General features: G+C 52.1%; 56 protein-coding genes and 1 tRNA gene (2 of these 57 running past the window's edge). 32 read left to right on the top strand and 25 right to left on the bottom strand.

Annotation, left to right across the window (positions count from 1 at the left end):
* Positions 1–6, top strand: partial view of a Do family serine endopeptidase gene (locus ACO2Q8_RS12290; protein WP_423345109.1) — the 3' end only. 1,518 nt of this gene lie to the left of the window's left edge; 6 of the gene's 1,524 nt are visible here — the last part of the coding sequence; its start codon lies off the left edge, out of view; the stop codon is at positions 4–6.
* 131 nt (positions 7–137) lie between these two features.
* Here the strand turns inward: ACO2Q8_RS12290 and gmd are convergent, their stop codons facing one another.
* Positions 138–1,250: a GDP-mannose 4,6-dehydratase gene (gene gmd, locus ACO2Q8_RS12285; RefSeq protein ID WP_423345108.1), complete on the bottom strand. Its 1,113-nt coding sequence runs from the start codon at positions 1,248–1,250 to the stop codon at positions 138–140.
* A gap of 26 nt (positions 1,251–1,276) precedes the next feature.
* A complete protein-coding gene (locus ACO2Q8_RS12280) occupies positions 1,277–1,879 on the bottom strand; it encodes an SPOR domain-containing protein (protein ID WP_423345107.1) in 603 nt (200 codons plus the stop codon).
* A gap of 131 nt (positions 1,880–2,010) precedes the next feature.
* On the opposite strand from ACO2Q8_RS12280, the gene murB reads away from it, so the two are divergent.
* The 3 genes from murB (at position 2,011) to ACO2Q8_RS12265 (ending at position 3,946) form a co-directional block, all read left to right on the top strand.
* Positions 2,011–3,036, top strand: a complete 1,026-nt coding sequence (murB, locus tag ACO2Q8_RS12275) for a UDP-N-acetylmuramate dehydrogenase (RefSeq protein ID WP_423345106.1) — start codon at positions 2,011–2,013, stop codon at positions 3,034–3,036.
* 115 nt (positions 3,037–3,151) lie between these two features.
* On the top strand, positions 3,152–3,514 hold the full coding sequence (locus ACO2Q8_RS12270) for a hypothetical protein (RefSeq protein WP_423345105.1): 363 nt from the start codon (positions 3,152–3,154) through the stop codon (positions 3,512–3,514).
* A 66-nt stretch (positions 3,515–3,580) separates the two neighbouring features.
* Positions 3,581–3,946 (top strand): hypothetical protein, encoded by a 366-nt coding sequence (locus ACO2Q8_RS12265; RefSeq protein ID WP_423345104.1) that lies wholly within the window; start codon positions 3,581–3,583, stop codon positions 3,944–3,946.
* Between the two features lie 81 nt (positions 3,947–4,027).
* Here the strand turns inward: ACO2Q8_RS12265 and ACO2Q8_RS12260 are convergent, their stop codons facing one another.
* Positions 4,028–4,942: an ROK family protein gene (locus tag ACO2Q8_RS12260; RefSeq protein ID WP_423345103.1), complete on the bottom strand. Its 915-nt coding sequence runs from the start codon at positions 4,940–4,942 to the stop codon at positions 4,028–4,030.
* A gap of 202 nt (positions 4,943–5,144) precedes the next feature.
* Entirely contained in the window at positions 5,145–5,885 is a 741-nt protein-coding gene (locus ACO2Q8_RS12255; RefSeq protein WP_423345102.1) for an SDR family oxidoreductase, read from the bottom strand.
* A gap of 146 nt (positions 5,886–6,031) precedes the next feature.
* Here ACO2Q8_RS12255 and ACO2Q8_RS12250 point away from each other — a divergent pair, with 146 nt between their 5' ends.
* Both ACO2Q8_RS12250 and ACO2Q8_RS12245 read left to right on the top strand, forming a co-directional pair.
* Complete coding sequence (locus ACO2Q8_RS12250) at positions 6,032–6,760, top strand: MlaE family ABC transporter permease (RefSeq protein ID WP_423345101.1); 729 nt, start codon at positions 6,032–6,034, stop codon at positions 6,758–6,760.
* Between the two features lie 108 nt (positions 6,761–6,868).
* Entirely contained in the window at positions 6,869–7,615 is a 747-nt protein-coding gene (locus tag ACO2Q8_RS12245) for an ABC transporter ATP-binding protein (protein WP_423345100.1), read from the top strand.
* Between the two features lie 144 nt (positions 7,616–7,759).
* Here ACO2Q8_RS12245 and ACO2Q8_RS12240 read toward each other — a convergent pair whose 3' ends face one another.
* The 3 genes from ACO2Q8_RS12240 to ACO2Q8_RS12230 all read right to left on the bottom strand — a co-directional run bounded on the left by ACO2Q8_RS12240 (position 7,760) and on the right by ACO2Q8_RS12230 (position 11,658).
* On the bottom strand, positions 7,760–9,412 hold the full coding sequence (locus ACO2Q8_RS12240; protein ID WP_423345099.1) for an FAD-linked oxidase: 1,653 nt from the start codon (positions 9,410–9,412) through the stop codon (positions 7,760–7,762).
* Between the two features lie 21 nt (positions 9,413–9,433).
* Positions 9,434–9,691 (bottom strand): Bor/Iss family lipoprotein, encoded by a 258-nt coding sequence (locus ACO2Q8_RS12235; RefSeq protein ID WP_423345098.1) that lies wholly within the window; start codon positions 9,689–9,691, stop codon positions 9,434–9,436.
* A 419-nt stretch (positions 9,692–10,110) separates the two neighbouring features.
* Positions 10,111–11,658 carry a polysaccharide biosynthesis C-terminal domain-containing protein gene (locus ACO2Q8_RS12230; RefSeq protein ID WP_423345097.1) on the bottom strand — a complete coding sequence of 516 codons (1,548 nt, stop codon included), beginning with the start codon at positions 11,656–11,658 and terminating at the stop codon, positions 10,111–10,113.
* Positions 11,659–12,145: 487 nt separating this feature from the next.
* Between ACO2Q8_RS12230 and ACO2Q8_RS12225 the strand changes: the two genes are divergently transcribed.
* The 4 genes from ACO2Q8_RS12225 (at position 12,146) to folK (ending at position 16,644) form a co-directional block, all read left to right on the top strand.
* Entirely contained in the window at positions 12,146–14,134 is a 1,989-nt protein-coding gene (locus tag ACO2Q8_RS12225) for an OmpA family protein (RefSeq protein WP_423345096.1), read from the top strand.
* 126 nt (positions 14,135–14,260) lie between these two features.
* Complete coding sequence (locus ACO2Q8_RS12220) at positions 14,261–15,043, top strand: tryptophan-rich sensory protein (RefSeq protein WP_423345095.1); 783 nt, start codon at positions 14,261–14,263, stop codon at positions 15,041–15,043.
* A 59-nt stretch (positions 15,044–15,102) separates the two neighbouring features.
* Positions 15,103–16,149, top strand: a complete 1,047-nt coding sequence (locus tag ACO2Q8_RS12215) for an AAA family ATPase (RefSeq protein ID WP_423345094.1) — start codon at positions 15,103–15,105, stop codon at positions 16,147–16,149.
* 3 nt (positions 16,150–16,152) lie between these two features.
* Positions 16,153–16,644 (top strand): 2-amino-4-hydroxy-6-hydroxymethyldihydropteridine diphosphokinase, encoded by a 492-nt coding sequence (gene folK / locus ACO2Q8_RS12210; protein WP_423345093.1) that lies wholly within the window; start codon positions 16,153–16,155, stop codon positions 16,642–16,644.
* Positions 16,645–16,651: 7 nt separating this feature from the next.
* On the opposite strand, the gene gatC is transcribed toward folK, so the two are convergent.
* Genes gatC through purH form a run of 3 tightly spaced genes read right to left on the bottom strand, consistent with a single transcriptional unit; the run spans position 16,652 to position 19,207 of the window.
* Complete coding sequence (gene gatC, locus ACO2Q8_RS12205) at positions 16,652–16,939, bottom strand: Asp-tRNA(Asn)/Glu-tRNA(Gln) amidotransferase subunit GatC (protein ID WP_423345092.1); 288 nt, start codon at positions 16,937–16,939, stop codon at positions 16,652–16,654.
* An 11-nt stretch (positions 16,940–16,950) separates the two neighbouring features.
* Positions 16,951–17,685, bottom strand: a complete 735-nt coding sequence (locus tag ACO2Q8_RS12200; protein WP_423345091.1) for a lysophospholipid acyltransferase family protein — start codon at positions 17,683–17,685, stop codon at positions 16,951–16,953.
* A gap of 1 nt (position 17,686) precedes the next feature.
* Complete coding sequence (gene purH, locus ACO2Q8_RS12195) at positions 17,687–19,207, bottom strand: bifunctional phosphoribosylaminoimidazolecarboxamide formyltransferase/IMP cyclohydrolase (protein WP_423345090.1); 1,521 nt, start codon at positions 19,205–19,207, stop codon at positions 17,687–17,689.
* A gap of 205 nt (positions 19,208–19,412) precedes the next feature.
* Between purH and ACO2Q8_RS12190 the strand changes: the two genes are divergently transcribed.
* Complete coding sequence (locus tag ACO2Q8_RS12190; RefSeq protein ID WP_423345089.1) at positions 19,413–20,810, top strand: cytochrome P450; 1,398 nt, start codon at positions 19,413–19,415, stop codon at positions 20,808–20,810.
* Positions 20,811–20,887: 77 nt separating this feature from the next.
* Positions 20,888–21,868, top strand: a complete 981-nt coding sequence (locus ACO2Q8_RS12185; RefSeq protein WP_423345088.1) for a pyruvate dehydrogenase complex E1 component subunit beta — start codon at positions 20,888–20,890, stop codon at positions 21,866–21,868.
* A gap of 53 nt (positions 21,869–21,921) precedes the next feature.
* Here ACO2Q8_RS12185 and ACO2Q8_RS12180 read toward each other — a convergent pair whose 3' ends face one another.
* Complete coding sequence (locus ACO2Q8_RS12180) at positions 21,922–23,454, bottom strand: SusD/RagB family nutrient-binding outer membrane lipoprotein (RefSeq protein ID WP_423345087.1); 1,533 nt, start codon at positions 23,452–23,454, stop codon at positions 21,922–21,924.
* Positions 23,455–23,554: 100 nt separating this feature from the next.
* Positions 23,555–26,731 (bottom strand): SusC/RagA family TonB-linked outer membrane protein, encoded by a 3,177-nt coding sequence (locus ACO2Q8_RS12175; RefSeq protein WP_423345086.1) that lies wholly within the window; start codon positions 26,729–26,731, stop codon positions 23,555–23,557.
* Between the two features lie 411 nt (positions 26,732–27,142).
* On the opposite strand from ACO2Q8_RS12175, the gene ACO2Q8_RS12170 reads away from it, so the two are divergent.
* Positions 27,143–28,294 carry a sigma-54-dependent transcriptional regulator gene (locus ACO2Q8_RS12170; protein ID WP_423345085.1) on the top strand — a complete coding sequence of 384 codons (1,152 nt, stop codon included), beginning with the start codon at positions 27,143–27,145 and terminating at the stop codon, positions 28,292–28,294.
* On the opposite strand, the gene ACO2Q8_RS12165 is transcribed toward ACO2Q8_RS12170, so the two are convergent.
* Complete coding sequence (locus tag ACO2Q8_RS12165) at positions 28,291–29,373, bottom strand: acyl transferase (RefSeq protein WP_423345084.1); 1,083 nt, start codon at positions 29,371–29,373, stop codon at positions 28,291–28,293. The genes ACO2Q8_RS12170 and ACO2Q8_RS12165 overlap by 4 nt on opposite strands.
* 73 nt (positions 29,374–29,446) lie before the next feature.
* Here ACO2Q8_RS12165 and ACO2Q8_RS12160 point away from each other — a divergent pair, with 73 nt between their 5' ends.
* Positions 29,447–29,962 (top strand): hypothetical protein, encoded by a 516-nt coding sequence (locus tag ACO2Q8_RS12160; protein ID WP_423345083.1) that lies wholly within the window; start codon positions 29,447–29,449, stop codon positions 29,960–29,962.
* Positions 29,963–29,997: 35 nt separating this feature from the next.
* Here the strand turns inward: ACO2Q8_RS12160 and ACO2Q8_RS12155 are convergent, their stop codons facing one another.
* Positions 29,998–31,236, bottom strand: a complete 1,239-nt coding sequence (locus tag ACO2Q8_RS12155) for a sensor histidine kinase (protein WP_423345082.1) — start codon at positions 31,234–31,236, stop codon at positions 29,998–30,000.
* 322 nt (positions 31,237–31,558) lie between these two features.
* Here ACO2Q8_RS12155 and hemA point away from each other — a divergent pair, with 322 nt between their 5' ends.
* Together hemA and ACO2Q8_RS12145 are read left to right on the top strand one after the other, a co-directional pair.
* Positions 31,559–32,872, top strand: coding sequence for a glutamyl-tRNA reductase (hemA, locus tag ACO2Q8_RS12150; protein WP_423345081.1), 1,314 nt, complete (start codon positions 31,559–31,561; stop codon positions 32,870–32,872).
* Positions 32,873–33,041: 169 nt separating this feature from the next.
* The gene (locus ACO2Q8_RS12145; RefSeq protein ID WP_423345080.1) at positions 33,042–33,659 is read left to right on the top strand and encodes a DUF4230 domain-containing protein; all 618 of its coding nucleotides are present in this window, start codon (positions 33,042–33,044) and stop codon (positions 33,657–33,659) included.
* Here ACO2Q8_RS12145 and eutC read toward each other — a convergent pair.
* Positions 33,656–34,429, bottom strand: coding sequence for an ethanolamine ammonia-lyase subunit EutC (gene eutC / locus ACO2Q8_RS12140; protein WP_423345079.1), 774 nt, complete (start codon positions 34,427–34,429; stop codon positions 33,656–33,658). The genes ACO2Q8_RS12145 and eutC overlap by 4 nt on opposite strands.
* On the bottom strand, positions 34,426–35,805 hold the full coding sequence (locus ACO2Q8_RS12135; protein WP_423345078.1) for an ethanolamine ammonia-lyase subunit EutB: 1,380 nt from the start codon (positions 35,803–35,805) through the stop codon (positions 34,426–34,428). The genes eutC and ACO2Q8_RS12135 overlap by 4 nt, the downstream gene beginning before the upstream one ends.
* Before the next feature lie 184 nt (positions 35,806–35,989).
* On the opposite strand from ACO2Q8_RS12135, the gene ACO2Q8_RS12130 reads away from it, so the two are divergent.
* Complete coding sequence (locus ACO2Q8_RS12130; protein ID WP_423345077.1) at positions 35,990–36,706, top strand: HAD family hydrolase; 717 nt, start codon at positions 35,990–35,992, stop codon at positions 36,704–36,706.
* A gap of 172 nt (positions 36,707–36,878) precedes the next feature.
* Positions 36,879–38,021 carry a TIGR03364 family FAD-dependent oxidoreductase gene (locus ACO2Q8_RS12125; protein WP_423345076.1) on the top strand — a complete coding sequence of 381 codons (1,143 nt, stop codon included), beginning with the start codon at positions 36,879–36,881 and terminating at the stop codon, positions 38,019–38,021.
* Positions 38,022–38,164: 143 nt separating this feature from the next.
* On the opposite strand, the gene ACO2Q8_RS12120 is transcribed toward ACO2Q8_RS12125, so the two are convergent.
* On the bottom strand, positions 38,165–38,650 hold the full coding sequence (locus tag ACO2Q8_RS12120) for a DUF5606 domain-containing protein (RefSeq protein WP_423345075.1): 486 nt from the start codon (positions 38,648–38,650) through the stop codon (positions 38,165–38,167).
* A 154-nt stretch (positions 38,651–38,804) separates the two neighbouring features.
* Positions 38,805–39,425, bottom strand: a complete 621-nt coding sequence (gene yihA / locus ACO2Q8_RS12115; RefSeq protein ID WP_423345074.1) for a ribosome biogenesis GTP-binding protein YihA/YsxC — start codon at positions 39,423–39,425, stop codon at positions 38,805–38,807.
* 224 nt (positions 39,426–39,649) lie between these two features.
* On the opposite strand from yihA, the gene ACO2Q8_RS12110 reads away from it, so the two are divergent.
* Complete coding sequence (locus ACO2Q8_RS12110; RefSeq protein ID WP_423345073.1) at positions 39,650–40,183, top strand: thioredoxin family protein; 534 nt, start codon at positions 39,650–39,652, stop codon at positions 40,181–40,183.
* A 77-nt stretch (positions 40,184–40,260) separates the two neighbouring features.
* Here ACO2Q8_RS12110 and ACO2Q8_RS12105 read toward each other — a convergent pair whose 3' ends face one another.
* The 4 genes from ACO2Q8_RS12105 to tgt form a co-directional block, all read right to left on the bottom strand.
* Positions 40,261–40,920, bottom strand: a complete 660-nt coding sequence (locus tag ACO2Q8_RS12105) for a response regulator (RefSeq protein ID WP_423345072.1) — start codon at positions 40,918–40,920, stop codon at positions 40,261–40,263.
* A 214-nt stretch (positions 40,921–41,134) separates the two neighbouring features.
* Positions 41,135–42,427, bottom strand: a complete 1,293-nt coding sequence (locus tag ACO2Q8_RS12100) for a nucleotide sugar dehydrogenase (RefSeq protein ID WP_423345071.1) — start codon at positions 42,425–42,427, stop codon at positions 41,135–41,137.
* A 245-nt stretch (positions 42,428–42,672) separates the two neighbouring features.
* Positions 42,673–44,133: an OmpA family protein gene (locus ACO2Q8_RS12095; protein WP_423345070.1), complete on the bottom strand. Its 1,461-nt coding sequence runs from the start codon at positions 44,131–44,133 to the stop codon at positions 42,673–42,675.
* 233 nt (positions 44,134–44,366) lie between these two features.
* Entirely contained in the window at positions 44,367–45,497 is a 1,131-nt protein-coding gene (gene tgt / locus ACO2Q8_RS12090) for a tRNA guanosine(34) transglycosylase Tgt (protein WP_423345069.1), read from the bottom strand.
* Between the two features lie 122 nt (positions 45,498–45,619).
* Here tgt and ACO2Q8_RS12085 point away from each other — a divergent pair, with 122 nt between their 5' ends.
* The 8 genes from ACO2Q8_RS12085 (at position 45,620) to ACO2Q8_RS12050 (ending at position 50,477) form a co-directional block, all read left to right on the top strand.
* Entirely contained in the window at positions 45,620–46,840 is a 1,221-nt protein-coding gene (locus tag ACO2Q8_RS12085) for a glycosyltransferase (protein ID WP_423345068.1), read from the top strand.
* Between the two features lie 261 nt (positions 46,841–47,101).
* Positions 47,102–47,722 carry a 16S rRNA (guanine(527)-N(7))-methyltransferase RsmG gene (gene rsmG, locus ACO2Q8_RS12080; RefSeq protein ID WP_423345067.1) on the top strand — a complete coding sequence of 207 codons (621 nt, stop codon included), beginning with the start codon at positions 47,102–47,104 and terminating at the stop codon, positions 47,720–47,722.
* 49 nt (positions 47,723–47,771) lie between these two features.
* Entirely contained in the window at positions 47,772–48,071 is a 300-nt protein-coding gene (locus ACO2Q8_RS12075; protein ID WP_423345066.1) for a hypothetical protein, read from the top strand.
* A 97-nt stretch (positions 48,072–48,168) separates the two neighbouring features.
* Positions 48,169–48,242: transfer RNA gene (locus tag ACO2Q8_RS12070), tRNA-Asn, on the top strand.
* A gap of 95 nt (positions 48,243–48,337) precedes the next feature.
* Positions 48,338–48,610 (top strand): hypothetical protein, encoded by a 273-nt coding sequence (locus ACO2Q8_RS12065; RefSeq protein ID WP_423345065.1) that lies wholly within the window; start codon positions 48,338–48,340, stop codon positions 48,608–48,610.
* Position 48,611: 1 nt separating this feature from the next.
* Positions 48,612–49,310 (top strand): hypothetical protein, encoded by a 699-nt coding sequence (locus tag ACO2Q8_RS12060; RefSeq protein ID WP_423345064.1) that lies wholly within the window; start codon positions 48,612–48,614, stop codon positions 49,308–49,310.
* 11 nt (positions 49,311–49,321) lie between these two features.
* Positions 49,322–50,233 (top strand): hypothetical protein, encoded by a 912-nt coding sequence (locus tag ACO2Q8_RS12055; RefSeq protein ID WP_423345063.1) that lies wholly within the window; start codon positions 49,322–49,324, stop codon positions 50,231–50,233.
* 43 nt (positions 50,234–50,276) lie between these two features.
* A complete protein-coding gene (locus ACO2Q8_RS12050; RefSeq protein ID WP_423345062.1) occupies positions 50,277–50,477 on the top strand; it encodes a hypothetical protein in 201 nt (66 codons plus the stop codon).
* A 121-nt stretch (positions 50,478–50,598) separates the two neighbouring features.
* On the opposite strand, the gene ACO2Q8_RS12045 is transcribed toward ACO2Q8_RS12050, so the two are convergent.
* Entirely contained in the window at positions 50,599–50,727 is a 129-nt protein-coding gene (locus ACO2Q8_RS12045) for a hypothetical protein (RefSeq protein WP_423345061.1), read from the bottom strand.
* Positions 50,728–50,889: 162 nt separating this feature from the next.
* Complete coding sequence (locus ACO2Q8_RS12040) at positions 50,890–51,279, bottom strand: T9SS type A sorting domain-containing protein (protein WP_423345060.1); 390 nt, start codon at positions 51,277–51,279, stop codon at positions 50,890–50,892.
* A 173-nt stretch (positions 51,280–51,452) separates the two neighbouring features.
* On the opposite strand from ACO2Q8_RS12040, the gene ACO2Q8_RS12035 reads away from it, so the two are divergent.
* From ACO2Q8_RS12035 to ACO2Q8_RS12020, 4 genes are all read left to right on the top strand, one after another.
* Positions 51,453–51,890, top strand: coding sequence for a DUF1810 domain-containing protein (locus ACO2Q8_RS12035; protein WP_423345059.1), 438 nt, complete (start codon positions 51,453–51,455; stop codon positions 51,888–51,890).
* A 192-nt stretch (positions 51,891–52,082) separates the two neighbouring features.
* Positions 52,083–53,102: an SDR family NAD(P)-dependent oxidoreductase gene (locus tag ACO2Q8_RS12030; protein ID WP_423345058.1), complete on the top strand. Its 1,020-nt coding sequence runs from the start codon at positions 52,083–52,085 to the stop codon at positions 53,100–53,102.
* 3 nt (positions 53,103–53,105) lie between these two features.
* Complete coding sequence (locus ACO2Q8_RS12025) at positions 53,106–53,951, top strand: SDR family NAD(P)-dependent oxidoreductase (protein ID WP_423345057.1); 846 nt, start codon at positions 53,106–53,108, stop codon at positions 53,949–53,951.
* A gap of 121 nt (positions 53,952–54,072) precedes the next feature.
* Positions 54,073–54,885 carry a helix-turn-helix domain-containing protein gene (locus tag ACO2Q8_RS12020; protein WP_423345056.1) on the top strand — a complete coding sequence of 271 codons (813 nt, stop codon included), beginning with the start codon at positions 54,073–54,075 and terminating at the stop codon, positions 54,883–54,885.
* A 37-nt stretch (positions 54,886–54,922) separates the two neighbouring features.
* Here ACO2Q8_RS12020 and ACO2Q8_RS12015 read toward each other — a convergent pair whose 3' ends face one another.
* Positions 54,923–56,119: a glycosyltransferase gene (locus ACO2Q8_RS12015; RefSeq protein WP_423345055.1), complete on the bottom strand. Its 1,197-nt coding sequence runs from the start codon at positions 56,117–56,119 to the stop codon at positions 54,923–54,925.
* 596 nt (positions 56,120–56,715) lie between these two features.
* Between ACO2Q8_RS12015 and ACO2Q8_RS12010 the strand changes: the two genes are divergently transcribed.
* Positions 56,716–56,741: the beginning of a hypothetical protein gene (locus ACO2Q8_RS12010; protein ID WP_423345054.1), read on the top strand. The gene runs 1,651 nt beyond the window's last position; only the first 26 of its 1,677 coding nucleotides appear in the window; its start codon is at positions 56,716–56,718; the stop codon falls past the right edge of the window.

Below are 56,741 nucleotides of genomic sequence, written 5' to 3'. Positions count from 1 at the left end.
GTTTAAGACTGAATCATAAACTAAAAAACCGCCCGGTTCTTCGGAACCGGGCGGTTTTTTAGTTACCCCTAAATCCCCTGAAGGGGACTTAATCTGTCCAGATCAAAAGTCCCCTTCAGGGGATTTAGGGGTAAATCTTACTCGAAATAATTCATAACGCGGTGCCCGCTCTTCTCCAGCAATTGATCCCGCTGAAATAATTCGACATCGGCCGCGACCATTTCTTTCACCAGAGCGGCCAGGTCATACTTGGGTTTCCAGCCCAGTTTCGTCATCGCTTTGGTCGGGTCGCCCAACAAAAGATCGACCTCCGTCGGTCGGAAATACCGCTCATCGATACAAACTACCTCTTTCCCGACTTGCAGGGGAAAAGCCGGGTTGGCCGATTTTGCTACAATACCCACTTCGTTCACGCCTTCGCCCCGGAATTCCAGCTCAACACCGACTTCGCCAAAGGCCATCCGGATAAAATCCCGAATATGCGTTGTCTGACCGGTGGCAATGACAAAATCCTCAGCGGTTTCCTGTTGCAGCATGAGCCACATGGCTTCGACGTAATCCTTGGCATGGCCCCAATCGCGCTGTGCGTCAAGGTTGCCCATGTAGACTTTTTCCTGCAACCCGAGCGCAATTCGGGCCACGGCGCGCGTGATCTTGCGGGTCACGAAGGTCTCCCCGCGCAGGGGCGACTCGTGGTTGAACAGAATGCCGTTGCAGGCATACATGTTATACGCTTCCCGGTAATTGACCGTGATCCAGTACCCGTACAATTTAGCCACGGCATACGGTGAACGGGGATAAAACGGCGTCAATTCCGATTGGGCATGGCCCTGCACCCCGCCGTAAAGTTCGGAGGTAGAAGCCTGGTAAATCCGGGTTTTATGCGTCAGACCCAGCAGACGAACAGCTTCCAGGACCCGCAACGTACCGATCCCGTCGACCTGAGCCGTGTATTCGGGTTCTTCAAAACTGACCCGGACGTGCGACATGGCCCCCAGGTTATAGATTTCATCGGGCTGTATTTCCTGAATAATCCGGATTACATTCGTTGAATCGGACAGATCACCGTAATGCAACCGAAACCGCACGTGCTTCTCGTGCGGATCTTCGTAAATATGATCGATGCGTTGCGTATTGAAAAGCGAACTCCGGCGTTTAATCCCGTGGACTTCGTAGCCTTTCGCCAGCAGGAGTTCGGCCAGGTAAGAGCCATCCTGGCCCGTAATGCCGGTAATCAGTGCTTTTTTCATAGATTTTTGACAAAAATAGGCATGAATTATTTAACTGACAGACTCCGCCGGATTTCGATGCGATCCGGTAAGAGCGTTGCCGTCGAAAACTGCTGCCGAAGTTGTACCAGATACCGCTCCGCATCGACCCGACGCATGAAATCGCCGACTTTGAGCCGATACGTTGGTTGCCGGTACGTTGTATAAGGATTCAATTCCGGAAAATTCTGATACGTAAACCGTTTGACCCGATCCACTTCGGCCCGCTCATCGCCCACATAAATCTGAATCCGGTAGCCGGGTGCGTACCGAATCGAGCGGTTTTTGACGGCAATGGAATCCAGAATCGCGTCAAGTTTTTTATTGATATGCATGGGTTCGGCCATCGGCAACGTCCGGCGTGGCGTTTCCGGAGTTGGGCGAGCCGGGGTGGCGGGTGCAGGCCGGGTATTAGACGGTGCCGCAACCGTATACCGGGGCCGGGTAGCTGACAGATCCGCATTGTAGGAATTGTAATCGGTCGACGACGAGGAGGAACGCGACGCGGTTCCTTTCGAGGAAGCACACGAACTAAACCAGCCCGACAATCCGATTAAAATCGTCAGGATGACCGCGCCGGGCCGTTGAATGATATAAGAATGTCCTTTCATCGCTTGGTCGCAAAGGTAGCAACTATCTGCTTATACAACAATTGACCGATCGTGTTGTTGACTGAAGCCGTAGGGATACCAACGTTTTGCGGTCTTTTTACTTACTTTGAGGTAGCATTCTGCGCTAACCCATGCTAGATATTCAGAGCCACGTATCCCTGAAACCGTATAATACGTTCGGTATCGATGCCAAAGCCCGTTATTGGGTCGAAATCGATGCCGAAGAACAGCTCAGCACGCTCTTTCAGTTGACGGAGTTTTTGACGGTGCCCAAACTGATTCTGGGTGGGGGAAGCAACGTACTATTCACCCGCGACTTTGAAGGGCTGGCGATCAAAATAGCCATTCAGGGCATTACCCTTGTCCGGGAAGATGACGCACACGTTTACGTGAAAGCAGGTGCGGGTGTCAACTGGCACCAGTTTGTCCTGTTTTGTGTCCGGAACGGTTACGCCGGTCTAGAAAATCTCTCGCTGATTCCCGGCACGACCGGTGCGGCCCCCATGCAGAACATTGGCGCTTATGGCGTTGAAATCGAGCAGGTATTCGATCAACTCGAAGCGGTCGATGTTCAAACCGGCGAAATTCGTGTCTTCACCCACGCCGACTGTCGGTTTGGCTACCGCGAAAGTGTGTTCAAACACGAAGCCAAAGGCCGGTATATCATCAGCAGCGTAACGTTACGCCTGAACAAAAAGCCGGTTTTTCACACGGAATACGGGGCCATCCGGGAAACGCTGGCCAGCATGGGCGTGTCGGACGACCAACTGAGCATCAAGGTCATCAGCGAAGCCGTGATCCGGATTCGGCGTAGTAAACTGCCCGACCCCGCCGAGATCGGCAACGCCGGTAGTTTTTTTAAAAATCCGGAAATATCGAAAGATGACTATGAACGGCTGAAAGCCAGCTACCCGACCCTACCCGGCTACCCGACCGGCGACCAGACCGTGAAAGTTCCGGCGGGCTGGCTGATCGAACAATGTGGCTGGAAAGGGAAGCGAATCGGCAACGCGGGCGTTCATGCCAAACAGGCCCTGGTGCTGGTCAACTACGGCGGAGCCACCGGTGCCGACATCCTCAACGTTGCCCGCAGCGTGCAACAGGCGGTCGAAGAAAAATTCGGAATCCGGCTGAATCCCGAGGTGAATATTATTTGAAGGGGTTTGATGGTTGGATGGCTCCATGGTTGCGGATCGTCAACTGAGCCTCCCAATGTTAGCTGGTTGTTTCGTTTCCTGATTTTCCTATTTTTACGGAAACTTGTACTTACAAATGAAAGAAGTAGACTTTTGGGTCAACTTTTTGGCTAACGCGTTCACGATCGTGGCATCCGGAATTGCCATCTATGTATTTATCGCAAACCGGGACAAGCTAACGTCTGCCTTGAATGCCATTGTAAACTACTCCATTCAACTCACCTTATCCGATTTACGATATAAAGTTGAACGATTAAACGACTACACAGCGGCTGACAAAGAGCAGATGTATGAGATTATTAACCTGCTGAATGATATTGAAGGGCAAATTATCGGCAACAAAATTCTCAATTCAGCCCTCTCGGAACAATTAACAAAGATTAGTAATTTTACAAATAACCCTGCTAACCGAACCCCGAAAACGCAGTTTGGTGAGTGAATTGAGGGAGAAGATCAGACATATTGATGTGTCTACTTACCGTAAGATTATAAACCGTTGATGATCATGCATAAGATAGTGGCAGCCGTAAACTCGATGATTGCTAATCCTAACTTGATTAGTACCGTCATTAAATCTGTGGATGGAAATGAACTCTTCTTTACGTATGAAGATAGATTTAAGTGGTCAGTTACCAAATCAGATGAAGGACACTATTACTTGTACTATTATCCTGGAAATGTCTCTATCCAAGATTTAGCCACCATACCTGAACATAAATGGACATCTTCTGGCGATTTTATTACCTATTCATCAAAGGAAATAAAAACAAAAGAAGCCTACGAATCTTTCGCTGAACTTTATCAAATAGTCCAAGGGAAGCTGTACGGAATTGACGATGTGTTAGATTATATCATCAAAACCGCTGCTTAAAACAACACAAGTAAAAATGGTTTGAATAGCTGAACGGTTTCACGAACCCTCCAACCACTCAAACCATCGAGCCTTTCAAACTTATTCAAAACACAACGACGCTGCGCCGAGCAAACCGGCGTCGTTGCCGAGCGTGGCGCGTTTGAGCGACAAGCCATTCTGGTAATACGGCGTCAACCAGAAGTCGAGTTGCTTCTGAACGGCTGGGAGAATGTAGTCATACGAAGCCGACAAACCGCCCCCGATCAGGATTTGCTTGATGTCGAGAACCCGAATCAGGGACACTAGCCCATCGCCAAGCATCTCGCCGACTTCCGACCAGATTTGCAGGGCCAGCTCATCGCCAACGGCCGCAGCCGCTACCAGGCTCGTGGTCGAGATACTACCGTCGGCGGGCAATTGGGTCGGTTTCGTAAACTCCAGACGCCGTTCGTTGGCAAGGTCCAGCAGTTCTTTTTTGCCGATGTTCCGTTCCAGCACCCGGTTATTCCGGGAAGGCAGATGACCCGGCTCCATGGCGTTGCCGTCGCCCCCGACAAACACTTTTTTATTGATGATGGCCGCTCCGCCGACGCCCGTTCCGAGCGTGATGAAAATGTAATTCTCATCAATTTTTTCGTCGGCAAAGTAAAACTCACCGAGGGCCGCTGCGTTGGCGTCGTTTTCCAGAAAGAATTGTACGTCGGCAAACCGTTTTTTGAGCGTCTCCACCAGCGGAACGCCGTTCAATTCGGGGATAGCGGTGATTTCGAGGGGGATGGTTCGTTCCCGGTTGATCATGCCGGGCAAGCCGATGCCGACTTTCTTAATCTCCTTGTGTTCGTACAGTTGAAGGGCGATGGCGTCTGAAAACTGCTCAACGAAATGCCCGGATTCGCGCCAACTGGCGGTGTCGTGACTGTAGAAGTTCGAAATGTTCCCACTTTGTGCGTCGACGATGCCCATTTTGACATTTGTGCCGCCGACGTCAATACCCAAATATTGAACCGATTCCATTACTGGAGTTTTATGTTAAACTAATGCTTTTCTGTGTCGTTTTTGTCGATTAGCGCGCAAGATACGAAGGAAGATTTGATTGAATAGCGAATAATGAATATTGAACACTGAATAACGAAGCGGTTTTGCCCTTTTTATCCCGCTGTTCTTTATTTCGATATTCGGTGTTCAATATTCATTATTCGATGTTTATTCTTTCCATTCATTTAATGTCTCCCAATTGAGGCCGGAGCAGAATCTCTTCCACCACCGCGCCTACCGATAGATTATACGCCGACCAGATGACCTCGGCCACATCGGCTGCCTGCATAAACCGGGCTTCAGGCAAACCGGAAGCGGCCCAGCTATCGGTATACGTGGCCCCCGGCAGCAGGGTCGTCACTTTCACCCCGTACGGTTTCATCTCCTCGCGCAACACCTTCGCCATCCCCAGCAGCGCAAATTTGGAGATACAATACGAACCGCCGTTCGGGTAGGCCGTAATGCTGGCCGTCGACCCCATCATAAAAATGTGGCCTTGCCGTTGTTGCATCATATCGCCGATGAGTCCGCGCGTGAGGTGGTAGATGCTGGCGACGTTGAGGTTCATGGTCGTCTCGAACGTGCCTTCCGGCTCATTATGGACCTGACCGGGCAGAAAAATACCGACATTGTTGACGAGGGCGTGAACCGGGCGGGCCAGCGAACGAATAAATTCAATCAGCCGGTCGACGTCGGCCCGGCGGGCCAGATCGGCCGCAAACGGAAAGATGGTTGGCATGACCGCTTCATCAAAGCCTTCCAGCACGTCGGCCACCGACGCTTCGATTTCGTGTTTAAGCTGCCTTAGATCGTTCTCGCTCCGGGTGCTTACCACCACGTCGAAACCGCCCTCGGCAAACCGTTCCACCACGGCCCGGCCAATGCCTTTGGTGCCGCCCGTCACAACTACTAATGGATTCATAGAATTAGCCAACGGTCATTAGCCTCCGCCAATCTATACGAAATACGCCTGATTGGGTTTATATGACTATCGACTCCGGAATGTTTTTGGCAAGATACGCACAAAACCGTTCTATCTTTACCGTAGTTTTGTTGTTATTTGCGGTCATGCATTATCTCGGTCGTTATTTTATCTTCCTGGGCTCCCTCTTTCGGGACCGTGAAAAATTTGGGGTTTACACCAAGCTGGTTCTGGACGAATGCATCCAAATTGGCATCAACTCCGTCTTCATCGTTTCCATTGTCTCGACCTTCATCGGCGCCGTAACCTGTGTGCAGACGGCTTATAATATGGTCAGCCCGTTTGTACCCACGTATATTATTTCGCTGATTGTCCGCGATATGACCGTGCTGGAACTGGCTCCTACCATAACCTGCGTGGTGCTGTCGGGAAAAGTCGGCTCCAACATTGCGGGCGGTTTGGGCACGATGCGCATTACAGAACAAATTGATGCCCTGGAGGTTATGGGCATCAACTCCAGCTCGTACCTGGTCCTGCCCAAAGTGCTGGCCTCCATGATCACCTTTCCGATGCTGGTGATTTTGTCCGGTTTTTTGTCGATTTATGGCGGTTATATTGCCGGAACAGCCGCCAAACTTATTACGTCGGAAGAATATATCTACGGCCTTCGTTCCGATTTTAACCCGTTCAATGTCACCTTCGCGCTAATTAAATCGGTGGTGTTTGCGTTTCTGATTTCGACCATTTCGTCGTTTAAAGGCTATTACACTTCGGGCGGGGCACTGGAAGTCGGACAGGCATCAACGGCGGCTGTGACCAATAGCTGCATCGCCGTCCTGGCCGCGGATTTTTTACTCGCGCAGTTGTTGTTATGAGTTTATCGTTATTACACAGAGTTAATCAGAGCTTATCAGGGATAATCAGAGAAAACCCTGCGTAACTCTGATCACCTCTGATTAACTCTGTGTAACAGCTCAAGCATCATGATTGAAATTAAAGATATTCAGAAAACCTTCGGCGAACGGACGGTTTTGGCGGGAATTTCGGGGAAGTTTCTGCCCGGCGACACCAGCCTGATTATTGGCGGCAGCGGAACCGGGAAAAGCGTCCTGCTCAAGTGCATGATCGGCCTGGTCAAACCCGAAGTGGGGCAGGTGTTGTACGACGGTCGCGACTTTCTAAACGGCGACCAGGAAACCCAGAAAGCCATCCGGCGCGAAATGGGTGTTCTGTTCCAGGGCGGTGCACTGTTCGATTCGAAAACCGTGCTGGAGAATGTGCAGTTTCCGCTCGACATGCTTACGGATATGTCAGCAGCCGAAAAGAAAGACCGGGCGCAGTTCTGTCTGCAACGGGTGGGGCTCGAAGCGGCTGCTGACCGAATGCCGTCGGAAATTAGCGGGGGAATGAAAAAACGCGTCGGCATTGCCCGGGCCATCGTCATGAACCCCAAATACCTGTTCTGCGATGAACCCAACTCCGGTCTTGATCCGCTGACCTCCATCAAGATCGACGAACTGATCCGTGAAATTACCGACGAGTTCAAAATTACGACCATCGTAATTACCCACGACATGAACTCCATGATGGAAATCGGCGAGAAAATCATGTTTCTCTACAAAGGCAAAAAAATGTGGGAAGGCACCAGCGCCACCATCACCAACTCGAAGGTCGCCGAACTCAATGAGTTCATTTACGCCAACAAGTTGCTGCGGGATACACAGTCCTGAAAATTCCGATTTCCTGGGTCGGTTTGTAATCAATTCCACCCTGTACCGACTTTCGGCCCACTTCGGCTCATGAGTATATGCGACAGAACGGAGCCGATTGGCCCGCGCGGATTGTCAAACAGCACTCTTAACTCAGGGAATAGCTCAGGTATGAATCGGTTCTGACGGCGTCTGATCGAGTCCGCAGGTTTCCAGAAAACCGTTCATGAATACTTTCCGGACCGGTTCCGACAACAACTGGGCGCGGTGCCGGAGCCAGCGATCAACCGCCTGATCGCCATACATTTTCCGGACCCGTTCCGGTGTGAGCATGGTCGTGATTTTACCCCAGTGTACAGCATACGGAATCTCTTGCGCTTCGACCGTCTCGGCCAGGAGTCGGACAAACTCGTGGTTGCTTTTGGTATCCGCCCCATCCAGTTCCAAAACGCAGGTGTTGTCGAAGCGCGTAAACCCGAGCGTGGCCAGCGTTCCCTTCACAAAACGCATGGCCATCACACCGGCAAAGGGCCGCTGGTGGTTGATGGCCAGAATCAGATCGATGAGCTGCGGAATGTCTTTTCGGTCGAACGCAAACCCGGCGCTGAACAATTTCCCCCTGAAAATTGTGTTCCGGAACGTCTCGCCAACGGTCCCCATCGCGGTTGCTGGCCGGTCGTAAGCCAGTTTAAAAAGCGAGTTCACCAGCTTCGGGATCAACTTGACTTCCAGCTTTCCCGGCAGCACTTCGATTTTATCCAGTATCGTCTGCATCAGCCCCAGCACATCATCGCCGTACGTATACCCTTCGGTTTCCGGTTTAAACGGCACGTAATCCGTTCGGTAAGGCTGCTTGTACATTACTCGCAAATAAGCGCCCTGATCAGGATCACCTTTTTTGAAATGATGCGGGTTGATCGCCAGTTCCAGGTGATACAGCGTGTCGTTGATTTGCGGAAGTGGGTACTTCAATCGGGGCGCTATCGCCGAGAAGTCGCCGGTGAGGATCATGGTCTCTAGGGCCTCGTCGTAGGGAATCGTTTTGAATTCCTGTTCCAGCAGAAAAACCGGCTCGACCTCCAGCAGGACGCTGTGGATAAACCCGAAACTGCCGAAACTCACCAGGGCGGAGTGAAACAACTCGTCATCCCGGATGACTTCCGCCCTGATCCAGTCGTGGAAAGCCGGGGAGGTCACGGGATACGAAGCCCGCTCCAGCCATACATGCCGGTCGGGACCGACAATCAGGTGCATCCCAACGATGAAGTTGGCGAGCGGACCAAACTTGAAAGCGGCTCCGTGCGTACCCGTCGAAAAAGCCCCGACGATGGTTTGCCCGTTACTCCCTCCGGAGGCCCGTAACGATTTAGCGGGTTGGCGCTCTTTTTCCAGCAAATCATTGACCTCGATGATTGAATTGCCACACTGGGCAAACAGCAGATTGGTCGGGTCACCACCCTGATCCAGGTAAGCCGGTGCCAGTTGCGAAGCCGCCAGTTGCGCCTTTAACCGAAGTTTTTTCGTATTGATAATCCCATCTTCGCAAACGGCAACTTTGCTGAACGACCAGCCACTGCCCATCGCCCTGAGCCGGATTTGATGGTCGATGGCGTATTGAATCAGCCACTGAATGTTCTCCGTCGTTTTGTTGTACCTGTCTTTGAAGGTGGTATACGTTGCTTTGAACTCCGGATCAGAAACGGTGAGTTCGAAACTGCTTCCTTTTTTCAGTTTCTGGCGGAAGTTTGCGTGCGCATTGGTAAACGTCCAGCCCTCCGCTTCAAACGACAGGGGTTTAATTCCTAACGGCAGGTCCATGTGAAGAAAGGATTTAGGGGGTTATCGGATAATTTCCTCCCGCTCAACCGGGGGGCAGCATTCCCAGATGAGCCGCTGGGGCACGACAATCCCGAGGGTAACAGCCGAAATCAGGATATACCCCAGGTTAGTTTTGGTGCTTACTTTGCAGATGGCTTTCGATTCGCACTGGGCCGGTACGTCCTTGGGCTGGACAATCCCCCAGAGAAACGCCGTTTTCGTTGCCCTGTGCGGTTTTACGGAATCGCTGTCGTAATTGGCCGCTACCCGCGTAGTCATACAACTGGTTGCTGCGAAAAGAAGGAGAATAAGGACAAGGGCCTGGTGCAAATTCTTCATGTAACGAGCGGTAAATCGATCTGAACTGCTTTCTGTGAATGAGCTTAACGAAACCGGCAAAAAAACCGGCAAACCGTAGCGCTTGTCGACTGAGTGGAATCTAATCTCCACAGGTAGCCCTGCCAGACAACAGAGGATTCCGGCAGGCTTGTCCGTATAATGTTAGCAATACGAAGGCAGTATACCGATGAGGTATTTAGTAAGCGGCTCGCCGGAATTTAGGAAACGGTTAAAGAACCGTAAATGAAGTAACTATTTAATAGCAGTAGTAAATATCATCCTGCCTGTCAGCGATTTATGGGAATAGCCATCCGGGGATTCAATCCGTTGCGATTGCCGGGTTCGGAACCGCAGCCTCTTTATTCTCCGCCTGATTCGGGCACAATTTTATTTCCCCGGTTTCTGACCCGCGCCAGCAGCGGCACAAACGTTTTCCGCTCCATCACCAGCATGGTAGCCCCGTACAGCAGGAACAAGACCAGGTGATATGGCACCGAAATCCAGAGGTTCGAAATCTCGATCTGGGAAGCGATGTAAATCAGCAGCCCCCCGCTCAGGATGTAGATCAGCGCCGACGACACATCGTACGGAACGGGGTAATGTTTTTCGCCGAGCACGTAACAGGTCACGCACATCACAACGCTCGACGCCAGGTACGCCACCGCGCAACCCATGTAACCCATGATCGGAATCAGCAGCACGTTCAGCACCACCGTCACGGCAGCGCCCAAGGCCGTGATACCGGTTCCGTAGGCGGTTTTGTCACTGAGTTTGAACCAGAACGCAATGTTGTAATACACGCCCAGCACGAGGTTGGCCAGCAGCAGCAGCGGCACCACATCCAGCCCCTGCCGGTAGGTCCGGCCGATGAACAGGCCGATCCAGTCGAGATTCAGACTGATACCGACCCAGATCATCACACAGACGATGATGAACCATTTGTTGACCTCCGCCAGCAAACCGGGGGCATTTTTATCTTCGGCGCGGGAAAAAAAGAATGGATCGGCCGCAAACTTGAACGACTGAATCGCCAGCGCCATGAAGACGGAAAGCTTGTAGCAGTTTCCGTAAATTCCGAGCGCATCCTCCGAGGTCAGGCCCGGATAGAAACCTTCCGGTAGCAACGGACGCAGAAACCAGCGGTCGGTCAGCATGTTGATGTTACCGGCCAGCGTGGTGAGCATCAGCGGAAATGAATACGCCAACAGGACTTGCACCTGCGGTTTATCAAGCTGAAACCGGAAGCCCGAAAACGACTTCCACAACAGCGGAAAGTAAATCAGATTGGCAATCAGATTCGCCAGGAAAATATACCCGGGACCAATCGACGGATCATAGAAGAGATCGACAAAAGGTTGCAGGAAAAGCAGGTATTCGCCGTTGTAAATCTGCGGACAGACAACCAGAAAGAAGACGTTCAGGCCCACATTCAGCGCGACGTTGATCAGCTTGGTTTTCACGAAATGCCGCGCCTTGTTCTCGATCCGCAGCCGGGCAAACGGAATGGCCACGATGGCATCGGTAGCCGCAATCAGGGCCACCCAGGTAATGAATAACTGCTGACCGGGGTAGTCGAGCCAGTCGGCAATCTGAGAAGAGAGCAGCACAATCAGCGAAGTCACCACCACACTGATTGTCAGCACGATACTCAAGGTTTCGTTGAACACTTTCTGCCGATCTTCCTTTTGCCGGGACGCATACCGGAAGAAAGCCGTTTCCAGACTGAGGGTGTACAACAGCAGCAGAACCGGGATGTAGGAGAACAATTCGACGTTGGAAGCCAGCGCCCCGGTCCGCTCGAAAACCCGGGTGTGCAACGGCACCATCAGCCAGTACAGCATCCGCCCAAGAATGGTGCTGATTCCGTACAGAGCGGTATCGCTCGCTAATTTTTTAAATCCACTCATATGGTTGCGTTCCGGCAAAGATAAGTTTTCCGGACCGAACCTTTTCATGTTTTCTTCGGGACATCGGACTGACTTATTCGGTTCTTTTTTAGGGCCAGATTAATCATTCAAGCCGGTTTTTAAGCAGGATTCCAATAATCGGCAATTAATTTGGAAAATAATACCGTTATTTTTCAACCACTAAACTATTTGCCCCACTCAGGCGTTTTCTATTCAATTGCAGCTTACTTATAAAAATCCCGCCCGCTCCCGGCGGGATTTTTCGTTTCAATCCGGTCGGGTTGAAACCCGGTTTTCCGCCAATAAAATCAACTTCCGTTCGTTAAAATGTAGAGCCAAACGATAAATCGTTAACTTGGCGACAAACTCAGCATATCCGTTAAAATCAGTTTATAGTTTACGGTTTATAGTTTTCAGAGCGAACGGCTGATTTTTTAAGCGACTCCTTCGACTATAAACGATAAACTAGAAACCATTAACTACTTCTATGAAAATCAGTACCTCCTATTCCCTGCTGGTGGCGCTGGGGCTGGCCGTAGGGTTGGCTGGATGCAATTCCGCCATGCAGGTCTATAAAAAAGGCGTTCGGCAATTCGAACAGGGAGAATACAACCTCGCAATCGAGAATTTACAGAAAGCCGCCAACGGCAAAGGGGTGGAAGACGCGGCCCGGCTGAACTACCTGCTGGCCGAATCCTACCGCCTGTCGAACCGGTTTCCGCAGGCCGCTCCGTTTTACCAGAAAGCCATCGAAGCCGGTATTCAGGAGTCGAATGCCAAAATGTACTTCGCCTACGCGCTGAAAGCGCAGGGTCGATACGCCGATGCCCTGACCCAACTGGATCAGTATGTTGCATCGAAACCGGGCAGTAAGGTCAACCTGGAAAAAGCCCGGCGCGAAGCCGAGACGCTGCGGGCCATTGAGGTCATCAACCAGAAAAAAATTGCGTACCAACCCAAAAACATCGGCAACCTGAACTCACCGGGTTCGGAGTACTCGCCGGTTATTCGCGGGGATGAACTGGTATTTACCTCTTCCCGAAAAGAGAAAGTCTACAAGAACAACGGCTTGCCGATGACCGGTTTGTACAAAATCAAGCTCGGTCAGAAACCGGATGAAACCGGTAACAATCCGGAGAAGTTCAGCCCAAACATCTTCAAAGAAGACGCCAACGAAGGCACGCCGGCCTTCTCGAAAGACGGTAAAACCATGATTTTTGCCCGGGGCAACAACGGCAAACGCAAAGGCGGTCTGGATGTCGATCTGTACCTGAGCCGGTTGACGGACAATACCTGGAGCGAGCCCATTCGGCTACCGATCAGCGACTCGACAGCCTGGGATGGCAGCCCGGCGTTCTCGGCCGACGGTAAAACGCTCTACTTTGCCTCCAACCGTGCCGGAAGCGTGGGCGGTATCGACCTGTACCGGACCAACATGGACGCGTCGGGCCGGTTTAGTCGCCCGGTCAACATGGGCCGCGACATCAACACGCCGGGCGACGAAATGTTTCCGTACGTGGCCGCCGACGGCAAGCTCTATTTTGCCTCCGACGGGCATCCCGGTTTGGGCAAACTCGACATTTTCGTTGCCACCCGTTCGCAGGGCATCATTTCCGTCGAAAACCTGGGCGTTCCGATCAACTCCCCGGCGGATGATTTCGGCCTGATGCTGATCGATAACCACAAAGGCTATTTTGCGTCGAACCGCGAAGGCGGCAAGGGCGACGACGATATTTACTACTTCGACGATTCGGAAACCACCACGGAAAACCCGCCGATTGCAACCAACACGCCAACCGAAACACCCAAGCGGGTGCGGTATTTCATCGCCGGTACGGTTTCGGAAAATGCCTCTCCGCAGGCTCCGCTCGATTCGGCTAAGGTGAGCATCATCGAAGACGGCTCCGGAACGCCGATTGCCGAAGCCCTCACGGGCGATCCCGGCAAGTTTGGCAAATACCCCCTCCAGGAAGGGAAAGACTACACGATTCTGGTCGAGCGGCCGGGTTACCTGACCAAACGCGAACAGTTTACGATGCAGGGCCGCAGCATTCCGCCGATTTTCCTGAAAAAAGCGGAAACCGATACAACCTTCGAAGTACCGATCCTGCTCGATAAAGTGTCGCTGGGCAAAACCTTCGTGCTCGAAAACATTTATTACGATCTGGATAAGTACAACATCCGGCCCGATGCCGCCGAGGAACTCGATAAGTTGGTTACGATCCTGAAGGACAACCCGACACTGAAAATCGAGTTGAGCTCGCATACCGACGTGCGCGCCCCCGACGCCTATAATATGCGTCTGTCGCAAAACCGGGCCAAAGCCGCCGTCGATTACATTGTGTCGAAAGGTATTGCGGCCGATCGCATGGAGGCAAAAGGCTACGGTGAAACGCAGTTGATCGTTAAAAACGCCAAAACCGAAGACGAGCACCAGCGCAACCGGCGCACAGAGTTCAAGATTCTGGGCTTTTAAGCGAACATCTGGCTGAACAAGCCATTGGATTTTAGGTTTACGGTATACGGTTTTCAGTTTACGGGAATGGAGGACGCGTGTCAGCCACAGTAAACCGAAAACCGTATACCGTAAACTTTTTTGTGTATGAAAAGCGATAAAATTCGTCAGTTTCTGGTCGTTTTCGTGATCGTTTCCACGATCGTCATGAACTACCTCTCGAATGCCCTGCCGATTGGCGGACAAACCAACGCGGAGGTTTCCGACAAACATTTTACCAGCTTCACGCCCGCCGGTTTTGCCTTTTCGATCTGGGGCGTCATTTACCTGGGTCTGATTGGTTTTGCCGTGTACCAGGCACTGCCGTCGCAACGTACCAATCCGCGCTTCCGGGCCGTCGGGCCGCTGGTCATGCTGAATGGGTTGTTCAATAGCCTGTGGCTGGTGGTTTTTCAAAACGAATGGCTGTTCGTCTCCGTGCTGTTCATCGCCGGTATTCTGTATACGCTCTTTGGTATCAACCTCGGTTTGCGACTTAACGTACCAAATATTCCGACTGCCGAGCAATGGCTGGCCCGTGTGCCGTTCGGCCTGTATTTTGGCTGGGTGACGGTGGCGACTATCGCGAACATCTGCGTCTGGCTCGAATCCACCGGCTGGATCGGCTGGGGCATTAGCGGGCCGGTTTGGGCACAAATCCTGATCATTGCCGGACTTACCATCGGGCTGTTTGTCTTTAGCCGCATCCGGAGTTTTTCGTACCTGCTGGTGTTCGTCTGGGCGTACGCAGCGATTGCCGCTGGGCAGGAGGGTAACGGTTCGGTGCCGCTGGTCGCTACGATTGCGGCCAGTATCGCGGCTATCGTGTGGTTACTCAGCTATTTCCAGCGGCCTAAATCGCCCTCGCATCCGACACCCTCGTTTTGGTAATTTTTGGAAATGCTAGCGGTTTTTTGCACGTTTGCGAACATTCCGTGATTGATCATCCAATGTCCTGGAAACTTCCCACCGACCCGTTTAAATTTTCGCCCGACGACGACGATTTTCCCAATGTTTATTATTTCGTCCAACAGTTTGGCGTCTTTCCGAACCAACTCATCTGCCGGCAACAGTTCGAGAGCACGTTACCCGAGTTTCTGGCCAACCAGCAGTTTGTGAAAGTTCACGAACGAACCGAACTGTTTAGCAAGCAGGAAGAACACTCCTTCTGGTCGCATCCCGACGGGGTGCTGTTGCGCTTGCATTACCTGCCCGCGATGAAGGCCTATTCGCTGCTGGGTGGGTACACCAGCCGCGAGACGCTCGACCGCGTGCTGACGGGACTGGATGCCTACAAAATTCCGGACCCCGACAATTCGCTGGGCAAAGTCGGGCTCATTACGCAGCAGTATAATGAGCTGATTGTGGAAGAAACGCAGTTGAAGCTCTTGCCGCTCGAACTGGAAAAGCACTACAACGACGACCTGCGAGCGGTTTACGAAAAACTGATTACCCGACTGAATACCAATGGTGAAAAAGGCTTGATTATTCTGCACGGCAAACCGGGTACGGGCAAAACCAACCTGATTCGCCACCTGACGACGCAGCTTTCCAAACAAATTCTGGTGCTGCCGCCCCAACTGGTGGAGGTCATGACGCAGCCCGGTTTTATCCCGTTTCTGCTCGAACAGCGCAACTCGATTCTGGTTATTGAAGAGGCCGAACAGGTGCTGATGGACCGCGAAACCGATGTGCGCAACGCGGCCGTTTCGAACCTGCTGAACCTGACCGATGGCCTGCTGGCCGACTGCCTGGCGATCCAGATCATCTGCACGTTCAACACCGACATTCAGCGGCTTGACCCGGCGCTGCTTCGGAAAGGGCGACTCATTGCCCGCTACGAATTTCGGGAGCTGGCCATGGAGAAAGCCAACCAATTGCTCGAAGAACGTGGGCTGGAACACCGCACGAGCCAGCCGATGACGCTGGCCGACATTTACCATTTGGAAGAAGAAGTGCACTTCGCCAAAAAACCGACCCGGGCAATCGGTTTTTGAGCCATGACGACACACACGGTTTACGTGCTGCTGGGTGCGAATCTTGGTGACCGCGCGGCCACCTTACACCGGGCGCTCGAACACATCCGGACCGACTTGGGGCCGGTTCTGCAGCAATCGGCGCTGTACGAAACCGCAGCCTGGGGCGTTACCGACCAACCGGTTTTTCTGAATCAGGTGCTGAAGGTGCTGAGCGTGTTTCCGCCCGACGAGATGCTCGAAAAAACGCAGGCTATCGAAAACCGCCTGGGCCGCATCCGGCGTGAACGCTGGGGTAGCCGCGTGATCGACATTGATCTGCTGTATGTCGATCAGCTTGTGCAACAAACCGACACCCTCACGCTTCCGCATCCTTTTCTGCACGAACGACGGTTTACACTCGTGCCGCTGGCCGAGATTGCGCCGGATTTCGTCCACCCGGTTTTTCAGAAAACCAACGCACAATTACTGGCCGAATGTGCAGATACGGGCGAGGTGAGCAAATGGCTGGGATAAAACCGGCCTATTCAATGACTTTGGGGACCTGAAAGTACTGTTCGGTTTTGTCGGGGGCGTTTTGCAGCGCCTGTTCGCGCGGAAGCTGATTTTGCACCACATCGTCGCGCAACATGTTTAGTTCGCCGGAAATGTGGGTCAGCGGCTCTACACCGGTCGTGTCTATTTCGTTGAGTTGCTCCATCCAGGTCAACACCTCGTTCAGGCTCTCGACCAGCGCCTGCTCTTCTTCGGGTCGCACGTCGAGCCGGGCCAGATGCGCAATTTTGTGCAGCGTTTCGTGATCTACTTTCATCGGTTCTTGCCTTAGTTGACCGCCAGCCGGGCGGTTTGGTTCATCAACGATTCGTCGATCACCCGGTAGGTTTCTTCCTTCAACCGTTCGATATCGGCCTGGGTCAGTCCTTTGGTTTCAATGGGCGGATGCACCACCGCCCGGACGGGCCGCCAGTGCATCCGCATTTTCTTTTTATCCGGAAAAATTTCGTGGTTGTTCAGCAGCGAAATCGGCACAATCGGCACCTGTTGCTGGACCGCCATGATGAACGCACCGTCTTTGAATGGATGAAACATCTTGGGCGGATGCTTGGCTTTGATACCGCCTTCCGGGAAAATCATGACGCTCCGCCCGCTTTTCAGGGTCCGGATGCCTTTCGATAGCGAATACGCCCGGCTATTGGCCTGGCTGCGGTCGACCTGAATGTGCAGTTTGGCAAACATATACCCGAACAAAGGTGCGCGCTTGATGCCGCTTTTACCCACGAACGCGTAGTAATTCCGGATGATCACACCCATTACGGCAATGTCGAGGTACGAAAAGTGGTTGGCGCAAAAGACGTACGTCTGCTTCGGGTCGGGCCGAAAGCGGTACTCCACCTGAAACGGCATGCCGATAAGCCAGAAGAATAACCGCCCCCAGATATAGTTCATTTTATGTGCGTAGGGCTTCCACTCTTCCCGTTGCAGAAAAAGGAACATGAACGGAAACAGCACGATGAACAGTGCCAGAAACCAGAAACCGCACCAGATTGTGTAGAGCATATTAGTGTTTGAAATGCCGTACGCCCGTGGTCACCATCGCCATCCCGCGTTGATTGCAGGCATCGATGCTGTCTTTGTCGCGAATGGAACCACCCGGTTGCACCACCGCCAAAATACCGGCTTCCCCGGCGATTTCCACGCAGTCGGAGAAGGGGAAAAACGCATCCGATGCCATCACCGCGCCTTTCAGATCGAACCCGAACGTCCGGGCTTTTTCGATGGCCTGCCGGAGCGCATCAACGCGGCTGGTCTGGCCTACTCCGCTGGCTAACAATTGTCCATCGTTCGCCAGCACAATCGTGTTCGATTTGGTGTGCTTGCAGATCTTCAGCGCAAATTCCAGCGCCCGCAGTTCGCTCTCGGTCGGGGCTTTCTCCGTCACGGTCGTAAACTGGCTAGCGGTTTCGGTCTGGTTGTCCTTGTCCTGTTCCAGCACGCCGTTCAGCAGCGTCTTGAACATTTTGGGGCTAAACTCCACCGGTTTTCGCTTCAGCAAAATACGGTTTTTCTTCGAACGCAGCAACGCCAGGGCTTCTTCGTCGTAGTCGGGCGCAATCAGGATTTCCATGAACAGTTTGTTCAGTTCCTCGGCGGTTTCTAGATCCACCTTCGCGTTGGTGATGATGACCCCACCGAAGGCCGAAACTGGGTCACAGGCCAATGCATTCAGGTAGGCTTGTTTCGCCGTCGGGGCCGTTGCCACCCCACAGGCATTAGTATGTTTGATGATGGCAAAGGTCGTATCCGTAAACTCGTCGATCAGGCTCACGCAGGCATCCACGTCCACGAGGTTGTTGTACGACAATTCCTTGCCGTTCAACTGGTCGAACAGGGCGTTCAGATCGCCGTAGAACGTGGCCTGCTGGTGCGGGTTTTCGCCGTAGCGCAGCGACTGGGCCGGAAGCTGGCGGAAATCGTCGTCGCCCGAAACCGTGTTGCCCACAAAGTAGTTGTGAATGGCCCGGTCGTAGCCCGACGACATGGCAAAGGCTTCTTTGGCAAACCGCCGACGGTCATCCAGGTCGGTCGCGCCTTGCTTTTCGGTCAGCAGGCTAACCACATCGGCATACTGGCTGCGCGACGACACGATCAGCACGTCTTCGTAATTTTTGGCAGCCGCCCGGATGAGCGAAATCCCGCCGATGTCGATTTTTTCAATGATGTCGTCGTCCGAAGCACCCGACGCGACGGTTTCTTCAAACGGGTACAGATCAACCACGACCAGATCGATGGGGTTGATGTCGTGGCGGCTGGCCTGGGCCACATCCTCGGCCAAGTTCCGGCGGTACAGAATGCCACCAAACACCACCGGGTGCAAGGTTTTCACGCGTCCACCGAAAATGGAGGGATAACCGGTAATGTCTTCCACGGCCGTGACCGGGATGCCCAGTTGTTCGATAAAGGTTTGCGTCCCGCCGGTGGAATACAGCAGCACGCCGTTTTGATGCAGCAGCCGAACCAGCGGCTCCAGCCCGTCTTTGTAATAAACCGAAATAAGCGCAGATTGAATCGTCTTCGACATAAAGAGAACTATTTCCCTGATGACCTCTGATATTCCCTGATCAACCCTGTGTAATAGCTTTTAAATTGTTACACAGGGTTGATCAGGGAATATCAGAGGCAATCAGAGGGTTAAATGCCTGCAAAGATAACCGAAAGGTTTGGAACGGAGACTTTGGATTGAGAATGAGTTTGTAACTTTATGAAAATCCAGACGGAAAAACGGTATGATTACTGATTATAACCCTCCCAAACCCATTCCCCGATTGCGGGGTGCCCCGCTCATCGGCAACACCTTCGAGTTTGCCCGGAATCCGCTGGAATTCCTGACGCGGTTGCAGCGGCAATATGATCGGCTGGTGCAGTTCAAGGCCGTTGGCCGACTGATTACACTCACGCTGACGCCCGAAGACGCCCGGCATGTGTTGCAGGAAAACAATAAGAATTACCGCAAAAGTGAAGCGTATGACGTGCTGAAGCTGTTTTTGGGCAATGGCCTACTTAATAGCGAGGGTGATTTCTGGCGACGGCAACGGCGGCTGGCCCAACCGGCTTTTCACAAGCAGCGGCTGGCCCTGCTTGTGGAAGGCATGAACCAGGAAAGCGCCGAACTGGTCGCGCGCTGGCAACACCATAACCCGGCCGAGCCGATGCTGGTTTCGGAAGAAATGATGCAACTGGCGCTGGCCATCGTGACCCGCTCGCTGTTCAGTACGGACGTCAAAAACCGCCTGGGTAACCTCTCCGAATCGATCACGGTCATCATCGAAACCGCCTACAAGGAGCTGTTCAATTTCTTCCCGTTCACCCGCAACTGGCCCACCCCGCGCACCCTCCGCTTCCGCCGGGCCGTCGCAAAAACCGAAGCGGTTATTTACGAAATTATCGATTCGCGCCGACAAACGCCGGGCCAGGTTCGGCACGACGATTTGCTGGGTATGCTCATGGAGACGCAGGACGAAGATACCGGCGAACGTATGAACAACCAGCAGGTCCGCGACGAGGTGACGACCATCTTTATGGCGGGTCACGAAACAACCGCCAACGCGCTGTCGTGGGCGTTTTACCTGCTGGCCCAACACCCGGAAGTTGCCTCGAAACTGCGCCAAGAGATTGACCGTGTGCTGGGTCCCACGAACCCGCCGTCGATGGAAACCCTGCGCGAACTGACCTATACCACGCAGGTGATTCAGGAAACGATGCGGCTGTACCCACCGGCCTGGATTTTCAGCCGCCAGCCGTTGCAATCCGATCAGTTTGGCGAGTACCGCATCGAGGTTCCCGAAGCCCGGGCGGTGCTGATTTGCCCCTACCTGCTACACCGCGATCCCCGGTATTGGGAAAACCCGGAGCGGTTCGATCCGGATCACTTTCTGCCCGAGCGGGTCAAAAACCGCCCGACCTACGCCTACCTGCCCTTCGGCGGGGGACCGAGGATGTGCATCGGGAGTAACTTCGCCCTAATGGAAATGCAGATTGTACTGGCTATGCTGGTCCGGGCGTTTGATTTTCAGCTAGTTGCGGGCGACAAGGTACAACCCGAACCGGGCATTACGTTACGGCCGAAAGGCGGTTTGCGATTGCGGGTGTTGCCCCGTCAGAAGTCGGAATCCGCCCGGTCGTGAGTTCGAATTGTTCTTTTAGCCCGTTTTGCCTATTTTTGACCGTTTTTTAAAAGCCGATAACTACTAACTCACACACGATGAGAGAAATACAATTCCGCGAAGCCCTCCGCGAGGCCATGACGGAAGAAATGCGCCGGGATGAGCGGGTTTTCCTGATGGGCGAAGAAGTCGCTGAATACAACGGTGCGTATAAAGTCAGCCAGGGGATGCTCGATGAGTTCGGTCCGCAGCGGGTAATCGATACGCCCATTGCCGAATTGGGGTTTGCCGGTATCGGCATCGGAGCTGCCATCAACGGCTTGCGGCCCATCATCGAATTCATGACGTTCAACTTCTCGCTGGTGGCCATCGACCAGATTATCAATGGTTCGGCCAAAATCATGTCGATGTCGGGCGGACAATACTCCAACCCGATTGTGTTTCGCGGACCGACCGGAAACGCCGGGATGCTGTCATCGCAACACTCGCAGAACTTCGAAAACTGGTTTGCCAACACCTCCGGTCTGAAAGTGGTGGTGCCATCGAATCCGTACGACGCCAAAGGGCTGCTGAAATCGTCCATCCGCGACGATGATCCGGTTATTTTCATGGAGTCGGAGTTGATGTACGGCGACAAAGGCCAGGTGCCGGAAGAAGAATACCTGATTCCGATTGGCAAGGCCGACATCAAGCGCGAAGGCAACGACGTGACGATTGTGTCGTTTGGCAAATTCATGAAAGTGGCCCTGCAAGCCGCCGACGAACTGGCTCAGAAAGGGGTTTCGGCCGAAGTGATCGACCTGCGTTCCGTCCGGCCGATCGACTACGCGACGATCATCAATTCGGTGAAGAAAACCAACCGCTGCGTGGTGGTCGAAGAAGCCTGGCCGCTGGCGGCTATCTCGTCCGAACTCGCCTACAACATCCAGCGCCACGCGTTCGACTACCTCGACGCACCGGTGATCCGGGTCAACAGCTTAGACCTGCCGCTGCCGTATGCGCCCACGCTGATCGAAGTGATCCTGCCGAACGTAAAACGGACGTTGCAGGCCGTCGATACGGTGATGTACAATAAATAAGCCGTTGCTTAGAAATGAGAAAGGGAGCCCGTCGGGCTCCCTTTCTTTTTAGGTTACTGTTTGTCCCACCAGACGCGGGTATCCTGGTTGTCAGGACCTTGCCGGGCCACTACTTCGGCCAGGTTCGCTACATTAACCGATCCTTCCGAATCGGGATAGGTGATTCGGTTGATAAAGTTTCCTTTGATCTCTTTCCCCGGATACGGATTGGGCGTCAGTCTCGGAAAGCCGCTCCGCCGGAAATTGGCAAACACTTCCGGACCGTTCAACAGCGACGCCACCCAGTATTGCGTATTGATCAGCTCCAGCCCATTGGCCGCCACGTACGGATTTTTCTGAAGATAAGCCGTAATGGCTGCTGCCGGAACCGTCGAATTCGCATCGGCATCGCCCAGTTGCTGCATGTGCGCGGTTACACCTGCGGCATAATACTCAGCCGCGCTGCCGGTAATCCAACCGCGCTGAGCGGCTTCGGCCAGTAACAGTTGCGTCTGAGCCGCTGTTACCATAAACGTTGGCGCGTCGAGTTTGCCCAACCGGGTGCGGTCCAGTTGCGAATAATCGTAGAAACTCGCCAGTTTATCCGCCGTAGCCTGGGCCGGAATGGTGCCGTTGTCAAAGCCCATCGGCATCCCGATTTGTACGGCTGGGTCACGGTTCATGCGGGCGGCCGTTTGTTCCGCCCCGCTTTTAGCCCCCACATACCGCACGGCAATCGCGGCCAGCCGGGGATCGGCGTTCGTTGCCAGGTAGTTCACAAAATACCGGGTCAGGTACAAGTTGGCAGCCTCCGTCGAGTTCAGCATCACCCCGACCGGGTTCTGGTAATTGGCGTTATTCCGAATCATCGCGTTATCGGCATTGGCCGTGATCCCCCCCCCCGCAAACGCCTTGGCAGCAGTCGATTGGGCCAGCGTCGGATTTACCTTCGTCAGCCGCATCCCGGCCCGGAGCAACAGCGAGTTGCCCAGCTTTTTCCATTTGGTGATATTCCCGCCGTACAGGATATCCCCGGCTTCGGTCGGTTTTGCCGCATCCAGAGCCGCCGTGGCTTCGGTCAACTCCTTGATGATGTCGTCGTAAATACTCTGCTGGGTATCGTATTTGGGCGTAATGTTATTTGTCAGATACCCCAATCCGGCTTCCCGGTAGGGTATATCGCCGTAGGTATCGGTCAACACCATGAACGCGTACGCTTTCCAGATGCGGGCCATGTTGTAGAGGTTGGTCCGGTTCGCATCGTCTTTGGTTTTGTCGATCACATCGACCAGATAGCGGATCACATCCCGGTAATACCGTTGCCAGATTCCGGTGTTCGGGCCGGTGGGTCCCCGGTTATCGACGTTGAAGTTGCCACCCGCCAGCACCCCGGAATTGGGCGAGAAGACCTGCTGCACAATCGGATGTTCAAACACCATCGTCGAGCCCGGGAAGGTGGTATTAATCATGGCATTGTTGAACGTAAACAACGGATTGAGCGAGGTTGCTGCGGTGGGGTTGACGTTGAGTTCGTCGAAGCCTTCCTCACAACTGCTGACACCAATCGCCAGGGCCAGCAGGGGTATCATTATAAGTGTCTTTTTCATGTCAAGTCGTGTATAGTTTATGGTTTACGGTTTATAGTTACGCCTACACGATTAACTTAGTCATCAACTATAAACAATAAACGATAAACGTTAAACCATTTTAGAATCGAACATTGAGGTTGAAACCGATGCTGCGCGTGGTGGGCAAGCCCGTGGATTCGAGCCCCACCAGGTTGTCGGAACTAAAGCCAAACTGCTCGGGGTCGATGTTGGGTACCCATTTCTTCAGAATAGCCACGTTGTTGGCAACGGCATTCAGGCGAATTCCTTTGATGAACAGCCCGCTCGGCAGCAGTTTCGTAAAATCATAGCCAATCGAAATCTGGCGGAGTTTCCAGAAACCGGCGTCGTAAACCACCTGCTCACCCAGGCTCTTCGAGCGGCCCACCGAATAGTAATCCTGCACAAACGCCCGAACCTGGTTGACTTCGCCCCGTTCGTTGACCCCCGGCCCGACCATCTTGTTGTCGGCTTCGCCCCGGCCCACCAGCGATTCCATGTGCAGACCGTGCCGGAAAACGTTCAGGTTTGTACCCGAAATCATCTTTCCGCCCAGTTTGAAGTCGATCAGGAACGACAGGTTGATGCCTTTGTAGGTAAACGAGTTGGTGATCCCGCCCATGTATTTGGGCAGCGCCGAACCGAACGAAATCGGCGTAGACGTCCGGACCGGCAGACCGTCGCCCCCGTGGACGATCCGGCCCTGCGCATCCCGAACATACCCAAATGAGTACAACTGGCCCAACGGCATGCCGACCACGTGACGCAGGTCGCCGACGTAAATCCCGTTTCCGACCACAATCTGTTCACCGGGCGTATCGGTCAGCAACCGGAGCAGTTTGGTTTCGTTGTAGGAACCGTTCAGGGTCACATCCCAGGAGAAATCTTTCGTCCGAACCGGCGACGCATTGATCAACAACTCGATCCCCCGGTTTCGGCTCTCCCCGCTGTTGATCAGGGTGTTGGTATACCCTGACGCATCCGACGACTGGGCGGCTACAATCTGGTCGCTGGTGATCTTGTTGTAAAGCGCCAGGTCCAGACCCAGGCGGTTGTTGAAGAGTTTCAGTTCCAGCCCCACTTCGGTTTCGGCGGTTCGGCTGGGCCGCAGTGTCGAACTGGGAACGGTGTTTGACGTAATGTTTCCGACCGGTTGGCCGAGTCCCGCCGGATTGGGGAACAGGTTGGCCGCTACGCTGTAAAACAGGTTGTTGGAATACGGCGCCACGTCACCATCACTACCGACCTCGGCGTAAGCGGCCCGGATTTTCCCGAAGTTCAGCCAGCCGGGCAGGTTGGTGAAGGCCTGCGAGAAAACGAAGCTCCCCGTCACCGACGGGTACAGAATGCTGCGGTTGCCCGGAGCCAGCGTCGAGAACCAGTCGTTACGGGCCGTTGCGTTCAAATACAGGAAGTCGTTGTACGAAAACTCAGCGGCTGCATACAGCGAATTGACTTTCCGCTCACTCAGGCCGTAGGTGGGATCTTTCACACGTCCATTCTGGGGAGTGTACAGCCCGCGTACAATGAAATCCGTGACGAGCACGCTGTTCACATCGCTGCGCCGGTACAACTGGTTACCCCCGGCCGTAATGTCGATTCCGAATTTGCCAAACGTCCGGTTCGCGCCAATCAAAAAGTCGGAGTTGACTTCGCGGAACCGGCGGGCTTCCTGCACGTAAGCCCCGTTGACAAAACCGGCGGGCGCGGCTGCCAGCGATGCCTGTCCGGTCGGGAAGTTGTAATCCTGATCGCGTGACCAGAAATCCTGACCGACGCGGCCCTGCAGATACAGCCAGTCCGTAAAATTGTAACGAGCCGTCAGGTTGCCAAACAGGCGGTCACGCCGGATGTTTTCAAACTTCTGGCTCAGGACGAAATACGGGTTGGTGCGGTTTTGAAACCGCGACCAGATAAACTCATTGCCGGTTGCCGGGTTGATCTGGTTCGCTTCCAGCACGTCCAGCGGCATCGAGTTCGACATGGTGTAAATAACCGTCGGCGTACTGTTGTCCTGCTGGGCAATCTGGGGCGGGTTTTTGTTGTACTCGTTCGAGTAGTTGATCGTTCCCGTCACCGTCAGTTTGGGGGAGAGGTTGTAGCTAAACCCGAGGTTGATGGTTTTCCGGTTGAAGGTGTTGTTGCGCGTAATGCCTTTGTTATCCGTGTTGGAAACCGAGAGGTTAAAACCGCCCCGGTCGCTGCCCGACGAAACCGAGATCGAGTTGGTCCAGGTCGAGCCCGTCCGGTAAAACTTCTTAATCCGGTCGCGAACAGGCTCATACGGCACTGTCACCCCGCCGAACAGCACCTGCGTCTGTCCGTTGAATTTTTCGCCGAAGCTCCAGACACCCGAAGTTGGGTTGGGTGCCGTTGGCCGAACGCCATACTCGCCCTGGCCGTATTCGTACTGGAAATCCGTAAAATCCAGGGGCTGGTCGGCCGTAAAGTTCGTATTGTACACCACGCCGATGCCCTGACCGCTGCCTTTAGTCTTGGTCGTGATCATGATAACCCCGTCTTTGGCCCGCGATCCGTAGAGAGCCGCAGCCGTGCCGCCTTTCAAAACCGTCATTCCTTCGATATCGTCCGGGTTGATGGACGACAACCCGTCGCCCCCATCGGAGTAGTTGCGGTCGCGGCTGCCGATGGAGCCGTCGCTGCCGGTGTTCCCGTTATTCTGGCCGAAGTTGGTGTTGTCGATCGGTACGCCGTTGACCACAATAAGCGGGTTGTTCTGGCCCGAAAACGACGACTGGCCCCGAATTCGAATCTTACTGGTACCGGCGGCTCCGGTTCCCAGGCTTGAAATGTTCACCCCGGCTACTTTCCCCTGGAGTGCATTCATGAAGTTGACGGTTCGGTTGGTGGTAATTTCCTCCGACTTGACATTAGCCGTCGCATACCCCAGCCGTTTGGCTTCCTTCTTGATCCCGAGGGCGGTTACGACCACTTCGTTCAGGTTTTGGGAGCCTTCTTCGAGGGTCACCTCCAGCGAAGTCTGATTGCCAACCGGCACATCGCGCCCCATAAATCCGATGGAGCTAAAAACCAGGATCGCGTTGGCGGGCACGTTTAACGCGAATTTACCATTGGCGTCTGTTGTAGTCCCCAACGTAGACCCTTTAATTAAAACAGAAACACCAGGGATGGGCTGCTGGTCTTTACCAGAAATAACGGTTCCGGTAACTCGCCGGTCTTGTGCCCGAGCTCCTGCTATCAGTAAGGCTCCAAGCCATACCGTCAGCAGACATCGTAGGAAGGTAGAATAACGCATAGGAATTAAGTTTATGGAATAAAGATTGGTAAGGCAGCACGGCAGACCTTGCTGTGTCAGCAGGGCATGCTCTGAAACTGGTGTCGTAAATTGCATTAATTTTTAGGATATATCAAGGCATTATTTAGATATTTTCTACCAACTAGCTGTCTAATTTTTATTATCCGACAATAGACTTGTATTTTATTAATGTGTAGCCATGACGCGATTCATTCGACATCGATCCGTTACAGGGCGTGTTTACCGATTTTGAACCCGTTTCTTTTTCTTTCTTGCCGAATTCGATTTAAAAAACAAAGACGTCACTTGCTTATTGAAATCCCTTTCTATTACTTTCCACTTAAATTCAGATTTCTATCGGTTATTTCCCGGACAAGTAACTGTAGTTATAATATAAGTAACACTGATTTTATGGCGAGATTGATCATCGTTGACGATGAAAAAAGTATCCGGGATGCCCTTCGCGACATTCTGGAGTATGAGGGGTACGAGGTTGACGAAGCAAAGGATGGAGAGGAAGGGCTAGAGCTGATCAAACAAAACAGCTACGACGTGGCACTGTGCGACATCAAGATGCCCAAGATGGACGGCCTCGAACTGCTGCTGAAAGCCGCCGAAGTGGGAAAAGGAACGCAGTTTATCATGATTTCCGCCTACGGGAACGTCGAAAATGCCGTCGAAGCCACCAAGCGGGGCGCTTTTGACTTCATCATCAAACCCCCCGATCTGAATCGCCTGCTGGTGACGGTGCGCAACGCCATTGAAAAAGCCAAGCTGGTGATGGAAACCAAAACCCTGAAGCGACGAATCTACAAACTCAACGAGATTGTAGGTGATTCGGAGCCGATTCGTCGGGTTAAGGAAACCATCGAGCGCGTTGCGCCCACCGAAGCCCGGGTGCTGATTACGGGTCCCAACGGTTCCGGCAAAGAAATGGTGGCCAAACAGATTCACGAAAAGGGAAGCCGGGCCGTCATGCCGCTGATTGAGGTGAACTGCGCAGCCATTCCGAGCGAACTAATTGAAAGTGAACTCTTTGGACACGAAAAAGGCGCATTCACCGGCGCTACGGCTCGCCGGGCGGGCAAGTTCGAACAGGCCGACGGTGGCACGCTCTTTCTGGATGAAATCGGCGACATGAGCCTGTCGGCCCAGGCCAAGGTGTTACGCGCTTTGCAGGAAAACAAAATCACCCGGGTTGGCGGTGATAAGGAAATAAAAATCAATGTGCGGGTCATCGCTGCCACAAACAAAGATCTCCGGAAAGAAATCCAGGAAGGGAACTTCCGCGAAGACTTGTTTCACCGCCTGAGTGTCATCCGGATTCACGTTCCGCCCCTGGCCGACCGGCGGGAAGACGTGTCGCTGCTGGCAGAGAAGTTTCTGCACGACATTGCCGAAGAGTATGGCGCCCCGACGAAAGAAATTACCCCCGACGCCATGGCTTACCTTCAGACGTTGCCCTGGACCGGGAACGTCCGGGAACTACGGAATGTCGTTGAACGACTGGTAATCTTATGTGGAGACCAAATTACGCGCTATGACGTAGAAACCTACGCTTAAGGTACCATCAGATTACAGCCCCGAATATCCGAATTGTCAAACCGTCCGATGATCCGAAAGGCATCGGGCGTGCTTTTTTCGTACTGGCCTAAATCCTGCGTTTCGATAAAACTACAGGAATCCAGATTGGCCAGGTCGATCACATTGATGCCACCCGTCGCTCTAACCATCTCTCCCGACGCGGCTACGCGCTCGTCCGGTGCCGGGTAAAGGTGAAAAGGGTCGTTTACATCGCGGAGCCGAATTCGCAGTGTTGGTGACATCCGGAAAACGCCCCCGCCCGTCGAATAGGCCTGCGACAGCAATTCGGTCATACCGTATTCGGAATGAATAGCCGAGACTCCGAGCCGATTCATCAAAATGTCGTGGACTTCTTCGCGCAGCAATTCCTGCCGACGGCCTTTCATGCCACCGGTTTCCATCACAATCAGCCGGGGAATCTGGCGCAGAAACGAGAAATCGGTGTCCGATTCAGCCCAGTCGAGCAGCCCGAAGGTGACGCCGATGAGCAATACGCTGCGGTCAGGTTCCGGATGGGTGGCCAGTTGGCGTAAGGTAGCGGTCAGTTCGTCGGTATTCCGCAGAAAAAAACCCGACCGATCGGAGCCGGTTTTTTCAATAAACCGCTGAACCATATACACCAACGACGAGTTATTTCGTTCAAGATAAGACGGCAGCAACGCCAAAATATGGAAGCATTCGAGTGGCCCGTAAACCCGCTCAAACAACGCCTGACTGACCTGATCATACAAAGCGGGGTCCGGCACATGGTGGCGGCTGGTGGTGGCTCCGGTTGTGCCGCTGCTCTCGAACGTCAGCAAGTCGGACGTCGATTCCGTTGGTTGGGTCAGAATGGGATGATTCTTGAAAAATGCAATTGGCAGAAACGGAATTTGCCCAATGGTTTGTATCTTTTCAGGCTCAACCCTCAAATATTGCAGGTATTGCGCATAAACCGGGTTGTACCGTGCCTGGTACCGAAAAACGTCCAGGGCGACCGATTCGAAAGCCGATCCGCCGGTGGCGGCAAGCTGCACGATGCGGTTTCGAAGTTCCTGGCGAATACTGGAAAGTAACAAATTGATTCAAAAATAGGCTTGTTCAGGCAAGCCTGGTGAATAACGAACTGGTAACGATTAGTTGATTAACACGATGTCTACGCGATTTATTCGGAAAGGTCTATTTTTTTTCGGGATAGCCGGCCTGCTGGTCGGGTGTCTGGAACCGCCTGATTTTAGCGATACACCCGAAATTAGTTCGCCTTCGGTGAATTCCTTCCCCGCTTTCGACGATTTTTCACAGGTTCCGAAGGATTCGGTGGTGATTTCGGTGCGGTTTCAGGATGGCGACGGCGACCTGGGTGCTTCGACCGAAGAGCGGGATACCGCTAAATACATCGGCTGGGGTAACTACGAGTTGAAAACGTATCGGCTGGTGAATGGCCGGTTTGAATACGTTCCGCTGCCGGTTTTAGACCGCCTTTTTTTCCCCCGGCTAAAACCGGACGACAAGGGCAGCCCATTGGAAGGGACGCTGGATTTTTCGCAGAGCTTTCTACGTTCCCGCAACGCCCGGATGACGCCGGTTAAGTTCACGATCCGGATTCGCGACCGCAAGCTCAACGTGAGCAATGTGGTTGAAACCGACACGATTTCGGTGCCTTTGTAAGTAGAACCTTTACTAAAACCGTAAAAAGCGCCCCGTCAGGCGCTTTTTACGGTTTTTTCACCTTTCACCACCACCCCTTCATTCACGACGTTTTCTTTCAGCAGAATACGGAACGTAGTCCCCCGGCCGACTTCCGAGTTTTTGACAAACAGCCGCCCGTCATGGTATTCCTCAATGATCCGTTTAGCCAGCGTCAGGCCCAAGCCCCAGCCCCGTTTTTTGGTGCTATAGCCCGGATTAAACACTTTTTGCAGGTTCTTCTTGCTGATGCCTTTGCCGGTATCGGTGATGTCGATAGCAATCTCGTTATTCGGTAGCGGCAACAACCGGATGGTCAGGCTACCGACCCCACTCATGGCATCGACGGCATTCTTGCAGATGTTTTCAATCACCCATTCAAAGAGCAACTTATTGATCTTCACCTCTTTGCCGTCAACCAGAAAGTTTTCGACGTGCATCTTTACCTTGGTCGAAATCCGTTTTTCGAGGTAAGCGATAAATTGCAGAACGGTTTCTGAAATATTTTCGCTTTTCAGGGTCGGAATCGAACCGATGCTCGAAAACCGGGCCGCGATGGTTTCGAGCCGTTTGACATCTTTTTCGATCTCATCGGTAATCGAACCATCCACGGCCGGGTCGGTCCGGAAGTACTCTACCCAGGCCATCAGCGACGACAGGGGCGTACCCAACTGGTGGGCGGTTTCCTTCGCCAACCCCACCCAGACCCGGTTTTGCTCCGCCCGCCGGGCCGAACTGAACGCCAGATAAGCCAGAAAACCGAGCGTGATCATCACCGCCAGTTGGACATACGGAAAAAACCGGAGTTGAAGCAGCAGCGAGGAGTTGTGGTAGTAGATAAAAGCCAGGCTGTTGTCTTCGCGCTCCATCACAATGGGCTTGTGCTCGGCTTTCATTTCTGCCAGTTCGGACGCAACTTCCTGCTCTTTTTCTTCCTTTGAAATACCCGCTTCAAATTCAAGATTATCCACGATTACGACATCTTTTTCATCCACAATGATGGTTGGCACGTGGTTCGCCTTGTTGGCAAAAATGATCTCTTTGGTGATGAACGTCAGGTCTTCATTCGCATCCTGATTGTAGACGTTAAACAGCGCTTTGGCATACAACCGGACCGAGCTTTCTTCGCGGGCTTCGAGCTTCTCAACCAGGCGGTTGGTATATAGCAACGAGGCCGTCCCGACCAGCAGCAAATTCAGGGCAACGACAATCTTCAGCGTATTCCGCTGACCATAAATATCCAATGATTTTAACATACTCGTCGGTTTCAGGCAACCCCGCAGCGGCTTTTCCCGTCTTCCTGAAAAGGATCAGCCGATGGGCTGATAATCATCAGAATAGCCAACCAGACAGCGGGTTAACTTCGCATGAATTTACGTCATAACGCTCAATTCTGGCAATTCAATGCACGGAATTCCCGTCTCACCGGAATAAACTTGGAAATAGGATCTTACGGAGAGAACTTTGTTACAGTTTATAGCGGTTCTAAATAAGTAACCAGTAAACTGAATCTCGACCAACAGTGTTTTCTGATAGAGAATTGTATCGTAATTTTGGGCATTATTTTGAATAGTAGCAATGCACGATTTCTTTAAGTCAATTAGCCTTTCTCACAAAACCGCGCCCCTGGCCGTCCGGGAGCTAATTGCATTAAACGAAGACGAGTCCAAGCAGTTTCTGATCAAGCTCCGCGAGTTCTTCGGAGCCACGGAATCGCTGGTCATCTCGACCTGCAACCGTACGGAGGTTTATTACACCTCTTCCCAAAACCTGAATCAGGATATTGCCCGTCTGCTGCTCGCCGAGAAAGGCATCACGTCGACGGACGATTACCTCCCGTATTTTCACTTTTTCGATACCCAGGCCGCAGCCGTCCGGCACTTGTTTGAAGTCTGCACCGGGCTGCACTCGCAGGTTGTGGGCGATATGCAAATTCCGAATCAGGTCAAACAGGCCTACCAGTGGTCGGCCGACCTCGACATGGCGGGGCCGTTCCTGCACCGGTTGATGCACACGATCTTCTTCACCAACAAACGGGTAGCGCAGGAAACCAGCTTCCGCGACGGAGCCGCTTCGGTTTCGTATGCCGCCGTTGAGTTGATCGAAGAACTGGTGGGCGCCAGCGGTTGCCCCCACATGGCCGAATACGGCCCGGCAAATCCGTCGATTCTGGTCGTTGGCCTGGGCGAAATTGGCGCGGACATCTGCGAAAACCTCGCGGCCCGCAAAATGACCCAAATTACGCTCTGCAACCGAACCCGTTCCAAAGCCGATGCCCTGGCGCAGAAACACGGTTTTCGCGTCGCCGACTTTGCTAACCTGACGGACGAGATTGCCAAAGCCGATGTAATTATTTCGTCGGTTCTGGTTGAAAAACCGCTTATTACCCCCGAATTGCTGTCAGGCTTAAATTCCCTGACCTTCAAATATTTCTTTGATCTGTCAGTTCCCCGGAGCGTCGATGTCAACATCGAGCAGGTGCCGGGTGTGCTGCTGTACAACATCGACCACATCCGCAACCGGGCCGACGAAGCCCTGAGCCGCCGGATGGCGTCGATTCCGCAGGTGGAAGCCATCATCGATCAATCCATTGCCGAATTCAACGACTGGTCGCGCGAGATGATCGTGTCACCCACGATCAATAAGTTCAAAAATGCGCTGGAGCAGATTCGGAAAGAGGAAATTGCCCGTCACTTGAAAAACATGACGGCCGAGGAGTCGGAAAAAGTGGAGAAGATTACGCGCAGCATTATGCAGAAAATCATGAAAGCGCCGGTTTTGCAACTGAAAGCCGCCTGCAAACGGGGCGAAGCCGACACACTCATCGATGTTCTGACGGATTTATTCGACCTGGAAAAACAGCCGGTCGATAACTCCCAACATTTTCACTAACCTATGATGAATCAAGTTCCGAGGTCCCAAACTAAGCGATTGGTTTGGGATTTTTCGTTCGTCCGTACTCACGGACTTTAGTCCGTGTTTTGGGAGTTTTTCGCTCAGAATGTTTATACTAACTCACACGGACTAAAGCCTGCGCGGCCCGGTCCGTGGGTACGAAAAGATGACTCGTTTTATCAACTCCCTGCTGCGTTTTTTTCTGATCATCCTGCTGGTGGTCGGCCTGGTATTCTTTTGGGAACAGGTTCGGAACTGGTCGGTTTTCAGCGGACTGCGAAAACCGGAACAAACCACGCAAACCGTTGTCTTGCAGGAAGTGACGGAATTAGGAAAGCTGGAACTGGTCAAATACCGCTTCAAAGACATTGTTGAGCATCAGTTGGTGCGCGAATGGCTGCCCAACCCCAAAGCCGTGCTGATCGTGGAAGGCGAAGCCATTGGCTGCCTCGACCTGACTAAAATCACGGCCGACGACATCATCGCCGAGGGCGACAGCCTGATCGTCCACCTGCCCGATCCGGAAATCTGTTCGTACAAAATCGACCACCGGCGCTCGCGGGTGTTCAATACCGAATACGCTTTTTTTGAAGAAGCGCAACTGGTCAGCGAAGCCTACCGCCGGGCCGAAAGTCAGATCCGGCAGTCGGCGCAGAACAGCGGGATACTTGAACAAACCCGCCAGAATGCCGACAAAATCCTGAAACCGATGCTGGAACGCATTTCCGGCAAGAAAGTCTTCCTGACAACGCGCCTGAAAGCCACCTTACCGCCCCTGCGTTAAGGCGTCAGCAAATTATCATCGAATTCGTCCTTCAGTTGAACGCCCGACAACCGCCGGTTTTTCATCTCGGTCAGCAAATAGAGCAGTTTTTGCACGGCCGCTTCGTACGGCAGGCCTTCCGGCCGGATGTTGGAAATGCAGTTCCGGGCTTCGTCGGTCAGACCCGGTTTTGGGCCAAACGTCAGGTACGCACCCAGGCTGTCGGGCGAAGTCAGGCCCGGCCGCTCACCGATCAACACAACGACGGTTTCGGCGTTCAGCGCATGGCCGATTTCGTCGCCAATCGCCACCCGGCCCTGTTCTACCACGCACAACGGCGCCAGCGACCAGCCCAGTTTCCGAATCGCTTCGGCCAGCCCGCTCACCACCGCGACGGCATGGCGGTTGATGGCCGTGGCCGACAACCCATCGGCAATTACTACGCACAGGTCAAACTGTTTCTCATCGGCGTCGTTGGTAAAACCGGCCAAAACCGTCCGGCTGACGTCGTTCAGCCTGCGACCCCAATCCGGTCGTTGCAGGTACTGCGTTCGGTCGGCGGCCTGGCTGTGCAAGCGCAAAACCGGTGCCTGAATGGTTTCCAGGCTGGTCAATAATTCGTCCCCGCTTAAACCGGAATACACCGCATCGCGGGCGCGGGCGTGGTCGAGCTGGAAAGCGAGCAGGGCGCGGGTGGGTAGGCTGTGGCCGGTTCGTCCCTGCGCGATGCGGGCCGGGGTGTGGCTTTGCATAAAAGCCCAGGGATCGGGTTGGTCAGGCAGGTGGTTCATAAACCAGCAGCTTGTAAAAGACGGTGCGAGGGTTGAACCGGCAACAGTTTTCCGTCTTCGTTGATCAATTCCATCCGGAGCAACCAGGCTTCGAACTCTGGCGCGGGCCGCAACCGGCACACATCCCGCACGTACAAGGCATCGTGAAACGACGTACTCTGGTAGTGCAGCATCACGTCGTCGGCCCCCGGAATGCCCATGATGAAGTTGACGCCCGCCGTGCCGAGCAGCGTCAACAGCGTGTCCATGTCGTCCTGATCGGCCTCGGCGTGGTTTGTGTAGCAAATATCGACGCCCATCGGCAGGCCCAGCAGCTTCCCGCAGCAGTGGTCTTCCAAACCGGCCCGGATGATCTGTTTACCGTTGTACAAGTACTCCGGCCCGATAAATCCGACGACCGTGTTGACCAGCAGCGGTTCAAAAAGCCGGGCAACCGCGTAGGCCCGCACCTCGCAGGTTTGCTGATCGACGCCGTGGTGCGCATTGGCCGACAGGGCGCTCCCCTGCCCGGTTTCGAAGTATAAGGCGTTCGCTCCCACCGTTCCGCGACGCAGCGAACGGGCAGCATCAAAGCCCTCGCGCAAAACCGCCAGATTAACGCCGAACGACGCATTGACAGCTTCGGTACCGCCAATCGACTGAAATACCAGATCCACCGGTGCGCCCTGCTCGATGGCCTGAAGCGTGGTGGTGATATGGCTCAACACACACGATTGTGTCGGAATAGCGAACCGCTGCCGGATCTGGTCCATCATTTCGACCAATCGCATGACGGTCCGCACGTGATCGGTGGCGGGGTTGATGCCGATCACGGCATCGCCACTGCCGTAAAACAGGCCATCGACGATACTGGCCGCAATGCCCCGAAAATCGTCGGTGGGGTGATTGGGTTGCAGGCGCGTCGAAAACCGTCCTTTCAGCCCGATCGTGTTCCGAAACCGGGTAACCACTTCGCATTTGGCCGACACGGTTATCAAGTCCTGGTTCCGCATGAGCTTGCTCACGGCGGCCACCATTTCCGGTGTCAAACCGGCCTGCAAGCGGGCCAGGGTTTGCGTATCCACCGCATCCGAAAGCAGGTAGTTCCGAAAATCGCCAACCGTCAGGTGCCGGATTAGGGCAAACGAATCAGCGTCGTGCGTATCCAGAATCAGCCGGGTTACCTCGTCGGTTTCGTACGGTACAACGGCTTCGTTCAGGAAGGTGGTCAAGGGCAGATCGGCCAGCGCCATCTGAGCGGCCACCCGCTCCTCGGCGGTTTGAGCGGCCACGCCCGCCAGTTGATCGCCCGACCGCAGCGGGGTGGCTTTCGCCAGCAGCGTTTTCAGGTCATCGAAGCGATACGTGGTATTTCGAACGGAACTGCGATAGGCCATACAATTCAACCCGGAAAAAATAGTAGGAAACTGAGCCTAACCGTTGCCGGTTGGCTGAAAACCGGAATCTACGAAGCAGCCGCCATACCCCCAAGAAAGCGAGGAATTTAATACACCGATAACGGCCAATCAGCCCGGCTTTCGTAAGTTTGGGGTTTGATCGTCTATCCCTTCTTCCCGAAAAATGAATACATTTCAATTGGTGGTTTTCGACATGGCCGGTACCACCGTAACGGACCAGCACGAAGTCGAACAGTGTTTTGCCCAGGCGGCTTCGCAAACCGGGCTAATTGTCAGTGACGAGCGGATTCTGGCGATGCAGGGATTGGCCAAGCGGTTTGTGTTCGAAACGCTCTGGCAGGAACAACTCGGCGCTCCAACGCCCGACGAACTGAAAAACCGGGTCGATCACTCCTACCAGCTTTTCACCGAAATCCTGGAAAATCACTACCGGACGCAGCCCGTCACGCCCACCGAAGGCTGTCTGGAAACGTTTGCGTTTTTGCGGGAAAACGGCATCAAAATCGCCCTGACGACCGGTTTTTACCGCAGAGTTACGGACATAATCCTGGAAAAACTGGGCTGGCTGAACGGTCTGGACGAAAACTACCTCGGCAACGACCAGACGACCATTCAACTTTCCATCGCCAGCGACGAGGTCGAAAAAGGTCGTCCGCATCCGTTGATGATCCATAAAGCGATGCGCATCCTGAACGTTACCGATCCCAAGCGGGTGGTCAACATTGGCGATACGCCGTCCGATCTGCTCTCGGGCCAGGCCGCTGACGTCGGGCTGAACCTCGGCGTTGTCAACGGCACCCATACCCTTGCTCAATTGGCCTCCTATCCGCACGACCGGCTACTGGCTTCGCTGCGGGAGTTACCGGCGGTTTTGCAGTAGCCGGTTTTCGGTTTTCAGTACTCGGTGCTCGTTATTCAGTGTTCATTATTCGATATTCGTTGTTCGATGCTTAAATATTGAATAGCGAATAACGAACACCGAATAGCGAAGTTGTAAACGAAACACCGAAAACTGTAAACCGTACACCTTTCACCCATAACTCGATCTCCTCTTGGCTTCTTTTGACTTTATAATTATCGGTTCGGGCGTATTGGGAACGTTTCATGCGCTCCAGGCCGCCCGCGCGGGCAAGCGGGTTTTGTTGCTGGAAAAAGATAACCGGCCCGTGAGCGCCACCGTTCGGAATTTTGGGCAGGTCGTGCCTTCCGGGCTGGGCGGTCGCTGGTATCCATATGGTCGGCGCAGTCTGGAACTGTACCGGGAAATTCAGCAGGAATTTGACATTACGGTGCGGCAAAACGGCTCGGTGTACATTGCCTCCGATGCCGACGAATGGCAGTTAGCAAATGAGTTGTACGACCGACGCCGGGCCGACGATTACCCCTGCGAACTTTGGACAAAAGCGCAAACTATGGCGAAATACCCGGTTTTGCGGCCCGATTACGTCTACGGCGCGGTGGTATTTCCCGAAGAAGTGAGTGTGGAACCCGACCGCATGATTCACCGCCTGATTACCTACCTGACCACCAAATACCCGACCGTGACGTACCATAACAACACCGCCGTAGTTGGTTGTGAATCGACGGCGGGTGGGGCCAGCGTGCAACTGGCCAACGGAGAGCGGTTTCAGGCCGGAAAAGTGCTGCTGTGCAACGGCAGCGAATTTCGGTTGTTATTTCCGGATCTGTTTGCCGAAAGCGGGTTGATTGTCAGCAAGCTGCAAATGCTGCAAACCGTGCCGATGCCGGAAGTCGCCCTGCCCGGCAACATCCTGACCGGCCTGACCATCCGGCGGTACGAGTCGTTTACCGAATGTCCTTCGTTCGCCAGCCTGCAAACGCCCGCCCACCTGACTGAATTGAAAAAGTGGGGCATTCACATCCTGTTCAAACAGGCGCTCGATGGCTCAATCATCCTCGGCGACTCGCACGAATACGCTACGGCTAGGCAGACCGACGACCTCGGTTTCGACACGAAAGAGGACATCAACCACCTGATGATCGAAGAAGCCCGTCGCATCGTGACCTTCCCTATCGACCGCATCCAACGCGCCTGGGCCGGTTTTTACGCTCAGACTTCCGACGAAATTTTCGAGAAAGATCTGGAAAACATCCACATCATCACCGGCATCGGCGGCAAAGGCATGACGTCCAGCGCCGGTTTTTCGGAAGAGAACATGCGGAAGTGGTTGTAAAAAAGACATGAGACAAAAGAATAAGACCTTGCTTCTTTTTCTCATGTCTCTTGTCACCCGTCTTTTCTCTCCAAAAATTAAAAAAAGCAGGAAAGCCAAAGGCCAGTTCCTGCTTTTTCAATTTTACTGAAAATGGAAAATCGTTATGCTTTCTCTTCCGGGGCTTCAATCGCATTGGAGGGCGTTTCAGCTTCCGGGGCGCTAGCTTCGGGCGTTTCTTCGGCTTTCGTTTCAAACGCTTCCGGCAGGTATTTCCGTAAAATAATATACCAACTCAACATCTTTTTCACATCCGACATATGCACGCGGTCGCGGTCGTATTCCGGTACGACTTCGGCGATGAAATCGGCCAGTTCGTCATTCGAAGCTGACTTGGGCGTGATGGGCAACTCGTCGGCGTATTTTTCGTAAATCGCCAGAAACACATCACCCAGCGGCTTCGACTGCTCCTCGTTGTCCGTATAAATCGAAATGTCTTTCAGGACCGAAACCCGGGCGGTGGGGCCAATCATCGACTTTTCTTTCTTCTCGTCGAGGGCTTCCACAATCACGCCGGCCCGGCTGGGTTTTACAATCCGAAAAAGGCCGCCTTTTCCGGCAATATTTGCAATTTCTTTCAGCGCTTCCATGCTGCTTGTTTAATGGGTAACGGTCGATTTAAGTTGGTTATTGCCACTTTTTTCAAAAAACTGAACGGCAAAGATACGGTTTCTCTCCCGGCAATGGTAAAAACCGCGCAGATTTAGCCTGTTTTTTCCGCCGTTCCTTTTTTGAAAAACCGGCTTATTTTTTCGGATCGAGCTGCCCCTCGTATTCCCGATTGAGCTGGTCGATATACCCCAGAATCTCTTCCCGGCCCCGGTTGCTCACCGACGACGAGATGAACATCGGCGGCAGTTCCGACCAGGTTTTCAGCAAGGTCTGTCGGTAGTTTTTGACCATTTGCTGGATGGCGTTCGTGCTGCTTTTCTCAGTTTTGGTGAAGATGATGGCAAACGGTAATCCGCGTTCGCCCATTCGTTCCATAAATTCGAGGTCGATGCGCTGCGGATCAATCCGACCGTCGACCAGCACGAAGGTACAGATCAGGTTGGAGCGGTTGGTGAGGTAACTGTCGATCATTTTTTCCCACTTTTCGCGCTCACGCTGGGGCGCCTTGGCAAAACCGTAGCCCGGCAAATCGACCAGATACCACTCATTGTTGATCAGAAAGTGGTTGATCAACTGGGTTTTTCCGGGCGTTTGCGAGGTTTTTGCCAGCTTGTGCCGGGTTGTCAGCATGTTGATGAGCGACGATTTTCCGACATTCGAGCGCCCGATAAAGGCGTATTCGGGCCGATCCGGTTTGGGACACCGGGCCGGATCGGAATTGCTCATGACGAACTCTGCTTGTTTTACTTCCATACGATGTAGTAGCCGGTTTTAGAACCGGTTTCCGACCGCAAAGTTCGTAAAGTTTCGAGAAGAGTATCACACCCGCCGGAAAATGGTCACACGGCACGCGTCGAAATCGTTATTTTTGCTTAAAATTGTACAGGAATTCGGGGTTTATCCGGTAATTTTCAGCCGGTGGAAACAAATCGGGCGAAGTTCCTCGTTATAATGTCATTATAATCGACTCTTGTGCCATGAAGAAAGTACGTTTAATGTCTCTGGTCGGGGTACTGGCCCTGTTATCCATCGCCTGCAATACCCAAAGCGAATCGAAAGACGCAGCTACCAGCGAAACCGAAACCAGCGCCCTGGCGGTGAATGAATCAACGCCCGAAGCGCCGGAAACAGAAATGCCGGCCACCGGCAACGAGCCCGGTATTCAGTTCTCGGAAGCGTCCTGGAAGGCTCACCTGGCCAAGGCCAAAGCCGAGAAAAAAATCATCTTCCTCGACGCCTACACAAGCTGGTGCGGCCCCTGTAAGCTACTGCAAAAGAACGTTTTCACGCAAAAAGAAGTGGGTGATCTTTTCAACAAGGAGTTCATTAATGTGAAGATCGACATGGAAAAAGGCGAAGGTCCTGAGCTCGCCATGCAGTATCCGCTGGAAGGATATCCTACACTGCTGTTCATCGATGGCGACGGGAAAGTAGTCCGGAAAGTACTTGGCTACCAAACGCCGGAGCAACTGCTGGCGATCGGGAAAGATGTGAAGGGCGGGAAGATATAAGCGTATTCAGCCATAAAAGAAAACCGCAACGGAATCGCTGCGGTTTTTTAGTTGGTGTGAATCATAGTAAAAGGTACTCAAATTAGCCGGTAATAGGAGGCTAAATCCTTCATAACAACTACATTGTCGACTTTCAGCTTTTCGAAAATCCGGGCTTTATGCGTTCCTACGGTAGACGTGTGAATGTTCAGGGCGTCAGCGATATGGCTTACGGATTTTCCCCTCACCAGATGATAGGCAATTTCCAGCTCCCGGTTTGAAAGCAAGCCAAAGGGATCTAGCTCCTGGTGGAAGTGATTATCATTGACCATTTGTTCCAGTAGCTCATGCTGGATGTACTGCTTTCCCAACAGAATCGCGTGGATGGCGCTCAGGATTTCATCGTCCTCGGCCTGTTTGCTGACATATCCTTTCACCCCCGACTGCAAATACCGTTTGGCAAAAGCGTATTCGGTCATGATCGTAAAAATCATGATGGGCAAATCCGGGGTTATTGCGCGGATGTTTTGCAGCAGACTGAACGTATCGGTATTGGGCATATTGATGTCCATAACAACCAGGTCATACCCCTGCGCGATAATCTGACCGAAGGCGGTACTGCCATTTTTCGCTTCATGGACTTCCAAAGTGCTATATCGTTCTTTTAACAATAACCGGATGCCCGAACGCACAATGGAATGATCATCAACAATAAGGATACGGCGTACGGTTTTGTCTGGCTTGCTTGACTGACGCATCGTTCAAGGGTCAAATCCTTTGGAAATAAAAATATTGTGCACAAACAAACGACTGTAAACACAGGTAGAAACAGCTTGCAGTAAGTGTCCCTTATTGAGACGCAGAAGAATACCAAATGTAACAGTCGGTCGGGTTATTTTTCTTCCAAGTATTGTCGTACAATCAGAAAAGACCCGACATAAGGATATTGCCTGTAAAACCATATGTGATGGACTACATCCGCCAGTATTCAACCCCTTCGGTTTCTGCACCGGAAAACAATCCTTTCAAATCCAGCAGAATGGGGTTTCCGTTCATGATCGACCGGAAGTAGGCAATGTCAAGCTTTTTATAGGCATCGTGCGCTACGGCCATCACTACGGCATCGTACTGGCTTGAGGGTGAGTCCATCAGCGTCAGGTTGTACTCGTGAGCAACCTCGTTCGGCGATGCGTGCTCATCGACAATGTGCACATTGACCGAGTATTTCATCAATTCCCGCACCAGATCCGCCACCTTGGAGTTGCGGATATCCGATACGTTTTCTTTGAACGTGATGCCCATCACCAGCACTTTCGTCTGCTGGGGCGCTTTGCCCTTTTTGATGAGCATCTGAACCAGCTTGGTCGCGATATAGGCTGGCATGCCGTCGTTGATCCGCCGACCGCTGTGAATGACCTGCGGATCGTAGCCCAGTTGGCGGGCTTTGTACAGCAGGTAATACGGATCGACGCCAATGCAATGGCCGCCCACAAGCCCCGGCGTGAATTTCAGGAAGTTCCACTTCGTCCCGGCGGCCTTGATGACTTCCTGCGTGTCAATATTCATTTTGTCAAAAATGATCGACAGTTCGTTCATCAGCGAGATATTCAGGTCGCGCTGCGTGTTCTCGATCACCTTGGCGGCTTCGGCAACTTTAATGGTCGGCGCTTTGTAAATACCGGCCCGGATAATACTGCCGTAAACGGCGGCAATTTCCTCCAGCGCTTCGGCGTCGCTACCCGAGACAATTTTCAGGATGGTTGTCAGGGTGCGTTCCTTATCGCCGGGGTTAATCCGTTCGGGTGAATAGCCTATTTTAAAGTCAACGCCCAGATTCAGGCCCGACTGTTGTTCCAGAATAGGCAGGCAGTCTTCTTCCGTACACCCCGGATAAACGGTCGATTCATACACAACGTAATCCCCCGGTTTCAGCACCTTCCCAACGGTTTCGGATGCCCGTTGCAGCGGTTTCAGATCCGGCACTTTGTAATCGTCGACGGGTGTCGGGACAGCTACAACGTAAAAATGCGCCTGGCGCAACGACTCCAGGTCGTCGGTAAAGGTAATGTCACAGCCTTCGAAGGCTTCCGGGCTCAATTCGTGTGAAGGGTCCTCTCCTCTCCGCATCATGGCAACGCGCGCGGGGTTGATGTCGAAACCGATGACTTTGAACTGCCGGGCAAACTCCAGCGCGATGGGTAAACCAACATACCCTAAACCGATGACAGCAATTTGTTTTTGTTTTTGTTTTAATTCTTCGTACACTTTTTAGCGCATTAAAAGACCGATGATCGTTCCTGATCCTGTTTTAATTGCCTATCGTCTCCGACATAGAGGCACTTATTGTGCTCGTTTTGTTTCTGTCAGCAAATATATACTCCTCGGCACAAAACCAACTATTTCGCGAAATTATACGATCATTCTCAGACAAAACAGTAATTATAAGACGCAAAAAGCCCCGGCAGGTTACACCTCCGGGGCTTTTTAGACTATGAAATTCTAGAATTCGGTTACGGAACCAGGCGCAGTTCAACCCGACGGTTTTTCGTCAGACCCGCCCGCGAGTTATCGCCGATGGGTTTGAAAGAACCGAAGTAGTCGATAATGATCCGGTTCGGATCGTTCAGACCTTGTTTCACGAGGTAGTTTTTAACAGCCTCGACCCGGCGACGCGACAGCGCGATGTTGTACCGATCGGATGCCCGACGGTCGGCGTGGCCCGACAGTTGCAGACGGCACTGCGTTTTGTTCAGTAACTCAACCACCTTGTTCAGCATGTCGTAGAACTGCGGTTTGATGATATTTTTATCCGTATCGAACGTCACGTTCGTCAGGATTTCGGCACAGGCGATGCCCGGCAGCGCGGCACTCACGTACTTGTCGAAGTCGATGGCTTCACCGGCACCGGAGACGATGCTACCGGCGGGCGTATTCGGTTGGCGATCGAAGTAGTCAGAAACCCCGTCATTATCCGTATCCATCAACAGTTTCGGATCGATGTCTTTCGGACGGTTGGCCTTAGCAACGGAGTCGATTTGCTCCAGCGTCAGGATAACCGGTGGTTTGATCAGGTTCTTCGGATCGGTCCAGCGCAGGTGGTACGTCCCTTTCGTCGTATCGTATTCATACTTGCCATTCACTTTCTGAACTTTGATGGCATTTTTACCCAGTTTATAAGTTACCGAAACGGCAGCATAACCCAGTTTATCCAAGCTCGACTCTCCTCTGCGTTCGAACGGGTTGTCGAACTGGCCCCGGCTACCGAAACCGTCGAAATAGCTGGAACTGTTACCACCGATGGTCGCATCCAGACGGTCCGTATTGACGTTTGTAAACCGGAAATCCAGACCCAGATCAAACCGGGAGCTCAGTTCGTAGTTTACGGCAACACCAACGGGGATAGCCCAGTCTTTTTCGTATTTGGCTTCGCGCAGAATGCCGTCACCATTGTTGGTTTTGGTCCAGCGACGAACGCGGCCGGTTCCCAGCTCGTAAGCCGTCGACTTGAAGAAAACCACACCAATACCTGTGTAGGCGTCGATCTTCCACCGCTTCATTTTATTGATTCCAAACAACAGACTTTTCAGGTTGACACTTCCCGTCAAATCGGTTTGGATGAAGTTGGAGCGGAAGTAGGAGTAATAGAGCCGACGTTTCATCCCGACCAGGTTACCAAACTGGCCATCGAGCTGGAGGCCGAAGAGGTGCGACAACTGTTTGCCGACGGCTACTCCGAAAAACGCTGATTTCCGTTCGTTATAGCTGTCAAAACTGGTTTTTGCGACCGGGTAGAAGTCATATTCCCGCAGGTCTCCAAAGAACTGAGTGGGTCCACCCATGACAGAAACCGACCAGGTGTTCAATTTGGCGGGACCTTCATACGAGGCTTTCGGGTTATACTGGGCGCTGGCACCTGTCGCTGCCAAAAGAGCCAGTCCCATCGCCCTTACGAACAGGGATACTTTTTTCATACTTATCAGGTTATTGTTTGACAGTTAATAAACCATTGAGTGTGGTGAAACAACGTTTTTCGGTTAGTTTAGCCGGTCGTTTTGTGCAACTTTCAACGCTTTGCCGCAAAACTATAGATTTTCGTTTAGTTTACAAACAAGACACTGGTAGATTACAAACAACTTATCGGCTGCTTTGTTTTATCCAATCCAGAATCATTTTCCGACACAAGAAAACGAGCTTTTGGCTAGCATCAAAGACGTTGCATCAGTTTTTTTGTAATCCCATCCTTCCATTTTACAAAATTTCCGGCCATAATCTGTTGTCGGGCCTGCTCTACTAACCATAAATACAAAGTAAGGTTTTGGAGACTGGCAATTTGTGCGCCTAAAATTTCTTCTGACCGAATCAGGTGCCGCAGATACGCTTTGGAGTAAAATGTACCGGCATATCCCTCCAGTTCTTCATCGATCGGGCTAAAATCGTCCTTCCATTTCTCATTTTTGATGTTGATAACCCCCTGAGTGGTAAATAGAATACCGTGCCGGGCATTCCGGGTCGGCATCACACAATCGAACATATCGATACCCAGCGCAATGGCTTCCAGAATATTCTCTGGGGTGCCTACGCCCATCAGATAACGCGGTTTGTCAGACGGCAAAATGGCGTTGACGTGCTCAATCATGCCGTACATTTCCTCCGCCGGTTCGCCCACAGCCAGCCCGCCAATGGCATTACCTTCCCGTTGCTGCTCCGCAATGAATTCAGCCGATTGCTGCCGGAGGTCTTTGTACGTGCTTCCCTGCACAATGGGAAACAAGGTTTGCCGGTATCCATAGGTGCCTTCCGTCGAATCGAAACGCTGAATGCAGCGGGTAAGCCAGCGGTGCGTCATGTCCATCGACGCCCGGGCGTATCCATAGTCGCAGGGGTACGGGGTGCACTCATCGAACGCCATGATGATATCGGCACCGATGATTCGCTGAATATCCATGACGCCTTCGGGCGTAAAGATGTGTTTCGACCCGTCGATATGAGATTTGAACGTAACGCCCTCTTCCTTGATTTTCCGGGTACCCGACAACGAATACACCTGATAGCCCCCGCTATCGGTCAGGATGGGCCGCTGCCAGCCGTTGAACCGGTGCAAACCGCCTGCCTTCGCCAGCACATCCAGCCCCGGCCGTAAATAAAGGTGATAAGTATTGCCCAGAATGATTTCGGCCCGAACATCGTCGACCAGTTCGCGCTGGTGAACGGCCTTAACGGTTCCGGCCGTTCCGACGGGCATGAAAATCGGCGTCCGGATCGGACCATGATCGGTCGTCAGAACGCCTGTGCGCGCCTTCGATTGGGGGTCGGAAGCCTGTATAGTAAAGTGCATAAGCGTGATTCGTCAGTCTTTTCGACCCGCAAAGGTCGAAACTCCCGCACCGAAAATCAAAATACGTATATTTGCCGATTCATTTCGGCCGTAATAAGCTGTCAACTTTTTCCTGTTTCGTGGTGGCTATCGTATTGGTTGTGTGCTTTTTATCCGTTGGCATACAACTTGTTTATATTCTGGGTATTTTTTCAAGGACGGCTTTTTACACCGATCCAAACGAGCGTTGGTCGCCGGAAGGCGTTGCGTTTCAGCCGGTCGGCGATGGGCAGCCGGTCGATCCGCCGGTGAGCATTATCGTCTGCGCCTGGAACGAGCTGGAAAACCTCCAGACGCTGCTCCCGCTCCTCGACGATCAGGTGTACCCGACGTTTGAGGTGTTGATCATGGACGACCGCTCGACCGATGGCACCCGGGAATTTCTGGAAAAAGCCGCCGAGCGTTTCGAACACGTCCGGTTTATCCGCATCGACCGGGAGCACGAACACGTCACGCCCAAAAAATACGCCCTAACGACCGGCATCCGGAATGCCGCCTACGATATTATCTTATTGACCGACGCCGACTGCCAACCGGCGGGCGACTACTGGCTGGCGGGCATGGTCACGCAACTGGACCAGCCGGAAAAACAGATTGTGCTGGGCTTTGGCCCCTACAAACGGCGGAAAAAACACGGCTGGATCAACCGGCTGATTCGCTACGAAACGCTGTTTACGGCGGTGCAGTATTTTTCGATGGCGCTGGCCGGTTGGCCGTACATGGGCGTGGGGCGCAATCTGATGTACCGCCGGAAGCTTTTTCTGGACAACAAGGGCTTTTACTCGCACATCCGGGTGTTGGGGGGCGACGACGATCTGTTCATCAATGAAGTGGCGACGGCCCGAAATGTGGCCGTTAGTCTGCATCCGGCCACGTTTACGTATTCCAAACCGAAAGAAACGGTCGCAGCCTGGTGGCACCAGAAACAGCGGCACCTTTCAGTGGGGAAGTATTACAAAACCCGCAACAAAATCGGTCTGGGGATGCTTTCGCTTTCACACGTCCTGAGCTGGCTGACGGGTCCGGTTATTCTGGGTATAACCACCGTCCAGGTACTAAATACCGGTTTTTCGGAACTAGCGGGGCAAACGCCGGGTTTACTGCTTCTGATTGCCAGTGGTCTGTTTATGTTCCGACTTCTGGCCTTTTGGGGAATTGTGGGCCGAATCAGCTACCGGCTGGGGCATACCGTCGACTGGATGGCGATCCCGTTTCTGGACCTGGTGATGGCCGTCTATTACGCGGTAATGGGCGTCGTTACGCTCCGCCCCCGCAACAAAAACCGCCGAATGACGTGGAAATGAACTATTTCAAATGATGAATTATGAATTATGAATGGGCTGACGCATTTATAATTCATCATTAGTACTGTACGAAGGATTGGTTTTGCCCCAATATTCTTTGGTGTCGTGTGTGAAACCTTGACAAAAAACCGCCATTTTTTTTGCCTAAATGGAGGACGTGTCAAAAACCGTAACCAAATTTATTGTAAGCAATTTGTCTTTTAAGCAAACGTTTTCAAATCCTTCGTACAGTACTGATTCATCATTCATAATTTTTCTCTCTTGGAACTGATACAAAAATACTTTCCGAATCTTAGTCCGCAGCAACGTGAACAGTTTGCGGCTCTGGGCGACCTGTACCGCCACTGGAACGCGCAGATCAACGTCATTTCGCGGCAGGATATTGATGCGCTGTACGAAAAGCATGTGCTGCATTCGCTTGGAATCGCCAAAGTGATCCAGTTTGTGCCGGGTACCGAAATCCTGGATGTGGGGACCGGGGGCGGTTTTCCGGGAATTCCGCTGGCCATTTTGTTTCCGCTGGTCGATTTTCACCTGGTCGATAGCATCGGGAAGAAGATTAAGGTGGTGACCGAGGTCAGTTCGGCGCTGGGGCTGACGAATGTCCGGGCGGAGCAGGCCCGTGTCGAGCACCTGAACACCACCTACGATTTCGTGGTCAGCCGGGCCGTGACGCGCCTGCAACCGTTCCTGGGCTGGGTGCGGTACAAGATCCTCAAGAACGGCAACAATCCCCTCCGCAACGGTGTTCTGTACCTGAAAGGCGGAGACCTGACCGAAGAACTGGCCGAAATCAAGGACAAGTACCAGATTTATGAATTATCGGCGTATTTTGACGAACCTTTTTTCGAAACCAAAAAAGTAGTCTACCTTCCCAAATAAAACCGGCCCGAACCGGAGGGCCAATCCGACAAACCGACCAACTACGTATATGGCAGAAATTTTCAAATCCAGCAGTTTAAAAGACCCCCTCAAACGGGATGTGGTCGAATTCAACGAGAAAGGAGTCACGTTCCGCGTCAACAAGCTCATCGGCGGCACTGACAACTTCGTTTTTTACGGCGACATTTCCGGGGTCGAGATCGACAACGGCCTGTTTTTTTCCACCATCCGGATCATTCCGCGCGCCCGGCCCGAAATCGTGATCCGGAATTTCACGCGCGGGGATGCCCGCAGGATCAAGGAGTTAATTCTGGAGCGGGTCACGACGCTGGGCGCGGGTCCGATCTAAAAACGATTTTGTGAGCGGTTTTTTCAGAAAAAGCTTGCATGATTTCGTTCGGGGCTGTACTTTTGCACCCACAATACCCCGTTACACGGGTTGTCCTTCCCGAATAGCTCAGTCGGTTAGAGCATCTGACTGTTAATCAGAGGGTCGCTGGTTCGAGCCCAGCTTCGGGAGCTTTGAAAATCAAGAGGTTACAGCATTTGTTGTAACCTCTTTCTGTATTGGTTTGCACGTTGGTTTACACTTTTGCTTATCTACTCCAACTACCAATGCCACGAAAAATAAGATCAGATATTAAGATTGGTAACCTTGAAAAAAAGCTAGGGCTGAACAAGGGTGCTATTCGTAACCCAGATGGAACTGACGCTCGTAGCGACAAAAAGCTAGGTACTCTTCGGGAAGAATATAAGCGTCAGTTTGCTGGTCCTCCAGTGCGAACAAATAGCAACCCTATACCTTCTGGCCAAAAAAAATCCACTGAAAAGGCTAACAAGGAAAATTCCAATAAGAAGTCTACATCCACGCGAAAGAAATCCAAGTAGTATGGCGATGGATAGAAATAGACGCTACCGACCTCGTAGGGAAAAGCATCCCAATTATGATTTCAATGTATTTATTAACTGTCCTTTTGATGATGACTTCAAGCCTTTATTCAATGCCATAATATTCTCTATACATGCATGTGGTTTTATTGCGCGTTGTGCGTTAGAAGGTAGTGTTCAGAATATTCGATTCACTCGTATACTTGAAATTATTGGTGAGTGCCGTTATGGCGTTCATGATTTATCTCGTATAAGTTTGGAAGCTGGTGTATTGCCACGTAACAACATGCCTTTAGAATTGGGGGTATTTATTGGCTGTCGACAATTTGGAACAACTTACGATTATGAAAAGGAATATATTGTTCTTGATAGTGTTCCCCACCGATATAAGCAGCATATCACTGACTTAGGGGGTGAGGACCCTTCTATCCACTTTAACGAACCTAAAGAAGCTATCCGATGCATTCGGGATTGGCTAGTCCATCGGGCTCCAGCTTATGAACGCCATTTGATTCCAAGTGCGAGTATCATGTACGATCAATTAAAGGTCTTCTATAGAGTAGCGCCCAAATTATGCCAAGACCGTGGTTGGATATTCGAGGAATTACTATTTCCAGAATATGTAGACTTGGTTATTAATTGGCTAACATACAGCCGCAAAAAAATGGAGGAATTTGATTCATTAGCAAAACAACCTTAGGCATAATTTCAATGAAACGTCTTTTAATTGGTGCCTCAAGTCCCGTTGGTTATTTTTATATATTGGAAAGAGAAACAGGTAAACCTTCACCTATCCTGGAGTCTCCACTCAGCTATTTTCTTTTATATGATGAGATATGGTTTCTTTCCCGTAAGCTCTGCCCACACAACATGGAAGGATTAGAATATGTTCACTTTGTTGATGAAGAACTGCTTCCAAAAGGTTTGCCTAAAGATGCGTTCAATGATATACAAGAGCCAAATTTTGGAAGTCTTCCATGGCCTGAATGGAGGCAGATTATTAAGAATACAATCGGTGAACGTTGGAATTTTGACAATCACGCAAGATCTATAAAATTTGGTGAAATATCCTTATTACCTACGCCTGGGCGCTATATTAACCTTTTAGTTGATCGATACATAGCTACAGAATACAACATGGATCTTGCCGAAAATTCCGCAAATGCGATTTGGAGTAAACAATTCGATAGTCGGGATCTTCAATTAAAAGTAAGTGAGAAGCTATTAGTCTCTAAAGTAGCTTCTCTGCAAACTATTTATGGACCATGGCATCCATCAATCGAAGAATTACGAAGTGATTCGCTATTAAAGGCATATAGAAGGAAAATAAATAGTGTTGCTATAGATGACATACATAATATAGATAAACGCGTAGGAGAGTTATCTGACGAGTTCATTAAGATAACTAAAAAAATTGTTATGTCTCAGTTCGATACTTCTGGATTATATATTAGTGGATTGATGTTCTTGATAGGCCTTGTACCTGTAGTTGGAAACTACTTTGGAGCAAGCGGTGTGTTTTTGGAAATTAGGGACAAAATTAAAGCGAAGAAAGAAATGGGCTGGGTTGGTTTTCTTGGTCAAGCACACAGTAATCTTGAAGAAGATTTAACTATCCAATAATAAAACTTTATGGTTTTACTTATCAACGTAAACTCATACAATAATGGCTAAGAATATATTTATAATGATTACAGGAGGGACTTTTATGGGACCGATAACAAAGGTTTACATTAATGTTCCCAGACAGAGTGCAATTGAAAGATTTTTGAAAGATTATCCTCAAAACAACAATCCAACAATAAAGATAGTCGAACTAGAGGATGAATTCACTGTGGGTCCAATGGGAGATATAGTAGTAGGATAAATGCTTTAGATCGGTTCTCTGGAGACTATTACATAAACTGTGTCAGAAGGTGGTAATTCTCTTTCTTGTGTCCCATCTTATGCAATGCTCTTAATTTTCACCATATTCCTCCCCTCCCCCTCTACAAAACATACTCCCCATTGACCGCTTCGACGGGCATGGGAATCGAATCCGTTTTCAGCATTTGCAGGGTGTTGATTTCGACCGGGCGGACCAGGGCATCCAGCGGCTCGCAGGCCGGATTTGGCATGCCGTTGCTATAAAAAGACTTCCATTCCGGCCTGGGCGTTGAGTATCACCACAACGCCCGGGCCGGAATGGAGGTTCTTGTTGACGAGCGCCCGGGATACGGGGAAACTCCTGGTTGAAACAAGATTGTTTGTGTTTGTATCCCAACGGGGAAGGCATCTCCTCACTGAACGGCGACGAACCGGGCGGTGGTGGTGGGCTGCTGGGTGGCCAGCGTCACCTCTTTCGTCGTCGTTGCTACGCCATTGCTGATGGCTACTTGATACACGCCGTCGGGCAGGTTGCTCACGTCCAGCCGCAACCGTACCGCGTCCTGCCGTTTGCCGATCTGCTGAACAAACAGCGCTTTTCCTTTCTGGTCCAGCAACCGCACCAGCACCGGGCTGGTGGTTTCTTTTTGAACGGCAATCTGGAGTTTACCATCGACGGTCGTGTACAGGCCACTTTGGAAAGCGGCTGCCTTTTTGGGCTTGTTGATCTCGGCGTTGGCAACGTTGAAGCTGGCGGCCGTTACGGTCAGGGCGACGAGCAGGGTGTTGAATAAGGCTTTCATGGCGTATGATGTTTACCGGTTTTTGTTTCTGTTTTGATGAATCAAAGGTCGGCACAGCGGCCTTGAAAGCCTGTCACAAATGAGTCAACTCCTGCTACATTTGAGAAAAGCGGTTTTTGCCCCGGTTAAACAAAATGGACGGGACAGCGGTAGTCTGTTGGAATAGCCAGAAAATGAAAAAAGCAATGAACGCGGATGACGACTTAAACCGGTTTTTGGAAGCGCAGCAAACGGTTTACGATCGGGCGCTGGCCGAAATCCAACAGGGCCGCAAGCAAAGCCACTGGATGTGGTACATCTTTCCACAAATCGCGGGCTTGGGCTTGAGTGAAACCGCCCGGTTTTACGCGATCCGGAACCTGGAAGAAGCCCGCGCGTACCTCGAACATCCCGTTCTGGGCCAGCGGCTGATTGAAATTTCCACGGCCTTTCTGACCCTTGAGGGAAAAACCGCCCACCAGATTCTGGGCTATCCGGATGAGTTGAAACTACGGTCCAGCATGACCTTATTCGCGGTCCCGGATAACACCCATCCGGTTTTTCAGGCGGTTTTGGATCATTTTTTTGACGGAATACCCGACCCGCAGACGCTTGAACGGATTCAAAAGTGAGCCGGAGAACGGGCCTGCCAATTGCCAGGTTCTAATCACCTTCTGCTTACAAAGCTGATTTTCCTCCCTGGGTCAGCCAACTCGTTTTTTTCCGAATTAAGATGGCCTTTTAAACAAAACGTATTCGGTCTTTTGAACAAAGTCCGGTGGGAAACCGTGCGCTACTTTTGTATCAACAAAACAAAAGCAGACATGATACAGACCAACCACCAGGGAGCGCTTCAGCACCCGCTCGGCACCGGCTTCAACGGCCAATCCACCACCGCCGATGTTATCCAGGGCATCACCCTCAGCGGTAAAACCGCTATCGTCACCGGCGGTAACACCGGCATCGGGCTGGAAACAACCCGGACACTCGCAGCGGCCGGTGCTACTGTCGTCGTTCCGGCGAGAGACGTGGAAAAGGCCCGGAAAAACCTGGAAGGCATTGCCAACGTGGAGATCGAAGCCATGGACATCCTGAACCCGGCGTCCATCGATGCCTTTGCCGAAAAATTCCTCGCTTCAAACCGCCCCCTGAACCTGCTGATCAATAATGCGGGAATCATGTGGGTGCCCCTGCGCAAAGACGCCCGTGGGATCGAATCCCAACTGGCCACCAATTACATCGGCTCGTTTCACCTGACCGCCCGACTCTGGCCTGCGCTCAAACAGGCGAATGGCGCACGGGTGATCAACGTTTCTTCGCTCGGCCACCATATGGCCCCGTTTCACTTTGACGACCCGAATTTTGAGCATCGTGACTACGAAACCCTGCAAGCGTATGGTCAGTCCAAAACCGCCAGCAACCTGTTCGCGCTGGAACTCGACAACCGTGCCAAAGCGCATCACGTAAGGGCCTATGCCGTACACCCGGGCTCCATAGCCGGTACCGAACTGGGCCGGGAAGCGCCCCTTGAATTATTCCAGAAAATGGGTTTCCTGGATGAAAACGGAACCATGCGTCCGGAAATCCTGGCGACCCTGAAGACAGTCCCCCAGGGAGCGGCTACGACGGTATGGGCGGCTACCAGTCCGCAACTCGACCACCTCGGAGGGGTTTACTGTGAGGATTGTGATATCGCCGAGTTGTTATCGGATGACCCCGCCGTTCGTACGAAGGCCAAGCTTCACCAATGTGGTGTACAACCCTATTCGCTGGACGAGACCAGTGCAAAGCGGCTTTGGACGCTGACCGAAGAGATGACGGGGCTCCGGTTTGTGATCAATTAAACGTTGCTGCGGCAACAACTCATTTTTCAAAGCGTCGCCCCCCATTACCGTCCCGGCGACAGCGCCTGGTTGGATCTGAACGGGTTCAGAAAACTTCACAAACAACATAAAATGAAAAATTTAAACGGCAAAGTCGCCCTGATTACCGGCGGCAACAGCGGAATAGGCTATTCGGTCGCAAAAGAACTTGGCACAAACGGTGCACGGGTGATCATTACCGGACGAAGAAAAGACGCGGTAGAAAAAGCGGCATCCGAGTTGGGGGCACTAAGCTTTGTGGCCGATCAATCGGAGGTGGCAGCTATTGAATCACTGGCGGTAGACATTCTCCAACAGGTTGGCAAAATTGACATCCTGGTGATCAATGCAGGCGTCTCAAAACTGACCACGATTCAAGACGCGACCGAATCATTGTTCAATGAAGTGATCGGTCTGAATCTAAAAGGAGCTTATTTTACATTGAGCCGATTCATTCCCGTGCTGAAAGACGGCGGATCGGTTGTTCTTATTTCATCCTCTTCGGCTTCAACATCCAAACCACAAACTTCGATTTATTCGGCCAGTAAAACCGCCCTCAATACCGTGATGAAAATTGCGGCCGTAGAACTGGCACCACGCAGGATTAGGGTAAATGCCGTTAGCCCGGGCCCTTTCGCCACCGAAATCATGGCAAAAGCCGGGTTGACTGATCAGAAAATGCAGGATTTTATCATCGCCGGTGTCCCGCTGGGCCGTTTGGGAATTCCCGCCGAAGCTGGTAAACTGGTCAGCTTCCTGGCGAGCGATGACGCTGCTTTCATCACCGGTGCTGAATATCTGATCGACGGGGGGCAGTCCCTCAATCAATAAAACCACTAACGCAAAAGAATCGTATCAAAAGGCCTGACCGGATCAACAAAACCGGTTTGGCCTTTTAAGTACAAGGCTTCGCTTACCTTTGTAAAAACCCGCCAGCAAATGCGGCTACAGAATGGACTACCAGGCTAAATACATTACGGAAAACATCAAGCTATCCTGCTACCAGGACAGGTTCTTTAAATCAGACATCGTGTTTGAACAGCACATGCTGATCTGGTTCATTTCCGGGGAAACCAAAATTGTGTGTGCTGAAGAAACCTACTGGTTCACAAACGGAGATATTTTCCTGATCCCGCGAAATCAGCTGGCCACGATTATCAATTACCCCAAAGACGGACTGCCCCACAAAACCGTGGTCATGCACCTGACGACCGCATGGCTCCGGAACTTCTATGCCGGGTTTGAGGTCAGGCCGCTAAAAGCAGACGGCCCACCGATCCGGCATTACAGCCACCATCCGTTGCTGGCCAGTTGCCTGTCGTCGCTGATTCCTTATTTTGACATGCAGGACTTACCCGGCGACCTTGCCAACCTGAAAATCACGGAAGCGGTCACGATTTTGCGTTCCATCGATGCCGACATCGACCAGATCCTGGCCAATTTTGAGGAACCGGGCAAAATAGACCTGGTCGCCTACATGGAAAAGAACTTCATGTTCAACATGCCTCTGGAAAAGTTCGGCTACCTGACTGGCAGGAGCCTGACAACCTTTAAGAGGGATTTCAAGAAGGCATTTGCCACCACCCCACAGCGCTGGTTGACCAAAAAACGCCTGGATCTGGCGCATTATCAGTTTGTGGAGAAAAGAAAGAAGCCAACCGATGTCTACTATGAAGTCGGCTTTGAAAACCTGTCCCATTTTTCGTTCGCCTTCAAAAAGCAGTTTGGTTACGCCCCTACAGAGTTGTTAGCGGCAGGAAGGTAGCGCTGTGCACGGCCACACGCCGGAATAAGGCTTATCGTCAACACGCTACCGGATCGGCCACGAGCTTCGTAGCCCAGGCGTTGGAAAGTTGCTGAATAATGCGTTCGAATTCTTCCGCCCGTTTTTCCCACGAATTGGCCCTTGCCATGTCGACCCGCTGACGAATGCGTTCCGGCGACTGATCCTGCAACGCCCGCCGGAGTGCCCGGACAAAGCTTTCCGGATCATGGGCCAACTCAACGACTCCCTCAAATTCGTCGAGAATCGAAAACGGCGTGGAGACAACAGGTAAGCCTGCGGCCAGGTATTCATTGATTTTCAGGGGATAAATCGTAGATGTATGCTCGTTACAGACAAACGGAATAAGACCCACTGACAGATTGGCCAACAAACCCGGAAGTTCGCCGGGTGGAACCGAAGGCGTAAAAATGACATTTGGAAAGCCCGAGAGCCGGGAATGAAGGGTGGGTTCATTGACTTCGCCAATAAACTGAAAGTCGACCTCCGGCATTTTCCGGATACAATCCTCAACCAAATTAACATCGATTCGGTTATCGGCTGTGCCTAAGTAGCCTACCGTGGGTCTGGCAGGAGGATTTTGACCGGCCAGCCGCCGGGCCTGGTGAAACAGCGTAAAGTTTGCCCCATTTTTGACACAGAACGTAGCCGGTTGCTGAACGGATTTGGATTGACGCAGGGCTTCGGAGGTGGTGATCACGGCGTCCACCTGCTGCAGGTAGGCTTTTTCATACCGCTGCCCATGCCGACTGATCCAGCTTTCAGCCGTGATCTCATCGTAACAATAATAAACCGTTGCGTACTCGTTCAGGCGGCCCACCATCGGCGATCCCCAGACCGGATTAAAAGCGTTGACAACCAATGGGTGATTCATGCCCAACCGGGCCATCACATTGCGCAACTCTTTGACAAGCCGGTTCACATTCCACTGATGCACCTTGTCGTGGGAAGAATTGGCAAGCCGGTTTGTCGGAATGCTCACCGGAGGGACCCAGATATAAATCTCGCTGCCATTTTCCAGTCTTAACTGTGTCAGTGAATCCTCGAGCTTTAGTAAGGAGCGGATGGGTACATCACGGCGGCCGATGATTCCCATCAGGCCATCTTTGATGGTGTATTGGTAATCCACGTACAGAATCCGATGGCGCTGGGCCAGTTCAGACATCAGTTGGACAGCCGAATTTTGAAACTTCCCTTTCCAGGGTGTCTGACTCATACAAATTATACTGTCAAATTGCTGTTTCATGGCGCGCATTACCTTTTACCAATAAGTCAATGTCTGACAAAAATCAAAATTACACTTCGTGCAATTACTTAACAAATAATGGTAAATTTATTTTGATAAAAATTAATTCAATCAGTAAGTAAACTGTAAATATACACTGTTAAAATGTTGATTACAAGTACTATAACAACAGTAAACTATATTATCCCAATAAAAGATACGCAAACATACATGAGATTAAATACTTAATTTATTTATGAAATTTTTTCTATTAATCGTTTAATTATTTATAAGAACGCATGAAACTGATTGGTGACAAACTAAAACAAATAGAATGGAGTCTGAGGGCGCAACGAGACCAATACGTTCACCGTCGAATTCTGCCGCGAAGTCATCCGGTATCGTTCGGAGTCGTGCCATTCGGAAAACACAGAAGGTATAGCACTGGACCTTTCATTCGTAAAAGTTACCGAACAGGTTTGCAGTAAGATGTTGTTTGAGATTCCTTTTGAAAGTATTGGGCGGCCTTCCCTCTTCCTGAATGGCATACCGGTAACCAAGCCATCTCACTAACCTTTCTGAACGTAATGACCACTATGTTAACTCGCAGGAT

Origin of the sequence: Larkinella sp. VNQ87, assembly GCF_049445795.1 — a bacterium.
Classification (GTDB): Bacteria; Bacteroidota; Bacteroidia; order Cytophagales; family Spirosomataceae; genus Larkinella.
This window is presented reverse-complemented; position numbering and strand designations above follow the sequence as displayed.

Bases quoted from the DNA above. Each gene is read 5' to 3' on its own strand.
- gmd (WP_423345108.1), bottom strand. From the start codon at position 1,250: ATGAAAAAAGCACTGATTACCGGCATTACGGGCCAGGATGGCTCTTAC.
- ACO2Q8_RS12280 (WP_423345107.1), bottom strand. From the start codon at position 1,879: ATGAAAGGACATTCTTATATCATTCAACGGCCCGGCGCGGTCATCCTG.
- murB (WP_423345106.1), top strand. From the start codon at position 2,011: ATGCTAGATATTCAGAGCCACGTATCCCTGAAACCGTATAATACGTTC.
- ACO2Q8_RS12270 (WP_423345105.1), top strand. From the start codon at position 3,152: ATGAAAGAAGTAGACTTTTGGGTCAACTTTTTGGCTAACGCGTTCACG.
- ACO2Q8_RS12265 (WP_423345104.1), top strand. From the start codon at position 3,581: ATGCATAAGATAGTGGCAGCCGTAAACTCGATGATTGCTAATCCTAAC.
- ACO2Q8_RS12260 (WP_423345103.1), bottom strand. From the start codon at position 4,942: ATGGAATCGGTTCAATATTTGGGTATTGACGTCGGCGGCACAAATGTC.
- ACO2Q8_RS12255 (WP_423345102.1), bottom strand. From the start codon at position 5,885: ATGAATCCATTAGTAGTTGTGACGGGCGGCACCAAAGGCATTGGCCGG.
- ACO2Q8_RS12250 (WP_423345101.1), top strand. From the start codon at position 6,032: ATGCATTATCTCGGTCGTTATTTTATCTTCCTGGGCTCCCTCTTTCGG.
- ACO2Q8_RS12245 (WP_423345100.1), top strand. From the start codon at position 6,869: ATGATTGAAATTAAAGATATTCAGAAAACCTTCGGCGAACGGACGGTT.
- ACO2Q8_RS12240 (WP_423345099.1), bottom strand. From the start codon at position 9,412: ATGGACCTGCCGTTAGGAATTAAACCCCTGTCGTTTGAAGCGGAGGGC.
- ACO2Q8_RS12235 (WP_423345098.1), bottom strand. From the start codon at position 9,691: ATGACTACGCGGGTAGCGGCCAATTACGACAGCGATTCCGTAAAACCG.
- ACO2Q8_RS12230 (WP_423345097.1), bottom strand. From the start codon at position 11,658: ATGAGTGGATTTAAAAAATTAGCGAGCGATACCGCTCTGTACGGAATC.
- ACO2Q8_RS12225 (WP_423345096.1), top strand. From the start codon at position 12,146: ATGAAAATCAGTACCTCCTATTCCCTGCTGGTGGCGCTGGGGCTGGCC.
- ACO2Q8_RS12220 (WP_423345095.1), top strand. From the start codon at position 14,261: ATGAAAAGCGATAAAATTCGTCAGTTTCTGGTCGTTTTCGTGATCGTT.
- ACO2Q8_RS12215 (WP_423345094.1), top strand. From the start codon at position 15,103: ATGTCCTGGAAACTTCCCACCGACCCGTTTAAATTTTCGCCCGACGAC.
- folK (WP_423345093.1), top strand. From the start codon at position 16,153: ATGACGACACACACGGTTTACGTGCTGCTGGGTGCGAATCTTGGTGAC.
- gatC (WP_423345092.1), bottom strand. From the start codon at position 16,939: ATGAAAGTAGATCACGAAACGCTGCACAAAATTGCGCATCTGGCCCGG.
- ACO2Q8_RS12200 (WP_423345091.1), bottom strand. From the start codon at position 17,685: ATGCTCTACACAATCTGGTGCGGTTTCTGGTTTCTGGCACTGTTCATC.
- purH (WP_423345090.1), bottom strand. From the start codon at position 19,207: ATGTCGAAGACGATTCAATCTGCGCTTATTTCGGTTTATTACAAAGAC.
- ACO2Q8_RS12190 (WP_423345089.1), top strand. From the start codon at position 19,413: ATGATTACTGATTATAACCCTCCCAAACCCATTCCCCGATTGCGGGGT.
- ACO2Q8_RS12185 (WP_423345088.1), top strand. From the start codon at position 20,888: ATGAGAGAAATACAATTCCGCGAAGCCCTCCGCGAGGCCATGACGGAA.
- ACO2Q8_RS12180 (WP_423345087.1), bottom strand. From the start codon at position 23,454: ATGAAAAAGACACTTATAATGATACCCCTGCTGGCCCTGGCGATTGGT.
- ACO2Q8_RS12175 (WP_423345086.1), bottom strand. From the start codon at position 26,731: ATGCGTTATTCTACCTTCCTACGATGTCTGCTGACGGTATGGCTTGGA.
- ACO2Q8_RS12170 (WP_423345085.1), top strand. From the start codon at position 27,143: ATGGCGAGATTGATCATCGTTGACGATGAAAAAAGTATCCGGGATGCC.
- ACO2Q8_RS12160 (WP_423345083.1), top strand. From the start codon at position 29,447: ATGTCTACGCGATTTATTCGGAAAGGTCTATTTTTTTTCGGGATAGCC.
- ACO2Q8_RS12155 (WP_423345082.1), bottom strand. From the start codon at position 31,236: ATGTTAAAATCATTGGATATTTATGGTCAGCGGAATACGCTGAAGATT.
- hemA (WP_423345081.1), top strand. From the start codon at position 31,559: ATGCACGATTTCTTTAAGTCAATTAGCCTTTCTCACAAAACCGCGCCC.
- ACO2Q8_RS12145 (WP_423345080.1), top strand. From the start codon at position 33,042: ATGACTCGTTTTATCAACTCCCTGCTGCGTTTTTTTCTGATCATCCTG.
- eutC (WP_423345079.1), bottom strand. From the start codon at position 34,429: ATGAACCACCTGCCTGACCAACCCGATCCCTGGGCTTTTATGCAAAGC.
- ACO2Q8_RS12135 (WP_423345078.1), bottom strand. From the start codon at position 35,805: ATGGCCTATCGCAGTTCCGTTCGAAATACCACGTATCGCTTCGATGAC.
- ACO2Q8_RS12130 (WP_423345077.1), top strand. From the start codon at position 35,990: ATGAATACATTTCAATTGGTGGTTTTCGACATGGCCGGTACCACCGTA.
- ACO2Q8_RS12120 (WP_423345075.1), bottom strand. From the start codon at position 38,650: ATGGAAGCGCTGAAAGAAATTGCAAATATTGCCGGAAAAGGCGGCCTT.
- yihA (WP_423345074.1), bottom strand. From the start codon at position 39,425: ATGGAAGTAAAACAAGCAGAGTTCGTCATGAGCAATTCCGATCCGGCC.
- ACO2Q8_RS12110 (WP_423345073.1), top strand. From the start codon at position 39,650: ATGAAGAAAGTACGTTTAATGTCTCTGGTCGGGGTACTGGCCCTGTTA.
- ACO2Q8_RS12105 (WP_423345072.1), bottom strand. From the start codon at position 40,920: ATGCGTCAGTCAAGCAAGCCAGACAAAACCGTACGCCGTATCCTTATT.
- ACO2Q8_RS12095 (WP_423345070.1), bottom strand. From the start codon at position 44,133: ATGAAAAAAGTATCCCTGTTCGTAAGGGCGATGGGACTGGCTCTTTTG.
- tgt (WP_423345069.1), bottom strand. From the start codon at position 45,497: ATGCACTTTACTATACAGGCTTCCGACCCCCAATCGAAGGCGCGCACA.
- ACO2Q8_RS12075 (WP_423345066.1), top strand. From the start codon at position 47,772: ATGGCAGAAATTTTCAAATCCAGCAGTTTAAAAGACCCCCTCAAACGG.
- ACO2Q8_RS12065 (WP_423345065.1), top strand. From the start codon at position 48,338: ATGCCACGAAAAATAAGATCAGATATTAAGATTGGTAACCTTGAAAAA.
- ACO2Q8_RS12060 (WP_423345064.1), top strand. From the start codon at position 48,612: ATGGCGATGGATAGAAATAGACGCTACCGACCTCGTAGGGAAAAGCAT.
- ACO2Q8_RS12055 (WP_423345063.1), top strand. From the start codon at position 49,322: ATGAAACGTCTTTTAATTGGTGCCTCAAGTCCCGTTGGTTATTTTTAT.
- ACO2Q8_RS12050 (WP_423345062.1), top strand. From the start codon at position 50,277: ATGGCTAAGAATATATTTATAATGATTACAGGAGGGACTTTTATGGGA.
- ACO2Q8_RS12045 (WP_423345061.1), bottom strand. From the start codon at position 50,727: ATGCCAAATCCGGCCTGCGAGCCGCTGGATGCCCTGGTCCGCCCGGTC.
- ACO2Q8_RS12040 (WP_423345060.1), bottom strand. From the start codon at position 51,279: ATGAAAGCCTTATTCAACACCCTGCTCGTCGCCCTGACCGTAACGGCC.
- ACO2Q8_RS12035 (WP_423345059.1), top strand. From the start codon at position 51,453: ATGAAAAAAGCAATGAACGCGGATGACGACTTAAACCGGTTTTTGGAA.
- ACO2Q8_RS12030 (WP_423345058.1), top strand. From the start codon at position 52,083: ATGATACAGACCAACCACCAGGGAGCGCTTCAGCACCCGCTCGGCACC.
- ACO2Q8_RS12020 (WP_423345056.1), top strand. From the start codon at position 54,073: ATGGACTACCAGGCTAAATACATTACGGAAAACATCAAGCTATCCTGC.
- ACO2Q8_RS12015 (WP_423345055.1), bottom strand. From the start codon at position 56,119: ATGAGTCAGACACCCTGGAAAGGGAAGTTTCAAAATTCGGCTGTCCAA.